This window comes from Pseudomonas sp. PGPR40 (genome assembly GCF_022014505.1).
Taxonomy (GTDB): Bacteria; Pseudomonadota; Gammaproteobacteria; order Pseudomonadales; family Pseudomonadaceae; genus Aquipseudomonas.
On sequence record NZ_JAKLSP010000016.1, the window covers coordinates 1 to 57,671 of the forward strand.

48 protein-coding genes, 1 other RNA gene and 2 pseudogenes (1 of these 51 running past the window's edge) are annotated in these 57,671 nt (G+C 58.9%); 10 read left to right on the top strand and 41 right to left on the bottom strand.

What is annotated here, in order from left to right; genetic code table 11:
* A partial coding sequence (locus tag MEB48_RS15000) for a transposase (RefSeq protein ID WP_237884934.1) occupies positions 1–284 on the top strand: 284 nt, incomplete at its 5' end.
* A gap of 100 nt (positions 285–384) precedes the next feature.
* On the opposite strand, the gene MEB48_RS15005 is transcribed toward MEB48_RS15000, so the two are convergent.
* The 4 genes from MEB48_RS15005 to dnaX form a co-directional block, all read right to left on the bottom strand.
* Positions 385–1,533, bottom strand: a complete 1,149-nt coding sequence (locus tag MEB48_RS15005) for an acyl-CoA dehydrogenase family protein (protein WP_237884935.1) — start codon at positions 1,531–1,533, stop codon at positions 385–387.
* Positions 1,534–1,720: 187 nt separating this feature from the next.
* On the bottom strand, positions 1,721–2,323 hold the full coding sequence (gene recR, locus MEB48_RS15010; RefSeq protein ID WP_237884936.1) for a recombination mediator RecR: 603 nt from the start codon (positions 2,321–2,323) through the stop codon (positions 1,721–1,723).
* Between the two features lie 343 nt (positions 2,324–2,666).
* Entirely contained in the window at positions 2,667–3,005 is a 339-nt protein-coding gene (locus tag MEB48_RS15015) for a YbaB/EbfC family nucleoid-associated protein (protein ID WP_007905413.1), read from the bottom strand.
* 67 nt (positions 3,006–3,072) lie between these two features.
* Positions 3,073–5,187: a DNA polymerase III subunit gamma/tau gene (gene dnaX / locus MEB48_RS15020; RefSeq protein ID WP_237884937.1), complete on the bottom strand. Its 2,115-nt coding sequence runs from the start codon at positions 5,185–5,187 to the stop codon at positions 3,073–3,075.
* A gap of 134 nt (positions 5,188–5,321) precedes the next feature.
* Here dnaX and MEB48_RS15025 point away from each other — a divergent pair, with 134 nt between their 5' ends.
* Entirely contained in the window at positions 5,322–6,068 is a 747-nt protein-coding gene (locus MEB48_RS15025; protein ID WP_237884938.1) for a substrate-binding periplasmic protein, read from the top strand.
* A gap of 11 nt (positions 6,069–6,079) precedes the next feature.
* Here the strand turns inward: MEB48_RS15025 and MEB48_RS15030 are convergent, their stop codons facing one another.
* On the bottom strand, positions 6,080–7,780 hold the full coding sequence (locus MEB48_RS15030) for a putative bifunctional diguanylate cyclase/phosphodiesterase (RefSeq protein WP_237884939.1): 1,701 nt from the start codon (positions 7,778–7,780) through the stop codon (positions 6,080–6,082).
* A gap of 418 nt (positions 7,781–8,198) precedes the next feature.
* Here MEB48_RS15030 and MEB48_RS15035 point away from each other — a divergent pair, with 418 nt between their 5' ends.
* Positions 8,199–8,513 (top strand): helix-turn-helix domain-containing protein, encoded by a 315-nt coding sequence (locus tag MEB48_RS15035; protein WP_237884940.1) that lies wholly within the window; start codon positions 8,199–8,201, stop codon positions 8,511–8,513.
* Positions 8,514–8,699: 186 nt separating this feature from the next.
* Here MEB48_RS15035 and ffs read toward each other — a convergent pair.
* The 6 genes from ffs to MEB48_RS15065 form a co-directional block, all read right to left on the bottom strand.
* An RNA gene (ffs, locus tag MEB48_RS15040) (signal recognition particle sRNA small type) lies at positions 8,700–8,796 on the bottom strand.
* Positions 8,797–8,953: 157 nt separating this feature from the next.
* A complete protein-coding gene (locus MEB48_RS15045) occupies positions 8,954–10,117 on the bottom strand; it encodes a zinc-binding metallopeptidase family protein (protein WP_237884941.1) in 1,164 nt (387 codons plus the stop codon).
* A 154-nt stretch (positions 10,118–10,271) separates the two neighbouring features.
* Positions 10,272–12,629, bottom strand: a complete 2,358-nt coding sequence (gene ligA / locus MEB48_RS15050) for an NAD-dependent DNA ligase LigA (RefSeq protein ID WP_237884942.1) — start codon at positions 12,627–12,629, stop codon at positions 10,272–10,274.
* A gap of 177 nt (positions 12,630–12,806) precedes the next feature.
* Positions 12,807–13,658, bottom strand: a complete 852-nt coding sequence (gene zipA, locus MEB48_RS15055) for a cell division protein ZipA (protein ID WP_095051985.1) — start codon at positions 13,656–13,658, stop codon at positions 12,807–12,809.
* A gap of 258 nt (positions 13,659–13,916) precedes the next feature.
* The gene (gene smc, locus MEB48_RS15060; protein WP_237884943.1) at positions 13,917–17,405 is read right to left on the bottom strand and encodes a chromosome segregation protein SMC; all 3,489 of its coding nucleotides are present in this window, start codon (positions 17,403–17,405) and stop codon (positions 13,917–13,919) included.
* Between the two features lie 2 nt (positions 17,406–17,407).
* Positions 17,408–18,067, bottom strand: coding sequence for a GntR family transcriptional regulator (locus tag MEB48_RS15065; protein WP_237884944.1), 660 nt, complete (start codon positions 18,065–18,067; stop codon positions 17,408–17,410).
* Between the two features lie 266 nt (positions 18,068–18,333).
* On the opposite strand from MEB48_RS15065, the gene xdhA reads away from it, so the two are divergent.
* The 4 genes from xdhA (at position 18,334) to guaD (ending at position 24,476) form a co-directional block, all read left to right on the top strand.
* Positions 18,334–19,788: a xanthine dehydrogenase small subunit gene (gene xdhA, locus MEB48_RS15070; protein WP_237884945.1), complete on the top strand. Its 1,455-nt coding sequence runs from the start codon at positions 18,334–18,336 to the stop codon at positions 19,786–19,788.
* Positions 19,781–22,177 carry a xanthine dehydrogenase molybdopterin binding subunit gene (xdhB, locus tag MEB48_RS15075; RefSeq protein ID WP_237884946.1) on the top strand — a complete coding sequence of 799 codons (2,397 nt, stop codon included), beginning with the start codon at positions 19,781–19,783 and terminating at the stop codon, positions 22,175–22,177. The genes xdhA and xdhB overlap by 8 nt, the downstream gene beginning before the upstream one ends.
* 125 nt (positions 22,178–22,302) lie before the next feature.
* Positions 22,303–23,148, top strand: coding sequence for a xanthine dehydrogenase accessory protein XdhC (xdhC, locus tag MEB48_RS15080; protein ID WP_237884947.1), 846 nt, complete (start codon positions 22,303–22,305; stop codon positions 23,146–23,148).
* A 23-nt stretch (positions 23,149–23,171) separates the two neighbouring features.
* Positions 23,172–24,476, top strand: coding sequence for a guanine deaminase (gene guaD / locus MEB48_RS15085; protein ID WP_237884948.1), 1,305 nt, complete (start codon positions 23,172–23,174; stop codon positions 24,474–24,476).
* 178 nt (positions 24,477–24,654) lie between these two features.
* Here the strand turns inward: guaD and MEB48_RS15090 are convergent, their stop codons facing one another.
* Complete coding sequence (locus MEB48_RS15090; protein ID WP_237884949.1) at positions 24,655–25,419, bottom strand: GntR family transcriptional regulator; 765 nt, start codon at positions 25,417–25,419, stop codon at positions 24,655–24,657.
* A 357-nt stretch (positions 25,420–25,776) separates the two neighbouring features.
* On the opposite strand from MEB48_RS15090, the gene MEB48_RS15095 reads away from it, so the two are divergent.
* Positions 25,777–26,970, top strand: a complete 1,194-nt coding sequence (locus MEB48_RS15095) for a benzoate/H(+) symporter BenE family transporter (protein ID WP_237884950.1) — start codon at positions 25,777–25,779, stop codon at positions 26,968–26,970.
* A 291-nt stretch (positions 26,971–27,261) separates the two neighbouring features.
* Here MEB48_RS15095 and MEB48_RS15100 read toward each other — a convergent pair whose 3' ends face one another.
* Positions 27,262–27,606, bottom strand: coding sequence for a YggL family protein (locus MEB48_RS15100; protein ID WP_007896965.1), 345 nt, complete (start codon positions 27,604–27,606; stop codon positions 27,262–27,264).
* A gap of 233 nt (positions 27,607–27,839) precedes the next feature.
* On the opposite strand from MEB48_RS15100, the gene dacB reads away from it, so the two are divergent.
* On the top strand, positions 27,840–29,300 hold the full coding sequence (gene dacB, locus MEB48_RS15105; protein ID WP_237884951.1) for a D-alanyl-D-alanine carboxypeptidase/D-alanyl-D-alanine endopeptidase: 1,461 nt from the start codon (positions 27,840–27,842) through the stop codon (positions 29,298–29,300).
* Between the two features lie 177 nt (positions 29,301–29,477).
* Here dacB and MEB48_RS15110 read toward each other — a convergent pair.
* Positions 29,478–31,788 (bottom strand): annotated as a pseudogene (locus MEB48_RS15110) (sensor domain-containing diguanylate cyclase).
* A 193-nt stretch (positions 31,789–31,981) separates the two neighbouring features.
* On the bottom strand, positions 31,982–34,252 hold the full coding sequence (rlmKL, locus tag MEB48_RS15115; RefSeq protein WP_237884952.1) for a bifunctional 23S rRNA (guanine(2069)-N(7))-methyltransferase RlmK/23S rRNA (guanine(2445)-N(2))-methyltransferase RlmL: 2,271 nt from the start codon (positions 34,250–34,252) through the stop codon (positions 31,982–31,984).
* A 529-nt stretch (positions 34,253–34,781) separates the two neighbouring features.
* Here rlmKL and rmf point away from each other — a divergent pair.
* Entirely contained in the window at positions 34,782–34,997 is a 216-nt protein-coding gene (gene rmf / locus MEB48_RS15120) for a ribosome modulation factor (protein WP_003223300.1), read from the top strand.
* A 248-nt stretch (positions 34,998–35,245) separates the two neighbouring features.
* Here the strand turns inward: rmf and MEB48_RS15125 are convergent, their stop codons facing one another.
* The 26 genes and pseudogenes from MEB48_RS15125 to MEB48_RS15250 form a co-directional block, all read right to left on the bottom strand.
* Positions 35,246–36,265: a quinone-dependent dihydroorotate dehydrogenase gene (locus MEB48_RS15125; protein ID WP_237884953.1), complete on the bottom strand. Its 1,020-nt coding sequence runs from the start codon at positions 36,263–36,265 to the stop codon at positions 35,246–35,248.
* Positions 36,266–36,347: 82 nt separating this feature from the next.
* Complete coding sequence (locus MEB48_RS15130; protein ID WP_237884954.1) at positions 36,348–37,739, bottom strand: hypothetical protein; 1,392 nt, start codon at positions 37,737–37,739, stop codon at positions 36,348–36,350.
* Positions 37,740–37,780: 41 nt separating this feature from the next.
* Positions 37,781–38,227 carry a hypothetical protein gene (locus MEB48_RS15135; RefSeq protein ID WP_237884955.1) on the bottom strand — a complete coding sequence of 149 codons (447 nt, stop codon included), beginning with the start codon at positions 38,225–38,227 and terminating at the stop codon, positions 37,781–37,783.
* Entirely contained in the window at positions 38,217–38,936 is a 720-nt protein-coding gene (locus MEB48_RS15140) for an oxygen-regulated invasion protein OrgB (protein ID WP_237884956.1), read from the bottom strand. The genes MEB48_RS15135 and MEB48_RS15140 overlap by 11 nt, the downstream gene beginning before the upstream one ends.
* Complete coding sequence (locus MEB48_RS15145; RefSeq protein WP_237884957.1) at positions 38,908–39,474, bottom strand: secretion system protein; 567 nt, start codon at positions 39,472–39,474, stop codon at positions 38,908–38,910. The genes MEB48_RS15140 and MEB48_RS15145 overlap by 29 nt, the downstream gene beginning before the upstream one ends.
* On the bottom strand, positions 39,461–40,183 hold the full coding sequence (locus MEB48_RS15150) for an EscJ/YscJ/HrcJ family type III secretion inner membrane ring protein (RefSeq protein ID WP_237884958.1): 723 nt from the start codon (positions 40,181–40,183) through the stop codon (positions 39,461–39,463). Before MEB48_RS15150 ends, MEB48_RS15145 begins: the two co-directional genes overlap by 14 nt.
* Positions 40,180–40,488 carry a type III secretion system inner rod subunit SctI gene (sctI, locus tag MEB48_RS15155; RefSeq protein WP_237884959.1) on the bottom strand — a complete coding sequence of 103 codons (309 nt, stop codon included), beginning with the start codon at positions 40,486–40,488 and terminating at the stop codon, positions 40,180–40,182. The genes MEB48_RS15150 and sctI overlap by 4 nt, the downstream gene beginning before the upstream one ends.
* Positions 40,489–40,546: 58 nt before the next feature.
* The gene (gene sctF / locus MEB48_RS15160) at positions 40,547–40,816 is read right to left on the bottom strand and encodes a type III secretion system needle filament subunit SctF (RefSeq protein WP_237884960.1); all 270 of its coding nucleotides are present in this window, start codon (positions 40,814–40,816) and stop codon (positions 40,547–40,549) included.
* Positions 40,817–40,826: 10 nt separating this feature from the next.
* Positions 40,827–41,999 carry a PrgH/EprH family type III secretion apparatus protein gene (locus MEB48_RS15165; protein WP_237884961.1) on the bottom strand — a complete coding sequence of 391 codons (1,173 nt, stop codon included), beginning with the start codon at positions 41,997–41,999 and terminating at the stop codon, positions 40,827–40,829.
* A gap of 127 nt (positions 42,000–42,126) precedes the next feature.
* Positions 42,127–42,579 carry a transglycosylase SLT domain-containing protein gene (locus tag MEB48_RS15170; protein ID WP_237884962.1) on the bottom strand — a complete coding sequence of 151 codons (453 nt, stop codon included), beginning with the start codon at positions 42,577–42,579 and terminating at the stop codon, positions 42,127–42,129.
* Entirely contained in the window at positions 42,576–43,817 is a 1,242-nt protein-coding gene (locus MEB48_RS15175; protein WP_237884963.1) for a winged helix-turn-helix domain-containing protein, read from the bottom strand. The genes MEB48_RS15170 and MEB48_RS15175 overlap by 4 nt, the downstream gene beginning before the upstream one ends.
* A gap of 304 nt (positions 43,818–44,121) precedes the next feature.
* Positions 44,122–44,433 (bottom strand): acyl carrier protein, encoded by a 312-nt coding sequence (locus MEB48_RS15180; protein WP_237884964.1) that lies wholly within the window; start codon positions 44,431–44,433, stop codon positions 44,122–44,124.
* Positions 44,434–44,484: 51 nt separating this feature from the next.
* On the bottom strand, positions 44,485–45,573 hold the full coding sequence (locus tag MEB48_RS15185) for an IpaD/SipD/SspD family type III secretion system needle tip protein (protein ID WP_237884965.1): 1,089 nt from the start codon (positions 45,571–45,573) through the stop codon (positions 44,485–44,487).
* Between the two features lie 14 nt (positions 45,574–45,587).
* Positions 45,588–46,658, bottom strand: coding sequence for a cell invasion protein (locus tag MEB48_RS15190; RefSeq protein WP_237884966.1), 1,071 nt, complete (start codon positions 46,656–46,658; stop codon positions 45,588–45,590).
* Between the two features lie 24 nt (positions 46,659–46,682).
* Positions 46,683–48,452, bottom strand: coding sequence for a type III secretion system translocon subunit SctE (gene sctE, locus MEB48_RS15195; protein ID WP_237884967.1), 1,770 nt, complete (start codon positions 48,450–48,452; stop codon positions 46,683–46,685).
* Positions 48,445–48,936, bottom strand: coding sequence for a type III secretion system translocator chaperone SicA (sicA, locus tag MEB48_RS15200; protein WP_237884968.1), 492 nt, complete (start codon positions 48,934–48,936; stop codon positions 48,445–48,447). The genes sctE and sicA overlap by 8 nt, the downstream gene beginning before the upstream one ends.
* Positions 48,937–49,055: 119 nt before the next feature.
* Positions 49,056–50,090, bottom strand: coding sequence for an EscU/YscU/HrcU family type III secretion system export apparatus switch protein (locus MEB48_RS15205; RefSeq protein ID WP_237884969.1), 1,035 nt, complete (start codon positions 50,088–50,090; stop codon positions 49,056–49,058).
* Entirely contained in the window at positions 50,065–50,871 is an 807-nt protein-coding gene (gene sctT / locus MEB48_RS15210; protein WP_237884970.1) for a type III secretion system export apparatus subunit SctT, read from the bottom strand. Before sctT ends, MEB48_RS15205 begins: the two co-directional genes overlap by 26 nt.
* A 2-nt stretch (positions 50,872–50,873) precedes the next feature.
* Positions 50,874–51,128 carry an EscS/YscS/HrcS family type III secretion system export apparatus protein gene (locus MEB48_RS15215; protein ID WP_020795892.1) on the bottom strand — a complete coding sequence of 85 codons (255 nt, stop codon included), beginning with the start codon at positions 51,126–51,128 and terminating at the stop codon, positions 50,874–50,876.
* Between the two features lie 8 nt (positions 51,129–51,136).
* A complete protein-coding gene (locus tag MEB48_RS15220) occupies positions 51,137–51,799 on the bottom strand; it encodes an EscR/YscR/HrcR family type III secretion system export apparatus protein (RefSeq protein ID WP_237884971.1) in 663 nt (220 codons plus the stop codon).
* Positions 51,796–52,728 (bottom strand): FliM/FliN family flagellar motor switch protein, encoded by a 933-nt coding sequence (locus MEB48_RS15225; RefSeq protein ID WP_237884972.1) that lies wholly within the window; start codon positions 52,726–52,728, stop codon positions 51,796–51,798. Before MEB48_RS15225 ends, MEB48_RS15220 begins: the two co-directional genes overlap by 4 nt.
* Positions 52,725–53,633, bottom strand: a complete 909-nt coding sequence (locus MEB48_RS15230) for a SpaN/EivJ family type III secretion system needle length determinant (RefSeq protein WP_237884973.1) — start codon at positions 53,631–53,633, stop codon at positions 52,725–52,727. Before MEB48_RS15230 ends, MEB48_RS15225 begins: the two co-directional genes overlap by 4 nt.
* A complete protein-coding gene (locus MEB48_RS15235) occupies positions 53,630–54,085 on the bottom strand; it encodes a type III secretion protein (RefSeq protein WP_237884974.1) in 456 nt (151 codons plus the stop codon). Before MEB48_RS15235 ends, MEB48_RS15230 begins: the two co-directional genes overlap by 4 nt.
* Positions 54,069–55,354 (bottom strand): annotated as a pseudogene (gene sctN / locus MEB48_RS15240) (type III secretion system ATPase SctN). The gene MEB48_RS15235 and the pseudogene sctN overlap by 17 nt, the downstream one beginning before the upstream one ends.
* A complete protein-coding gene (locus tag MEB48_RS15245; RefSeq protein ID WP_237884975.1) occupies positions 55,351–55,758 on the bottom strand; it encodes a CesT family type III secretion system chaperone in 408 nt (135 codons plus the stop codon). The pseudogene sctN and the gene MEB48_RS15245 overlap by 4 nt, the downstream one beginning before the upstream one ends.
* Positions 55,759–55,771: 13 nt before the next feature.
* A protein-coding gene (locus tag MEB48_RS15250; protein ID WP_237884976.1) for an EscV/YscV/HrcV family type III secretion system export apparatus protein crosses the window boundary here: on the bottom strand, positions 55,772–57,671 show its 3' portion. It continues 152 nt past the right edge of the window; only the last 1,900 of its 2,052 coding nucleotides appear in the window; its start codon lies off the right edge, out of view; its stop codon occupies positions 55,772–55,774.

Consider the following 57,671-nt stretch of genomic DNA (forward strand, 5'->3'; position numbering starts at 1 on the left):
GGCTGACCCAATCAGGCACGAGCGTGAACCGCCCAGGGCGCATGTCCAAGTGTGGCAACGCTTACTTGCGTGCCGCGATGTTCATGCCCGCGATGACGGCAATCCGCTGCGATGAGAATGTGAAGGCCTTTTATGAGGTTCTGGTTGCTCGCGGCAAGAAAAAAATGCAGGCCATCGGAGCGGTGATGCGTAAATACCTGACCGGGTTATGGGCGTGCATGCGTTCTGGAGAGGAATTTGATACGGCCAAGCTTTTCAGCGAAAAACATCTCGCGAAAGCTTGACCGTGAACAGAGTATCTACAGGTTCTGGTCATTCGCGGATTCACACTGAACCTGTAGGAGCGAGGCTTGCCCGCGAAGACTTCAGCCGCTACACCGCAGATTAGAGCCCCATCTGCTTACTGATGATCTCGTTCATCACTTCCCGCGTCCCGCCGCCGATCGACAGAATCCGATTATCCCGGTACAGCCGCTCCACCAGGCTCTCGCGCATGTAACCGAGGCCCCCAAGAATCTGCACGGCGTCGTTGGTGATGCGGTCCGCCGTGTCGGTGGCGAAGTTCTTGGCCATGGAAATCTCCTTGATCACACTCTGCCCAGCAGCCATTTTCGCCGCCTGGCGGTAGGTGAATTCCCGTGATACCTCCAGCATCGTGGCCATTTCCGCCAGTCGATGCTTGAGCACCTGGAACTTGCCGATGGGTTTGCCGAAAGCTTCGCGCTGACGACCCCACTTCAGGCTCTCCTCCAGTGCCAACTGCGCGGTCATGTTGGCCATCAGCGCCAAGGCCAGACGCTCGCTCTGGAAGTTGCCCATGATGCAGGCAAAGCCCCTGTTTTCGGCTCCAATCAAATGGCCCACCGGCACCCGACAATCATCGAAAAACAGCTCGGCGGTGTCCGACGCCCACCAGCCCATTTTCTTCAACTGACGACCGACAGTGAAACCGGGCGCGCCCTTCTCGATCAGCAACAAACTGATGCCGCCAAACCCAGGCTCGCCGGTGCGCACCGCTACGGTGTAGAAATCTGCCCGAACGCCGCTGGTTATGAAGGTTTTGCTACCGCTGACCCGGTAACAGTCGCCGTCACGTACGGCACGGGTTTGCAGGTTGGCGACGTCGGAGCCGCCGCTGGGCTCGGTAACGGCCAGGGCGCTGATTTTCTCACCCGCCAGCACCTGAGGCACAACGCGATCGCGAACTTCAGGCCTGGCCCACTTGAGGATCGGCGGCAAACCAATGTCCAGCGAGCCCAGCCCCGCGACCAGACCACCGGAACCGCAGCGCATCAGCTCTTCACTGGCGGCGATCTTGGCGAACACATCGCCTTCGTGACTGCCGCCCAAGGCTTCGGGATAACCAATGCCCAAAATCCCCGCCGCGCCGGCCTTCAGGTAGAGCTCACGGGGGAAGCTTTCGGCTTCTTCCCACTGGTCGATGTCCGGAAGAATCTCGCGCTCGACGAAACGTCTGACGCTGTCGCGGACCAATTGGTGGCTAGGGTCGAAGTATTCCTGAAAGGCAGGCATCGGCGAACTCCACTGAAGGTTCAGCGAAGTTAACCGAGCGCTTGCTTGGTTTTCAACAGGATTGTGTGAATCAGATGGACCGAGGCGTGTTCTTCGCGGGCAAGCCTCGCTCCTACAGGTATCGGTTGTTCGCGAATACGCAAAACCGTAGGAGCGAGGCTTGCCCGCGAAGAGGCCAGTTCAGACACTACAAGGTAATCGGCTTGCGCCCCGCAAACGAATGCGCCAACGTCCCGCCATCCACCAATTCCAGCTCGCCACCCAACGGCACGCCATGGGCGATGCGCGAGGCGATCAGGCCTTTGTTGCTGAGTAACTGAGCAATGTAATGCGCAGTGGCCTCACCTTCTACCGTCGGATTGGTGGCGAGGATGACTTCGGTAAACGTGCCCGCCTCTTCGATCCGCGACATCAGTTGTGGAATACCGATGGCGTCCGGCCCCAACCCGTCGAGGGGCGACAGGTGGCCCTTGAGCACGAAGTAGCGACCGCGGAAACCGGTCTGCTCCACCGCATAAACATCCATCGGACCTTCCACCACACACAGCAAGGTGTCGTCGCGGCGTGGATCGGCGCATTGCGGGCACAGATCGTCTTCGGTCAGCGTGCGGCACAAGCGGCAGTGACCCACCCCTTCCATGGCCTGACTCAGCGCCTGGGCCAGTCGCAAACCGCCGCTGCGATCACGCTCAAGCAGTTGCAACGCCATGCGCTGGGCAGTTTTCTGACCCACACCCGGCAAAATTCGCAGGGCATCGATCAGTTGGCGAATCAAAGGGCTGAAGCTCATGGGGAAAAGTCCGACATAACAACGAGACGCGGTTTATACCCGCGCCTCGAATGAGCGTCAATTATTCAGTCTTGCGTAACCCGCAGTTCGAATTTCGGCTGTATAGAGAGCAGACCTTTGTGGCTGTGTCGCGTTCGATGTTTTTTCAGGGGGACCGAGTCGACTTCTTCGCGGGCAAGCCTCGCTCCTACGGATATCGGTTATTCGCGAATATTCGCATGACCGTAGGAGCGAGGCTTGCCCGCGAAGGCGTCCTGATAGACGTCGCTTGCCCTCAGCCAGAAACAAAAATGCCAGGCGCGATGCCTGGCATTTTTTAATCCATCCGATGCGCCTTGGCGAATCAGAATGGCAGCTTCATACCCGGTGGCAATTGCATGCCAGCGGTCACGCCAGACATTTTGTCCTGGCTGTTGGCTTCGATCTTGCGCACGGCATCATTGACGGCTGCGGCGAATACCGCCTCGAGCATTTCCTTGTCGTCTTCGCTCAGGCCTTCGACCAGGCTTGGATCGATGGTCACACGCTTGACGTCGTGACGGCCGGTCATGACCACGGTGACCATATCGCCGCCGGCTTTACCGGTGACTTCGGCGTTGGCCAGTTCTTCCTGCATCTTGGCCATTTTTTCCTGCATCTGCTGCGCCTGCTTCATCAGGCCGGCCATGCCACCTTTCATCATGGGAATCACCTCAAAAGTACTTGGATAAAAACAGCGCCCGGCGAATGCGGCCAAGCGCCTTCAGTTATTAGCCCTGACTGACCAGGGCCTCGACAGGTTCAATAGTATCGTGACGGACCACTGCCCCGAACTGCTGCATCATTTGCTGGATGAACGGATCGCCGTGGATCGATTCCTCGGCCTCGCGCTGACGGTTGGCACGGCGGCGGGAGGCGGCCTGGGCCGGGGTTTCCTGCTCGGGCTTGATCAGCTCCATGCTCAGGGTCAGCGTACGCCCGTGAAACTGATTCAGCGCATCGTTGAGGCGACGTTGTTGCGTCGCGTTGAACAAGGCGCTATGGGCCGGATCCAGGTGCAACAGCCAATTGTCGCCATCGACGGCGATCAGCGTGCAGTTGGCGGCAATACTGCCGGTCATGCCGGACACCGGCAGTTTCGGGAACAATTCCAGCCATTGCAGGGCCAGACCGGTGGCCGGCATCGCGGCCGGTTCAGGTTCGGGTTCCGGCGCAGGTTCGGCGGTGTGCTCGCTGGCCAGTTCATCGAGATAGCTATAAGCCGAATCCATGTCCGGCTCGATATAGTCCTCGTCCAGCGGCGGCTCGTCGTCCAGATCCATGCCTGGCGTAGCGGCATCGACTTCGGCCACGGACGGTTCCGGGATCGGCGCAGCAGCCCATTGCGGCGCATCCGGCACCACGCTGTCCGGCGTCGGCATGGGCATCGGTGGCAATTCTGGTTGTTCGCCAGCCGTTTCCAGCACCGGCTCAATGGCGGGCTGTTGAACAACTTCGGGCGCTATCGGGTCGTTCCACGGCAGATCGACGATTTCTTCGACCGCTACGGGCTCGACAACAGGCTCGGGCTCAGGCGCGACCGGATCAGAAACGAGCACGACCGCAACTGGCTCAGGCTCGGCTGCCATGACAGGAGCCGGTGCAACCACGGGCGCAACAGAAACCGCAACCGGAACCGGGACAACGGCCGCAGCGACTACCGGCGCTACAACCGGCGCAGCAGCCACTGAGTTTGCGGAATCAACTGTGGCCTGGCTGATCCCCACTGTCTTTAGCGGTTGCCTCGGCGCGTCCGCAGTGTCTGCCGGCCGGAACGCAAGCATTCGCAGCAGGACCATTTCGAAGCCACCGCGCGGGTCCGGTGCCAGCGGCAAGTCCCGGCGACCGATCAGGCCCATCTGGTAATAGAACTGCACGTCTTCAGCCGGCAATGCCTGAGCCAGAGCCAATACGCGGTCACGATCGCCATGGCCATTGTCAACGCCTTCAGGCAGAGCCTGGGCGATGGCGACACGGTGCAACACATTGAGAATTTCCGAGAGCACGCCGTTCCAGTCCGGACCTTGTTCGGCCAGATGGCGCACCGCCTCGAGCAACGCCTTGGCGTCGCCTTCGATCAGCGCATGCAGGACGTCGTAGACCTGACCATGATCGAGGGTGCCGAGCATCGCCCGCACGTCGGCGGCCATGACCTTGCCTTCACCGAAGGCGATGGCCTGGTCGGTCAGGCTCATGGCGTCGCGCATCGAACCGTCGGCGGCGCGGCCCAGCAGCCACAGCGCATCGTCTTCGAACGGCACGTTCTCGACGCTGAGCACGTGGGTCAGATGCTCGACCACCCGCTCCGGGGTCATGTTCTTCAGGGAGAACTGCAGGCAACGCGAAAGAATCGTTGCCGGAAGTTTCTGCGGATCGGTGGTCGCCAGGATGAACTTGACGTAGGGCGGCGGCTCTTCGAGGGTTTTCAACAGCGCATTAAAGGAATGGCTGGAGAGCATGTGCACTTCGTCGATCAGGTAGACCTTGAAGCGCCCGCGGCTCGGCGCGTATTGCACGTTGTCGAGCAGTTCGCGGGTGTCTTCGACCTTGGTCCGGCTCGCGGCGTCGATCTCGATCAGGTCAACGAAGCGGCCTTCATCGATCTCGCGGCACACCGAGCACTCGCCGCAAGGGGTCGAAGTGATACCTGTTTCACAGTTCAGGCATTTGGCGATGATCCGCGCGATGGTGGTCTTGCCGACGCCACGTGTACCGGTAAACAGGTAGGCGTGGTGCAGCCGCTGGCTGTCCAAGGCATTGATCAGAGCCTTGAGCACATGGGTCTGGCCGACCATTTCGCCGAACGAGCGCGGACGCCATTTACGTGCAAGAACCTGATAACTCATCGAAAACCGTCGCAACGAAGGAACACAAGCGGCTAATGCTAGCGGAGCAAGGCCAAAATTGCATCCGGTGCGCTCGTCTAATCTGGCTAAGCTGCACTTTGTGGAGGCTTTTATTGGCTCATACCGGAGCGTTTATGCGTTTTGCCTTGGGGGCATTGCTGTTGATCAGCCTGAGCGTCGCGGCTGCCGAGGCGCCGTTGCGCTTTGTCGTGTCCGACAGCTGGGCCATGCCCATGGTGCAAATCGAGCGCGGCCAACCGACCCAAGGCATCCTGCACGACATGATGATCAGCCTGGCGACTCAGGTCGGCGTACCGGCCGAGTTTCACATTTTGCCCAGGGCACGGGTGCAAAACGCCATGGAGCACGGCGAAGTCGATGTGCGCTGTTATATCTCGAAATCCTGGCTGCCGAATCAATCTGAAGACTATATCTGGAGCGTTCCGCTGCTGGTTCAGCGCGACTTGCTGATTGGTCGGCGAGTCTCACCTTTGATCAATCCGTCAGACCTGCCGCAACAGTCGATCGGCACCGTGCGTGGCTATAGCTACCCGACCTTGCAACCGCTGTTTGACGCCGACCGGCTGCACCGCGATGACGCGCGCAATCAGGAACAAGTACTGGAAAAACTGCTGGCCGGGCGTTACCAGTACGCGGTGAGCAACCAATGGACCCTGGACTGGTTCAACCAGCGCCTGCTGCCCGACCAGCAACTGCAAAGCGTAGCGCTGGTGCAGGAACAAAGCGTCGGTTGCTACGTGCGCAACGACCCCAAGCTGCCTGTGCAACGTATTCTGCGCACGTTGCAGCATATGAAAACGTCCGAGGAGATCGATGACATCATCCGGCTCTATACCGGCAACCCTGATGCAAACCTGTAGCGCATGATGGCTCAGGCTGTCTGGCCGAGCGCTTGCCATTGCGACGGAGCGACAAACCCCGCCACCCAGTCCGGCACCTCACCGGGCGGCATCGGGCGGGCGATGAAATAACCTTGAGCGACTTCGCATCCTAGCCGCAATAGCAATTCACCGTGCTCAACGCTTTCCAGCCCCTCGGCTATCACTTGCCGGCCGAACGCCCGGGCCAGGCCAATCACCGCCGTGGTCAGAGCCAGATCATCACGATCGATCAGAATGTCACGCACGAATGATTTATCGATCTTGATGGTTTGGGTGCGTAAACGCTTGAGGTAGCTCAGGGACGAGTAACCCGTACCAAAGTCACCCAGGGAAAACTGCACTCCCAACGCCTGACAGGCCTGCAAACAGGTGCTGACATGCTGGATATTCTCGATCGCCACCGACTCGACGATTTCCAGATCGAGCATCTGCGGCGCGACCTGAGCATGTCGAGCGAGTACGTGCTTGAGTCGGTCGACGAAATCGGCGCGCTGAAAATGTCGCGCCGCGATATTGATACTCACCGGCCAGTCCTGCCCCGCCTGGTGCCAACGGTGCAACTGCGACAGAACCTGATCCATCACCCATTCACCGATATCGATGATCAGGTCCGTATCCTCCACCAGCGGCAAAAACTCCCGAGGTGACACCAAGCCGTTTTGCGGGTGCTCCCAACGCAACAACGCCTCGAAACCGACGACCACGCCATGGCGCATGTTCACCTTGGGCTGAAAATGCAGGCGCAATTCACCGGCGGCCAGCGCCTGACGCACCCGTTCGACGGTCTGGTGAGTGGCCTTGACCTCCTGATCCCGGGACACATCGAACAGATGAAAGCGGTTTCGCCCGCTTTGCTTGGCCACATACATCGCCTGATCGGCGTGACGCAGCAGGGTTTCGGCATCTTCATGGTCATGGGGAAACAGGGTGACGCCGATACTGGCAAACACATTGATGTCCTTGCCGTGCAGCGCGTACGGCGCGGAAATCGCCCTCAACACGCGATTCAATGCTGCGTGCAATTCCGGCAGATCACGCACATATCGCAACACCAGCACAAATTCGTCACCGGCCAGTCGCGCCACCACGTCTTCGCCGCGCACAATATCGCGCAATCGCTTGGCCACCTCCACCAGCAACATATCACCACTGGCGTGCCCGTAACCGTCGTTGACCGCCTTGAACCCATCGAGGTCCAGCATGCACACCGCCAACGGGATGTTTTCATGCTGGGAGAACTCCAGCGCCTGATCCAGTAGATCCGACAGGAATGCGCGATTGGGCAGCCCGGTCAGCACGTCATGCCCGACCCGCCATTGCAAAGATTGCAGCAATTGACGTTTTTCGCTGATATCGAAACGAATCGACAGGTATCGATCAATGCGCCCTTTGGCTTCATCGAACACCGGCACCATGGTGCTATCGACCCAATACAAGCTGCCATCCTTGGCGCGATTACAGATCTCGCCCTTCCAGATATTACCCAGGGCGATGGTGCGCCACATGGCGGCGAAGAAATCGGCGCAATGCAAGCCGGAGTTCAGCAGACGATGGTTCTGCCCCAGCAACTCCTCGCGGCTGTAGCCGGATACAGCGCAGAATTGGTCGTTGACATAGGTAATCCGGCCATCCAGATCGGTCTCGGAAAAAATAGCGGCGGCATCCACGGCCCTGCGGTATTTCTCATCCATGAGTGAGGCTCACTGTCGCTAGCGGAGGTACCGCTCGACCAGCGCAGAATGCCCGGAAGAGATATTTTGAGAATTACAGCGCAGAGACACGTTATCACTCCATGAACAACATTTGATGGCCTCCGGATCGCCGCAGAACAACCAGGCTCAAAGGCCTTGGGCAAGGTAGCAACACCGACCCTGGTAAGATTTTTCGAGGGGTTTCAGACCGCCAAGAGCATCTCCGCACACCGGGCAAGAGAAGACAATGCTGGCTTTTTCATATCGCCTAAACTTCAGAAAGTAAATCATTAAAAACCTTTCCGAAGCGGCGATTCTACGAAATGCATCACATTTTGCAAAGCAAGGTGATGGATCATGCAGTTGTCTAATGCAAAAATCTATCGTTAAGTTCTTGATTCTAAATGGGAATTGAGCGATGCAAATTTCAAGTTTGGGTCCAGCCATCCGACGCTACCGCAAGGTCGCAGGGCTTACTCAGGCTGAACTCGGCGAAAAAACCGGTTTTGACCCCAAAACCATCAGCCGCTTCGAAACGGGCACCTATACCCCCAGCGTGGAAGCATTGTTTTTGCTTGCCGACGTGCTGGGCGTGAAGCTGAAAGCCTTTTTCGCAGATATGGGCGACGAAGATGAACAGCGGGCGTATCTGTTCAGCGTCATACACAAAGCCACCCCGAAGGATCTGGGAAAGCTGATCGCAGCGGTTGACCAGGCCTTGTCCAAGCCTTAGTGCCAGTAATGAAAAAAGGAGGCCGACCTGTCGAATACGACAGATCGGCCTCCTTTTTTTTGTATCCCGTTCCTTAATTCGGAAACGACGAAAAACCGCCCTGGACGAGTCCCATGGCAGCAAAGACAAAACAGTATTTCCAGATAGAAAACACGAAAGAGGATTCGTGCTGCGTTATGGTGGCGACCCCACCAGCCACACCCCGGCACACAATGTCACCGCTGCGGCTGCTCCCTTCCAGGCCTGACCGGGTTCACGGCTGATCGTTGCGGGGGGACCGATGGGGTCACCATAACGACGCTCACCTGACGGCGAGCCGCGCCATTGTACCTATCTGAGACGAAGTTACAACCGTTCGGGGATATTAAAAAATATGAGCGGCTTCAATGACATGCGCTGGCCTAAAAGATCGCTCCTGCTACAGGGGCGATCTTTTGATCCTATTGCGCCAACACCTCATCCGCCCTGCCGCCCTCCTGCTGAATCACCAGGTGAATGAAGTGCAGCTTGGCAATCACCGCCGACGGCAGGACGAACGGATAGAAATCCGGCTGACCCATGCTGCGTGACAGTTCGTTGAGCATGCCGGCCAGCTCGATCCATGCGTTGACGAACGACAGGAACGCCGGGCCGCCGGGGTGCTGCGGGTCGAATAGCGCGCTGGGCGGAAACGGCTGGTAATCGAAATCCATTTCCTGCGCACTCATGCCAAAACCCAGGGCGGTGTCCACCGCATCCATCATGTGCAGGTAGTGAGCCCAGGTTTCCGCCCAGTCTTCCCAAGGGTGCATGGTGGCGTAGGCACTGACGTAATGCTGCTGCCAGTCTAGCGGCGCGCCTTGCTGATAATGCCGCTCAAGGGCCTCGGCATAATTTTCACGCTCATCGCCGAACAGGCCGCGGAACGGCTCCAGCCAATGACTGTTGGCGACCAAGCGGTCCCAGTAGTAATGCCCTGTCTCATGACGGAAGTGACCGAGCAGCGTGCGATAGGGCTCGTGCATTTGTACGCGAACTTGCTCGCGATGGGCGTCGTCGGCTTCTTTGATATCGAGGGTGATCAGTCCGTTGGCATGTCCGGTGGTCGGCAGTTTGCCTTCGAGGTCGATACCGATGAAATCGAAGGCCAGACCGATGTCTTCGTCCATGGATTTCGCAATGACCTGCAAGCCCAGACTGATCAGCTGTGCCACCAGACGACGCTTGGCGATTTCCACGTTGCGCCAGTGCTCGTGATTCTCGGGGATCGACAGGTCGGGGATGGTGCGATTCAGGCTGCAGGCGATGCACAACGTAGCGTGATCATTGACCGGCAGCAGCCAGTTGCATGCGGCCGGAGAATCGAGATTGGCGCAGCGGCGAAATACACCGGCGTCGGGATCGGCATCGAGCAACCAGGTACCCGCTTGCGGGCCGGGCTGCAACGACGACACGCGGCTCTGCTGCGGCTGATAACCCAGCGCCGCCGAACAGGCCAGGCACTGGCTGTTGCGAAAGAACAACGACTGCCCACAGCTGCAATGCCAGACCTTGCTGTTGCGCGAACGCTCACCCATGAAAGGCGCGGCGATACGTGAACTGAGCTGTTCGAAGAAGCGGTACATGGCGATCTCTCCCTGAAGCCTGCCAAGACTAGATCATTCCTCAGACATGATCGTTCCCACGCTCTGCGTGGGAATGCCGCCCCGGACACTCCGCGTCCGCTGTGACGCAGAACGTCATGGGATGCGTTACCACGCAAAGCGTGGGAACGATCAGTTAAACCGAAATATTATGCTTGCCAAGAAACCCGACAAACGCCTCTTCATCGAGCACCTTCAACCCCAGCTCATTGGCCTTGGCCAGCTTTGATCCCGCGCCTGGGCCGGCGACCACGCAATGGGTCTTGGCCGATACGGAACCGGCCACCTTGGCGCCGAGACTTTCAAGTTTGTCCTTGGCGACATCGCGACTCATCAGCTCCAGCGAACCGGTCAGCACCCAGGTCTGTCCGGCCAACGGCAACCCTTCGACGACTTTTTTCTCACTCTGCCAATGCATACCGAAATCACGCAGCTGCTTTTCGGCCGCCTCGGCGAGCTGACGATTTTCCGCCCCCGCAAAGAACTCCCGAACCGAGGTCGCCTGTTTCTCCGGCAGTGCCTGACGCATGTCCAGCCAATCAGCACTCATCACCGCTTCGAGCGAGCCGAACTTATCCGCAAGCTTCTGCGCCCCGCCCGGCCCGACCGACGGAATGTGCAACTTGTCGAGGAAACCACCCAGTGTGGTACTGGCGGAAAATTCGGCACCCAGCTCGCCCTGATCCTGAATCTGCAGGCCATGCTTGAGCAGATCCTTGATCACTTGCCGGTTATGCGCGTCTTCAAAGAAACTGTGAATCTCGTGAGCCACTTCCAGCCCGACATCCGGCAAATACGTGAGCACGTGCGGCAATGCCTGCTGAACCCACTCCAGCGAGCCGAGAGAGCGCGCAAGGACCTTGGCCGTCTCTTCGCCGACATCAGGAATGCCCAAGGCGTAGATAAACCGCGCCAGACTCGGCTGCTTGCTGTCTTCGATTGCACCGAGCAGGTTCTTGCTCGACAGTTCGGCAAAGCCTTCCAGGTCGACGATCTGCTCGAACGTCAGGGCATAGAGATCGGCCGGCGAACTCACCAGGCCTTCGTCCACCAGTTGCTCGACGCTCTTTTCGCCCAGGCCTTCGATGTCCATGGCGCGGCGCGAAACGAAGTGAATGATCGCTTGCTTGAGTTGCGCACCGCAGGCCAGACGGCCGACGCAGCGATACACCGCGCCTTCGCTGATGGTCTCGCGGCCCTTGCTGCGCTTGACCAGTTGCGTACGCTCGACATGAGAGCCACAAACCGGGCACTGCTCGGGAATCTGTACTGGCCGGGCATCCTCCGGACGGCGCTCGGCAACCACTTGCACCACTTGCGGAATCACGTCACCGGCGCGACGGATGATCACGGTGTCGCCAATCATCAGGCCCAGCCGCGCCACTTCATCCATGTTATGCAAGGTCGCATTGGCCACGGTGACGCCTGCGACCCTCACCGGTTTCAAGCGCGCCACCGGCGTCACGGCACCGGTGCGACCGACCTGGAATTCCACGTCGAGCAGTTCGGTGAGCTCTTCCATGGCCGGGAATTTGTGGGCAATCGCCCAGCGCGGTTCGCGAGCGCGAAAACCCAGCTCACGCTGGGACGCGATGCTGTTGACCTTGAACACCACGCCATCGATTTCATACTGGAGCGCATTGCGGCGTTCGCCGATGTCGCGGTAGTAATCCAGGCATTCTTCAATACCATGCGCCAATTTCAGCTCATGACTGATCGGCATCCCCCAGGCTTTGAGTTGCTGCAAATTGCCAATGTGCGTGTCGGCGATATCGGCCGAAATCTGGCCGATGCCGTAGCAGCAGAATTCCAGCGGACGATTGGCGGTGATCTTCGAATCCAGCTGTCGCAAGCTGCCCGCCGCCGCGTTACGCGGATTGGCGAAGGTCTTGCCACCCGCTTCCAGTTGCGTGGCGTTGAGTCGCTCGAAACCGGCCTTGGACATGAACACTTCACCACGCACTTCCAGGGTTGCCGGCCAGCCGGTGCCATGCAGCTTGAGCGGGATATTGCGCACGGTGCGTACGTTGACGCTGATGTCTTCACCGGTGGTGCCATCGCCGCGGGTGGCGCCGCGCACCAGCACACCATCCTGATAGAGCAGACTGACCGCCAGGCCATCGAGCTTGGGTTCGCAACTGTACTCCACCGCTGCGCCACTGCCGACCAGGTCGCCGACCGGCAAGTCCAGACCTTCCGTCACCCGGCGATCGAACTCACGCATATCGGTTTCTTCGAAGGCGTTGCCCAGGCTGAGCATCGGCACTTCATGACGCACCTGAGTGAACGCCGACAGCGCCGCGCTGCCGACACGCTGGGTCGGCGAATCGCTGGTAATCAGTTCAGGATGGGCCGCTTCGAGGGCCTTGAGCTCGTGGAACAAGCGATCGTATTCGGCGTCCGGAATGCTCGGCTCGTCCAGCACGTGGTAGCGATAGTTGTGCTGATCGAGCTCGGCGCGCAGCTCTAGAATGCGGGTTTTGGCGGCGGTCATGGGTGTTCTCTCATAAAGCAAAAGAGCAGCCGAGGCTGCTCAATTTGTTGATGCGGTGCAGATTCATTGTAGGAGTCCGGCCTGCCGGCGAAGGCGTAGTTGAGATCGCCTTCGCCGGCAAGCCGGGCTCCTACAGGGCATGGAAGTCGCGACTCAATCTTCCACACGTTACCAATTTCAGCGCTTCTGGGTCAGGGCGCGACGTTCGAACTCGACGATGCGCTGACGGTAGTGCTCGATAGTCTGGGCGGTCAGCACGCTGCGCTGGTCGTCTTTCAGTTCGCCGTTCAGCTCCTGGGACAGTTTGCGTGCCGCAGCCACCATCACGTCGAAGGCTTGCTTGGGATGACGCGGGCCTGGCAGACCGAGGAAGAAGCTCACTGCCGGGGTGCTGAAATGATCGATGTCATCCAGATCGAAGACACCTGGCTTGACCGCATTGGCCATGGAGAACAGGACCTCGCCGTTACCGGCCATGCTTTCGTGACGGTGGAAAATGTCCATCTCGCCGAAACGCAGACCGCTTTCCAGAATGTTCTGCAACAGTGCCGGGCCCTTGAAGCCGGCCGGGTCGCGGCAGATCACGCTGATCACCAGCACTTCTTCGGCTTGCGGCTGATCTTTATCGACCGAGCTGGCGGGCTTGGTGTCATCCGGGAAATCGTCGTCACGGCTGTTGAAGCTCGGGCCGCCGTCCAGGTCCAGGTTGAGGTTCAAGTCGCCTTGCGATGGCTCGCCATGACCACGCTTGCCACGCTTGGAACCCGACTCGCGAGGCTCACGGGCAGGCATGCTCACCGACGGCAGATCATGCTCGTCCAGTTGCGGCTCTTTATGGTTATCCAGCACGCGGGGCGGGCCCAACAGCTCGGCGCTGGTGTCCTCATCCGGCAGATTGGACAAACTTCGGTCAAGACGGAATTTCAGTTTCCCCTTGCCGCCGCGCATGCGACGCCAGCCATCGAAAAGAATACCGGCAATGACAATAATGCCGATGACGATCAGCCACTCGCGCAGACCGATTTCCATGTAATCCCGTGCCTCTATAAAAAATGCTGAAAAATAAGGGGTTTACATTGTGCAAACCGCTTTAAAACGTGGCGCCAACTCTATGTTCTGACAGGCGTTTTGCCCACGTATACGAAAAATTGACATTAAACTAGCACGACCAAAGACAACTTTACACCGTCTGTCACAGTGGCTTGCGCGAATTATGTCGATTGGCCAGCAAGTGAAGGCAAGTAAAAAGCACTACAGCTCAAAATTACTTGCCTTACACACAATGACTCAGGCGTCCACCATGGCCATCGCCTCCTCCACATCCACTGCCACCAGACGCGAGCAACCGGGTTCGTGCATCGTCACCCCCATCAATTGATCGGCCATTTCCATGGCGATCTTGTTGTGGGTGATGTAGATGAACTGCACCGTTTGCGACATCTCTTTGACCAGCCTTGCGTAGCGTCCAACGTTAGCGTCATCCAATGGCGCGTCAACCTCATCGAGCATGCAGAACGGCGCCGGGTTCAACTTGAAGATGGCAAATACCAGGGCCAATGCGGTCAGGGCTTTTTCGCCACCGGAGAGCAAATGGATGGTGCTGTTCTTCTTTCCTGGCGGCTGCGCCATGATCGTTACCCCTGTATCGAGTAGATCTTCGCCCGTCAGTTCCAAATACGCGCGTCCTCCACCGAAAACTTTTGGGAAAAGGGCCTGTAAACCGCCATTGATCTGATCAAAGGTATCTTTGAAGCGGTTTCGGGTTTCCTTGTCGATCTTGCGAATCACGTTCTCGAGGGTGTCCAGCGCTTCCACCAGATCGTCGTTCTGAGCATCCAGATAACGTTTACGCTCGGATTGTTGCTGGTATTCGTCGATGGCCGCGAGGTTGATCGCACCGAGGCGCTGAATTCGTGCAGCAATGCGCTCGAGTTCATCTTCGGCATCTTTCTCGTTGGCCCCGGCCAGCAGCGTGGCGAGCACGCCGTGGAGGTCGTAGCCGTCTTCCAGCAACTGATCTTCAAGGGTCTTGCGCCGCACCGTCAGCGCTTGCCATTCCATGCGCTGCTGCTCGAGTTGGCCACGGATCAATTGCGATTGCTGCTCGGCCTGATTGCGGCGTTTTTCGGCGTCACGCAGTTCGCGGTCGGCGTCTTCCAGGGCAATTTGCGCGGTCTTGAGTTCTTCGTCGACGGTCATGCGTTTGTCGAGCAGCTCTTCGAGTTTAAGCCGCAGCTCTTCCAGCGGCGCCTCACCCTCCTCCAGGTTGAGGCTGAGCTGTTCGCGCTTCTCGGTCAGACGCTCGGACTGCATTTCCAGCCGTTCGAGGGCCTGACGAGTGGAATCGTGTTGCGCCTTCAGCGAACCGAGGCGCACCGCCAATTGATGCGCGTGATCCTTGTGCTGCCGGGCTTCCTGACGCACCCGGTCGAGGCGTTCGCGCAAGCTGTCGCGCTGGGCCAGCAGCAACTCGCGCTGCTCGGTGTCCAGCGCCATGCTGTCGAGGGCTTCCTGCAATTGCAGGCGTGCTTCGCCGATGTTTTCGTGTTCAAGGGCGCGTTGCTCGCTCAGCTCGGTGAGTTCTTCATCGAGACGGGTGCGGCGCAGGGTCAACTGTTCGACTTTGGCTTTGCCGGCGGACAACTGGGCTTTCAATTCGCCTTGCTGACGGGCTTCGTCTTGTAGCAGACGGCGCAAATGTTCGCGGCCGTTTTCCTGCTGGCGCTGTTGCGCCCTGAGATTTTGAAGTTGGGTTTCCAGGGTTTCGACCGTGGCTTCGCGCTCTTCGCGTTCAACGCCCAACCGCTGGATTTCCTGACCACGGGCAAGTACACCACTTTCCGCTTCGCTGGCCCGGCGCACACGCAAAAAGTGTCGGCCGACCCAGTAACCGTCGCGGCTGATCAGGCTTTGGCCGGCGGCCAATTGCCCGCGCAAGGCCAAGGCCTGTTCAAGGCTCTCGACCGGTTTGACCTGCCCCAACCATGGCGACAAATCAATCTGCGCCTCGACCTTGTCGAGCAAACTGCCGGGTACGCGCACGCCATCGCCGGCCGGGCTGAGCAGGCGCAAATCGCCTTGGGCAAACCCGGCCAGATCGAAGTCACCGAAGTCATCCACCAGCACCGCTTGCAGGTCGGCGCCGAGCACGGTTTCCACCGCCAGCTCCCAACCGGCCTCGACCTTCAGGCCTTCGGCCAGACGCGGACGATCCGCCAGATGCTGTTCGCGCAGCCATTCGGCAGTGCCGGTGCCTGGATCGAGCGCGGCTTGCTGCAAGGCTTCCAACGACGCCAATCGACCGTTGAGCCGCTGCAAATCACCTTGGGCTTGCTGCTGATTTTGCAGCGCCAGTTGCAATTCCTGACGCAGTTGCTCAAGCCGTTCGACCTGAGCCTCTTCGCTGGCCTGCAAGTCTTCCAGAGTGGCCTCGGACGCAGCCAACTGCTCGCTGAGCTCCATGATCGCCGCGTCTTCCGGATCCGCCGACAGCAACGCACGTTCTTCGCCAAGACGTTTCTGGCGATCGGCCAAACGCTCCATGCTGGTTTCCAGCTGCTGGATCCGCGACTGCTGGACTTCAGACTGACGGCGTGGCTCGGCGGCGGTGAGGTTGAACGTGTCCCACTGCTCCTGCCAGCCGTGCATGGTGGTTTCGGATTCTTCCAATGCCGCAGCGGCTTCTTCGGCGGCGGCACTGGTGACTTCCTGTTCCGGCGTGAGCATATCCAGCTCTTCGCCCAAGGTCAGCAGTAAGGTGCGGTCGTGCCCCAAGTGGGATTCGGTTTCCAGCCGCGCGCGCTCGGCTTCCTTCAGGTCGTCCTGCAGCTGACGCAAGCGCTGCTGACCATGCTGGATGCTCTGTTCGACCCGGGCGATATCACCGCCGACCGAATAAAAACGCCCCTGCACCAGATTGAAGCGTTCAGACAGATCGTGATGACCGTCACGCAGGCGTTCGATGGCCGCGTCGGCATTGCGTTGCTCGGCCACCAGAGCTTCGAAGGTCACTTCCTGAGTGCCGATGATCGCTTCGCGCTGGCCGACCTGTTCGTTCAATGCCTGCCAGCGCAGGGCCGACAGCTGGGCCTTGAGCTGGCGCTCTTCGCCCTTGTATTCCTGATACTTCTTCGCGGCCTCGGCCTGACGGTGCAAGCGTTCAAGCTGACGCTCGAGCTCTTCGCGCAGGTCGGTCAGGCGGGCAAGGTTTTCGTGGGTGCGGCGGATACGGTTTTCAGTCTCGCGCCGACGTTCCTTGTACTTGGAAATACCGGCGGCTTCTTCGATGAAATTGCGCAGGTCTTCGGGCTTGGACTCGATCAGCTTGGAGATCATCCCCTGCTCGATAATCGAATAGCTGCGCGGGCCCAGGCCGGTACCCAGAAAGATGTCGGTAATATCGCGGCGCCGGCATTTGGTGCCGTTGAGGTAATAGGTGGTCTGGCTGTCGCGGGTCACTTTGCGGCGAATGGAAATTTCCGCATAGGCAGCCCACTCGCCGAGAAGGGTGCCGTCGGAGTTATCGAACACCAGCTCAATGCTCGCCTGGCTCACCGGTTTACGGCTGGTCGAGCCGTTGAAGATGACGTCAGTCATCGACTCGCCGCGCAAGTTCTTGGCCGAACTCTCGCCCATCACCCAACGCACGGCGTCAATGATGTTCGACTTGCCGCAACCATTGGGCCCGACCACTGCCGCCATGTTACTGGGGAAGTTCACCGTGGTCGGGTCGACGAAGGATTTGAACCCCGCCAGTTTGATGCACTTGAGCCGCACGCTTAAGCGACCGTCAGGGCAGAAATCACCAGATCGCAACTGCGCTGGGCATACGCCGTCAGCACCACGCGGATCTGCGGTAAGTCACGCGCCAGCACGGCGGCGAGCAAACGTTCGAACAACTCGAGGAATTCACTCATCGAGGCCTTGCGCTGATCCAGGGCGAGGAAATACGCGCGGCTCATGGCCGGCTGCAAATTCTCGACGGTTTCCTGCAAATACGGGTTGTTGGCGAACGGATACGCGGCGCGCATCACGCTGAAGCTGTCGTCGACGAACGTGCGGATGTCCTGGCGCTCATAGCTGGCGGTCAGGCGCTGCTGGATCTGTACGAACGGCACCATGTCGGCCTGGACTTGCCAGCCGCTGGCCACGGCGTTGCCGAGCAGAATGTACAACTCGCTCATCAGCGTGCACAGGCTCTGCACCTTGTGCGCGGTAAGTTCGGTCACGTGGGCGCCACGTCGCGGCAAAATCGCGATCAAGTGACGGCGCTCGAGGATCAGCAAGGCCTCACGGACTGAACCGCGGCTGACATTGAGCGCCAGCGTGACCTTCTGTTCCTGGATGCGCTCCCCCGGCTTCATTTCGCCGCGAATGATACGTTCGGCGAGGTGGTGAGCGATTTGCTCGGCGAGGCTGTCCGGCGCCTTGAACGTCATGGTTGTCCTTCAAACTCTTCGATCTGCACAAGCGGCGCAGTGTAGCGCAATTGATGGTTCATGGCGGAGTGCCCACCCAGCGGTTTTTGGCACGATTCAAGCAAAAGGCAAGCTATCCCGTGAGGGTCAATAATGAAGGAACGAGTCGTTGATCGACAAAATGTTATTTCCTGACCTTTAAGTCAGAAAATCATTGACCGAAAAGTCAGACCTGATAAATTCGGCTCATGTCGGTTAACAACAATAATGAGTTTGCGAGGCCTTCCGTGATCCAGTTTTTATTAAACCAGGAACTCCGTAGCGAGCACGCCCTGGACCCGAACCTGACCGTGCTCAATTACCTGCGCGAACAGGTGGGCAAACCCGGCACCAAAGAAGGCTGCGCCAGCGGCGACTGTGGCGCCTGCACCGTGGTGGTCGGCGAGTTGCAGACGGACGACGATGGTCGCGAACACATTCGCTACCGCAGCCTCAACTCGTGTCTGACCTTTGTTTCGTCGCTGCACGGCAAGCAACTGATCAGCGTCGAAGACCTCAAGCACCAAGGCGAGTTGCACAGCGTGCAAAAAGCCATGGTCGAGTGCCACGGCTCGCAGTGCGGTTTCTGCACACCCGGCTTCGTGATGTCGCTGTTCGCACTGCAAAAGAACAGCGACGCGCCCGATGCCCATAAAGCTCACGAAGCGCTGGCCGGCAACCTCTGCCGCTGCACCGGTTATCGGCCGATCCTGGCCGCCGCCGAGCAATCCTGCTGCGGAAAACAACCCGACCAGTTCGATGCGCGAGAAGCGGACACCATCGCTCGCCTGAAAGCCATCGCTCCCACCGACATCGGCGAACTCAACAGTGGCGACAAGCGCTGCCTGGTGCCGCTGACCGTGGCCGATCTGGCCGACCTCTACGACGCTTATCCACAGGCTCGCCTGCTAGCCGGCGGCACCGATCTGGCGCTGGAAGTCACCCAGTTCCACCGTACCTTGCCGGTGATGATCTACGTTGGCAACGTCGCCGAAATGAAACGCATCGAACGCTTCGACGATCGTCTGGAAATCGGCGCCGCTACCGCCCTTTCCGACTGCTACGACGCCTTGAAAGCCGAGTACCCGGACTTCGGCGAATTGCTGCAACGCTTCGCTTCCTTGCAGATCCGCAACCAGGGCACCCTGGGCGGCAACATCGGCAACGCCTCGCCAATCGGCGACTCGCCACCGCTGCTGATCGCCCTCGGCGCGCAGATCGTCCTGTGCAAAGGCGACGTTCGCCGCACGATGGCGCTGGAAGATTACTTCATCGATTACCGGGTGACCGCGCGTCAGGAAAGCGAGTTCATCGAAAAGATCATCGTGCCGCGCGCCAGCGTTGAACAACTGTTCCGCGCCTATAAGGTGTCCAAGCGTCTGGACGATGACATTTCCGCCGTTTGTGCCGCGTTCAACCTGCGCATCGACACCGGCGTGATCGCCGACGCCCGCGTTGCTTTCGGCGGCATGGCGGCCATTCCAAAACGCGCCAAACACTGCGAAGCCGCCCTGCTGGGTGCGCCGTTCAACAACGCCACCCTCGAACGCGCCTGCGCTGCATTGGCCGAAGATTTCACGCCACTCTCGGACTTCCGCGCCAGCAAGGAATACCGCCTGCTCAGCGCGCAGAATCTGCTGCGTAAATACTTCATCGAACTGCAAACACCGCACATCGAGACTCGGGTGACCGCTTATGTCTAATCATCACGCTGTAGAGAAGACCCAAGCCGAACTGGCTGAATTGTTCGCCAAGGACCTGACCACCGGTGTCGGTCGCAGCGTCAAGCACGACAGCGCCGACAAGCACGTGTCCGGTGAAGCGCAGTACATCGACGATCGGCTGGAATTCCCCAATCAGCTGCACGTTTACGCACGGCTGTCGGACCGCGCCCACGCGAAAATCCTCAGCATCGACACCAAGCCTTGTTACGCCTTCGAAGGCGTGCGCATCGCCATCACCCACGAAGATGTGCCAGGCCTGAAAGACATCGGCCCACTGTTGCCGGGCGACCCGTTGCTGGCCATCGATGATGTGCAATTCGTCGGTCAACCGGTACTCGCCGTGGCGGCGAAAGACCTGGAAACCGCCCGTAAAGCCGCGATGGCCGCAATCATCGAATACGAAGACCTCGAACCTGTGTTGGATGTGGTCGAAGCCCTGCGCAAACGCCACTTCGTGCTCGACAGTCATACGCATCAGCGTGGCGATTCGGCCACTGCTTTGGCCACTGCTGAACATCGCATTCAAGGCACGCTGCACATCGGCGGCCAGGAACACTTCTATCTGGAAACCCAGATCTCTTCGGTGATGCCCACTGAAGACGGCGGCATGATCGTTTACTGCTCGACCCAGAACCCCACCGAAGTGCAGAAACTGGTGGCGGAAGTGCTGGACGTGTCGATGAACAAAATCGTCGTCGACATGCGCCGCATGGGCGGTGGTTTCGGCGGCAAGGAAACCCAGGCCGCAAGCCCGGCATGCCTGTGCGCGGTAATCGCGCACCTGACCGGCCAACCGACCAAAATGCGCCTGCCGCGGGTCGAAGACATGTTGATGACCGGCAAGCGGCACCCGTTCTACGTCGAGTACGACGTGGGCTTCGACAGCACCGGCCGCCTGCACGGCATCGCCCTGGAACTGGCCGGCAACTGCGGTTGCTCGCCGGATTTGTCGGCATCGATTGTCGACCGCGCGATGTTCCATGCCGACAACTCGTACTACCTGGGTGACGCGACTATCAACGGTCACCGCTGCAAGACCAACACCGCGTCGAACACCGCTTACCGTGGTTTCGGCGGCCCACAAGGCATGGTCGCCATCGAAGAAGTGATGGATGCCATCGCCCGCCATCTGGGCCTCGATCCGCTGGCCGTGCGCAAGGCCAACTACTACGGCAAGACCGAGCGCAACGTCACCCATTACTACCAGACCGTCGAGCACAACATGCTCGAGGAAATGACCGCCGAACTGGAACAAAGCAGCCAATACGCCGAGCGCCGCGAAACGATCCGTCGCTACAACGCCAACAGCCCGATCCTGAAAAAAGGCTTGGCACTGACCCCGGTGAAATTCGGTATTTCCTTCACTGCCAGTTTCCTCAATCAGGCCGGTGCACTGATCCACATCTACACCGACGGCAGCATCCACCTGAACCACGGCGGCACCGAAATGGGCCAGGGTCTGAACACCAAGGTTGCGCAAGTCGTGGCTGAAGTCTTCCAGGTGGAAATGGACCGCGTGCAGATCACCGCGACCAACACCGACAAGGTCCCGAACACATCGCCAACCGCTGCTTCGAGCGGCGCTGACCTCAACGGTAAAGCGGCGCAGAACGCGGCGGAAATCATCAAGAAACGCCTGGTGGAATTCGCCGCGCGGCAATACAAGGTCAGCGAAGAAGACGTGGAATTCCACAACGGTCACGTGCGGGTTCGCGATCACATTCTGACGTTCGAATCGCTGATCCAGCAGGCGTATTTCGCTCAGGTGTCGTTGTCGAGCACCGGGTTCTACAAGACCCCGAAAATCTACTACGACCGTAGCCAGGCCCGTGGTCGGCCGTTCTATTACTACGCCTTCGGTGCGGCCTGCGCCGAGGTGATCGTCGACACCCTGACCGGCGAGTACAAGATGCTGCGCACCGACATCCTCCACGACGTCGGCGACTCGCTGAACCCGGCGATCGACATCGGTCAGGTCGAGGGTGGCTTCATCCAGGGCATGGGCTGGCTGACCATGGAAGAACTGGTGTGGAACGACAAAGGCAAACTGATGACCAACGGCCCGGCCAGCTACAAGATCCCGGCGGTGGCAGACATGCCGCTGGACTTGCGGGTGAAGCTGGTGGAAAACCGCAAGAACCCGGAAGACACGGTGTTCCACTCCAAGGCTGTAGGTGAGCCGCCGTTCATGCTTGGCATCGCCGCTTGGTGCGCGATCAAGGACGCCGTGGCCAGTTTGGGCGACTACCAGCATCAACCGAAAATCGACGCACCGGCGACCCCGGAGCGGGTGTTGTGGGGCTGTGAGCAGATGCGGCAGTTGAAGGTGGCCAAGGCCGTGGAAGCCGAATCCGAGGTGGTGGTTTGATCGTTCCCACGCTCTGCGTGGGAATGCAGCCCGCGACGCTCTGCGTCGCATTGTGAACAGCGGACGCGGAGCGTCCAGAGATGCATTCCCACGCAGAGCGTGGGAACGATCTTGAGAGGTGAACCATGTACAACTGGATCGACGCCCTCGCCGACCTGCAAACCCGGGGTGAACCCTGTGTGTTGGTGACCATCATCGAAGAGCTCGGCTCGACGCCGCGTAATGCTGGCTCGAAAATGGTCATCAGCGCCACGCAAACGTTCGACACCATCGGTGGCGGGCATCTGGAATACAAGGCCATGCAGATCGGTCGCGAGATGCTGGCCAGCGGCCGACAGGACACCCACCTGGAGCGCTTCAGCCTCGGCGCCAGCCTGGGCCAGTGCTGCGGTGGCGTGACCGTATTGCTGTTCGAACCGATGGGCCAGGTCCAGGCGCAGATTGCCGTGTTCGGCGCTGGCCACGTCGGTCGGGCGCTGGTGCCGCTGCTCGCCAGCCTGCCGTGCCGGGTGCGCTGGATCGACTCACGGGAAGCCGAATTCCCCGAACAGATTCCCCACGGCGTGCGCAAGATCGTCAGCGAAGAACCGCTGGATGAAGTGGATGATCTGCCCGCCGGCAGCTACTGCATCGTCATGACCCACAACCACCAGCTCGATCTCGAACTCACCGCCGCGATCCTCAAGCGCAACGACTTCGCCTACTTCGGCCTGATTGGTTCGAAGACAAAACGAGTGAAGTTCGAACACCGCCTGCGTGATCGCGGTTTCGACAGCAACGTGCTGCAACGCATGCGCTGCCCGATGGGGATCGGCGAAGTCAAAGGCAAGTTGCCTGTGGAAATCGCCATCTCCATCGCCGGCGAAATCATCGCCACCTATAACGCGAACTTCGGCCAGCACACCGCCAGCGCCGGATCATCGATCGCCAAACTGCTGCCTGCTTCACGCCGCAGCCAAGCTTCTAATTGATAAGCCTGAAAACTGAGAACCCCATGCCTCTGACTCGCAAAGCCTACCGCGCCGCCATTCTGCACAGCATTGCCGACCCCGCCGAAGTGGGTATCGAAGCCTCGTACGAGTATTTCGAAGACGGCCTGCTGGTGGTCGATAACGGCCAGATCAGCGCCATCGGCCACGCCAGCGAATTGCTGCCTACGCTGCCAGCCGACATCGAGATCACTCATTATCAGGACGCACTGATCACCCCCGGTTTCATCGACACCCACATCCATTTACCGCAAACCGGCATGGTCGGCGCCTACGGCGAGCAACTGCTGGACTGGCTGAACACCTACACTTTCCCCTGCGAAAGCCAGTTCGCCGACAAGGCCCATGCAGATGAAGTCGCGGATATTTTCATCAAGGAACTTCTGCGCAACGGCACCACCACGGCGCTGGTGTTCGGCAGCGTGCATCCGCAATCGGTGAACTCGTTCTTCGAGGCCGCCGAACAGTTGGACCTGCGGATGATCGCCGGCAAAGTGATGATGGACCGCAACGCGCCGGACTACCTGACCGACACTGCCGAATCGAGTTACGTCGAAAGCAAGGCGCTGATTGAGCGCTGGCACGGCAAGGGTCGCCTGCACTACGCGGTCACCCCGCGCTTCGCGCCGACCAGCACCCCGGAACAATTGACCCTCGCCGGTCAATTGCTCAGCGAATACCCCGACTTGTACATGCAGACCCACATCAGCGAAAACCTCAAGGAAGTCGAATGGGTCAAGGCGCTGTTTCCGGAGCGCAAAGGCTACCTGGATGTCTACGATCACTATCAATTGCTCGGCGAGCGCTCGGTGTTCGCCCACGGTGTGCACCTGTGCGACGACGAATGTGCGCGACTGGCCGAGACCGGCTCGGCGATCGCCTTCTGCCCGACCTCGAACCTCTTCCTTGGCAGCGGCCTGTTCAATCTGCCAATGGCTGAGAAGCACAAACTGAATGTCGGCCTGGGCACGGACGTTGGTGGCGGGACCAGTTTCTCGCTGCTGCAAACCCTGAACGAAGCCTACAAAGTCATGCAGCTTCAAGGCGCGCGACTGAGCCCGTTCAAGTCGCTGTACCTGGCCACCCTTGGTGGTGCCCGCGCGCTACGACTGGAGGACAAGATCGGTACCCTGCAACCGGGCACCGACGCGGACTTCCTGGTGTTGGACTACAACGCCACGCCGTTGCTTGGTTATCGCCTGAAGCAGGCCAACAACATTGCCGAGACGTTGTTTGTATTGATGACGCTGGGGGATGACCGGACTGTTTTGCAAACGTATGCGGCGGGGAACCTGGTGCATCAGCGCTGAGAGTCTCTCCACACTGATCGTTCCCATGCTCCGCGTGGGAATGCCTCTAGGGACGCTCCGCGTCCAGTGACGCGGAGCGTCACGGGCTGCATTCCCACGCAGAGCGTGGGAACGATCTGATACTCAAAAAAATCCCCCGCGACCGGAAGGCTGCGGGGGATTTTTTATCATCGGTACTTCAGAGTTTCGCGACCGGCCGCCCAGGCTTCTTGGTCTGCAACAAATGCGAAAACACCGCATGCAAATCATCCGACGCACTTTCTTCGTCGAGATTGAGTTTGCTGTCGATGTGGTCCATGTGATGCATCATCAGGTCCACCGCCAGCGTCGCGTCCCGGGCTTCGATGGCATTGATCAATTGGGTATGTTCATCGTAGGAACAGTGGGAACGGTTGCCGCTCTCGTACTGGGCGATGATCAACGAGGTCTGGGACACCAGGCTGCGCTGAAAGCTGATCAGCGGCGCGTTTTTCGCAGCTTCTGCCAACTTCAGATGGAACTCGCCCGACAGACGGATACCGGCGCCGCGATCGCCACGGGAGAAGCTATCACGCTCGTCGCTGACCATCTGCCGCAGTTCGGCAATTTGCTCGGCGGTGGCGTGCTGAACGGCCAGTTCAGTGATCGCACGCTCCACCAGACGCCGGGCCATGAACACCTGACGAGCCTCTTCGACACTCGGGCTGGCGACGACCGCACCGCGATTCGGTCGCAGCAATACCACGCTTTCATGAGCCAGACGCGATAGCGCGCGGCGAATGATGGTGCGGCTGACCCCGAAAATTTCCCCCAGCGCTTCTTCGCTCAACTTGGTGCCGGGCGCCAGACGCTGTTCGAGGATGGCCTCGAAGATATGCGCGTAGACAATATCGTCCTGGGTACCGGTGCGGCCGGCTTTGCCTGCTCGCGGTTGTTTCTTGAGGGGTTGCAACTGTTCGTTCATGGGCACTCGAGTCGGGAGAACTGCGGCGAATTGACCGTGACTGTAATACGGCACAGTGGGTCGCTGGCAAGTATCGCGTAAAAAACACCGCGATTGTACACAATGGACGGTGGCAACACGACTGTACGGCTGTTTGTCGCCTTCGCTGTATTGCAACGACCGGTTACTTTTCAGTTTAGGCTTGAACGCAGAATCCGCAGCCTGAACGCAATCCCTTGTGGGAGCGGGCTTGCTCGCGAAGACGGCGGCACAGTCAACATTGATATCGCCTGATACACCGCTTTCGCGAGCAAGCCCGCTCCCACAGGATTCAGCGCTGGTTCGGATATTTTCATATGAACAAGGAACACCGCTGTCATGACCGATGCCACCCACACGCAGCTTCGCCCTCTGACGGATACGTCGCCTTCAGCCATCGTCGCCGGGTTCATCGCCATGATGACCGGTTACACCAGCTCACTGGTGCTGATGTTCCAGGCCGGGCAAGCGGCGGGCCTGACCAGCGGGCAGATTTCGTCGTGGATCTGGGCGATCTCGATTGGTATGGCGGTGTGCTCGATCGGCCTGTCCCTGCGTTATCGCACCCCGATCACCATCGCCTGGTCGACCCCCGGCGCGGCGTTGCTGATCACCAGCCTGGGCGGGGTCAGCTATGGAGAGGCCATTGGCGCCTATATTACTTGCGCGGTGCTGGTGACCATTTGCGGCCTGACCGGCAGTTTCGAACGGCTGGTGAAAAAGATTCCTGCCTCATTGGCAGCAGCGTTGCTGGCGGGAATTCTGTTCAAGATCGGCAGCGAGATTTTCATCGCCGCCCAGCACCGCACTGCGCTGGTCTTGGGGATGTTCTTCACCTATCTGGTGGTCAAACGCCTGTCGCCGCGCTACGCCGTGCTGGCCGCGCTGTTGATCGGCACCGCACTGTCGGGATTCATGGGGCTGCTGGATTTCAGTGGCTTCCATCTGGAAGTCGCGACGCCGGTCTGGACCACGCCGCATTTCTCCCTGGCCGCGACCATCAGCATCGGCATCCCGCTGTTCGTGGTAGCGATGACCTCGCAGAACATGCCGGGCATCGCCGTATTGCGCGCCGACGGCTACAACGTGCCGGCCTCGCCACTGATCACCACCACCGGCATTGCCTCGTTGTTGTTGGCGCCATTCGGCTCCCACGGGATCAACCTGGCCGCCATCAGCGCGGCAATCTGCACCGGGCCGCATGCCCATGAAGATCGCAACAAGCGCTACACCGCAGCGGTCTGGTGCGGGATTTTCTACGGGATTGCCGGAGTGTTCGGCGCGACGCTGGCGGCGTTGTTTGCCGCATTGCCTAAAGAGTTGGTGCTGTCGATTGCCGCGCTGGCGCTGTTCGGCTCGATCATCAATGGGTTGAGCATTGCCATGGCGCAAGTGCAGGAACGGGAAGCAGCGCTGATCACCTTTATGGTGACGGCGTCGGGGCTGACGCTGTTTTCCATCGGTTCGGCGTTCTGGGGGATTGTGGCGGGAGTGTTGACGTTGATGATCTTGAATTGGCGTAAAGCCTTGTAGGAGCGAGGCTTGCCCCAATGCCAGTCAGTTAAGCGCAATTCTGTAGGAGCGGGCTTGCCCGCGAAGGCGGCGGTACAGTCAACATTGATGTCGCCAGATATGCCGCTTTCGCGAGCAAGCTCGCTCCTACAGGGTTCCGTGTCTTAACTGACTGGCATTGAGGCTTGCCCGCGAAAGCGTCGTGTCAGTCGATATCAATTTTGAATGATAGTACGCCTTCGCGGGCAAGCCTCGCTCCTACAAAAAAACATAAAAAAACGGCGACCCTTGGGTCGCCGTTTTTTTAGAACATCAAGCTACCGGATTGATCGGCTTTTCCGGGTACCAGACGTCGATCAGCGGGCTGACGGTTGCTTCGGTCAGTTCGCTGCGGCCTTTGAGCCAGGCTTCAACAGCGGCACGCTGCTCTTCGGAAACCGAGCCACGCTTCTGCAGGCAAACCAGACCGAAGTCGTCGCCGCCCACATAGCCCAGACCGTTGGCTTCCATGGCTTCTTTCAGGAACGCGTCGAGGAAAGCATCAATGGCTTCATCAGCCAAATCTTCTTTGAAATCCAGGTTCAGTTCGAAACCCAGCTCTTGAAATTCATCGACGCACAATTTTTTGCGCAGACGCTGGGAACGGTTAGTCGCCATTGGAACAATCCTCAAAAGTAATAACGGGCCGCACTTTAGCAGTTTAAGGCGCCGATTGCCCGCCTCAGAACGGCGCTATGCCTACCGTCGGTAAAAAAATAGCGGATTAGAAGACCGGAGTAAGGCACAAGCCATTACACCTTGGGGCATAATGCCGACACTTTCATGACCGCTGAGGGAATTTATCTCCATGCCCTCGTCTTTTTCCCCTCGGCTGTAGGGTTTTATTTCAGATGATCAAATCTTTGCGTCCATTGCTGTTGGCCAGTCTTCTTCTGCCCCTGGCCCTTCCCGTTTCCGCTGCTTCGATCAACACCGCCCTGTCGCCCAACGTCGAAAAGGCTCTCAAGGCCAGCAAGTTGCAGGACAGTGCTCTGTCGCTGGTGATGATCCCGCTCAATGGCCCGGGCACCCCAACCATTCATAACGCTGATGTTTCGGTTAACCCGGCCTCGACCATGAAGCTGGTGACCACGTATGCCGCGCTGGAAATGCTTGGCCCGAACCATCAGTGGAAAACCGAGTTCTACACCGACGGCACCCTCAGCGGTGGCATCCTCAACGGCAACCTCTACCTCAAGGGTGGCGGCGATCCGAAGCTGAACATGGAAAAACTCTGGCTGCTGATGCGCGATTTGCGCGCCAACGGCGTGATCCAGGTCACTGGCGACCTGGTGCTGGACCGCGGTTTCTTCGTGCAACCGCAACTGCCTGAATTCAACGACGACGGCAATGATGAGAACAAACCGTTCCTGGTCAAACCCGACGCGCTGCTGGTCAACCTCAAGGCCTTGCGTTTTGTTGCTCGCAACGACTCGGGCAAGGTTCTGGTATCGGTCGAGCCGCCGATTGCCAGCATCCGTATCGACAATCAGGTCAAGGCGCTCAACTCCAAGCAATGCACCGGTGGCGTGCGCTACAACCCGGTGACCCAGGCTGATGGCAGCGTCACCGTCACCGTCGGCGGCCAGTTGGGCGAAGGTTGCAGTTCCCAGACCTACCTGTCGCTGCTCGACCACGCGACCTACACCGCCGGCGCCGTGCGGGCGATCTGGAAGGAATTGGGCGGCAGCATTCAGGGCAAGGATGTTCTGGCACCCACGCCGAAAGACGCCAAGGTGCTGGCCCGGGCCTACTCGCCAGATCTGGCGGAAATCATTCGCGACATCAACAAATACAGTAACAACACCATGGCTCAGCAGTTGTTCCTGAGCCTTGGCCAGAAGTTCCGCACCGATGCTGATGGTGACGACTCCAAGGCCGCCCAACGCGTGGTGCGTCAATGGCTGGCGCAGAAAGGCATCACCGCGCCGCACCTAGTGATGGAGAATGGTTCTGGTCTGTCCCGTGCCGAGCGGGTGAGTGCGCGTGAGATGGCTGCCATGTTGCAAGCTGCGTGGCGCAGCCCGTATTCCGCCGAATTCATCAGCTCGATGCCGATTGCCGGCACCGACGGCACCATGCGCAAACGCCTGAAGACCACCGCGATGCGCGGTGAAGCCCACGTCAAGACTGGCACCCTGAACACCGTGCGCGCCATTTCCGGCTACAGCCGCGACATCAATGGCAATACCTGGGCAGTGGTGGCAATCCTCAACGACAAGGCACCGTTTGGCGCTTCCTCGGTGCTGGATCAGGTGCTGCTGGATCTGTATCGCCAGCCGAAACTGCCAACTACGGCTTCGGTGTTGTAACCCGATCGTCCAGACACTGGAGATCAAAATGTGGGAGCGGGCTTGCTCGCGAAGAGGGCGTGTTAGTCGACATTACCGTTGCCTGACACACCGCTTTCGCGAGCAAGCCCGCTCCCACATTAATTTGGGTCAAAGCACAGCATTGCGCTCAGCCACAGGGTTTGCATGCAGCCTGGGTTAGCTCGTCTGTCCTTCAACCCGATCCCTTCCCGCCTGCTTCGCCGCATACACCCCCGACCTCGTCGATCGGCGCACTGCGCAACCCTTGCCACAACTCCACGGCCAGCACATGAGCCTGTTCGCTGTCGATATCCGGACAGAGCACCATGAACTCTTCACCGCCCAGGCGACAGAACACATCAGTGCGTCGCAAACGACCGCCAATCCGCTCGCACACGGCCTGCAGAACCCGATCGCCCACGGCATGACCGTGCTGGTCATTGATGCGCTTGAAGTGATCGATGTCGAGCATGATCACCGATAACTCGCCGCCGCCGCGCTCGACCCGGGCCATTTCGGTAGTCAGGCGCTCCTGGAAATAGCGACGGTTATGGATTCCGGTCAGGGAGTCGGTCACCGACAGTGCGCGCAATTCCTCTTCCACGCGCTTGAGGTCGGAGATGTCCGAAATGTAGCCATGCCAGAGCACACCGCCGCCGGGCAGCTCCTCCGGGGTCGCTTCACCGCGGACCCAGCGCAGACCACGCTGGGGTAATTGCACGCGGTATTCCTCGCGCCAGGGGCTGAGGGTGTTCGCCGATGCCTGGATCGACGTGCGGACCCGGCGCGCATCCTGAGGATGAATCCGCGCGAACACCGCCTCGGCGTTGTGCAACAGCACGTCCGGTTCGAGTTCATAGATTTCGCGGATGCCGTCGCTGGCATAGATCACGCTGAAGCGCCCATCGAATTCCATCTTGAACTGGTAAATCCCGCCGGGCACATGAGCGCTGAGCTTCTTCAACAACAGGTCCCGTGCCGCCAGGGCTTCGTGGACGCGCTTGCGCTCGGTGATGTCGATACAGATCGCCAGGTGCCCGACCCACAAGCCTTGCTCGTCGAGGACCGGGGTCGCCAGCATGTTCACCGGCAAATGGCTGCCGTCGCGTCGGACCAGCGTCCACTCCCGGGCTTCGTGACCGCCCTCTTCCCCGCCTTCGACCAACATCGCCTGGCACGTCGGGATCGGCTTGCCATAGCGCGCGCTCAACTCCGCCGAGCGCGCTTCAAGCTCCCGGGGAAGGTGCAGATTTTCCAGGGTCATGTGGCCCACGGCCTGCGCACTGGAGTAACCGAGCATTTGCTCTGCGCCGGCATTGAAGGTGCTGATAATCCCGCGCAAGTCAGTGGCAATGATCGCCACCTGAGTCGCGGCATCCAGCACGCCGCGCAACTGCCCATGGGTGCCGCGCAACTCTTGCTCACGGTCGTGAAGTTCCTGGGTCCGCTGTTCCACCATTTTCAGCGCCCGCTGGCGCTGGCTGACCAACACATAGAGCAACACACTGAGCAACAGACTGAGCAAACTGCCGAGCACCACCAGGCTGGCGACCGAGGAAGGGTTAGCTTTCAGGAACGCGGCGCTGGGGCGCATGTCCACTTGATAATCGTGGTCGGCCAGACGCAGTAATCGCGTGGAGGACAAGTCACTGGCTCCCGCCGTGTTGGTCGACTCGTACAACACTTCGTGCTGATCATCGGTGGACAAGTCGAGGATTCGCACTGAGAGAGAGTCGTGATTCTCCTCCGGCAACCCGTCCGCCAGCAGCTGACGCATGCTGATCACCGCCATGACGTACCCGGCGGGCGTGGCACTCGGGAGGTTCCGATGGTTGACCGGCGCCACCAGCAACACACCGCGCGCATAGGCGGGCTCGATGCCGACCAGATGCAACGGTTGCGACACGGCCATGCTGCCACTGTGATCGGCTCGCTCCAGAGTCGAGCGGCGCAGGGGTTGCGCCAGCAGGTCATAACCCAGCGGCGTGGGCAGTCGGCTCTGGGTTTGGGTATAAAGCACCGGCACGTACTCGTTTCGTTCCGCGGCCGGTTGCAACTGGCCATCGGCGTTGAGTTCGCGAAAGGTGAAATTGCTCAAACCCTCTTCAAGCACTGCGCGCTCAAGTAGAGGTCGTTCAGCGCGGGAAACCCGTGGCGCCCAGGAATAGGCCTGGGTGCGACGCAAAAGAAGCTTGGTATAGCCGTCGAATTCTTCGCGGGACACCGTCCCGGAATAGACAAAGAACCGGCGCAGGTCGTCGAGGCGCTGCTCCTGATCTTCAAAACGTTCTTCGATACGGCTGTAACGTTCACTGGCGAGCAGTTGAAAACGTTGCCGCAATTGCTGGTGAAACTGATTGAACGTTGCCCAGGCCAGCAATCCCGTGAGAATCCCGCCGACGAGTAATACCAGCGTCGCGACCAGCCAGGCCGAAACATCTTCGCGGATAAAACCCAGGATCTTGGGGCGCACGGCGTGCAACGACATAAAAACAACTCAAAACGCCAAGTGCCGGAAAAGCCCATTGGCCATGAATGGAGTTATAGCTATTAGCCACTAATTTGACCAGCACTGAAAGCCCCTGTAGGAGCGAGCTTGCTCGCGAAGGCGGCAGCGCAGTCAACATTGATGTTGCCTGACACACCGTCTTCGCGAGCAAGCTCGCTCCTACATCCATGGATCAGCGAGCAGTGATCTTCCACGCACGGTGGATTTTGCCATTACGGGCGAAATCCGGATCGATGGTCTGGGCGGTGATTTCTTCAACGGCATAACGCTCGGTGAGGTTTTCCTCAAGCGTGAACTTGCGGAAGTTGTTGGAGAAATACAACACCCCACCCGGTGCCAGGCGCGCCATGGCCAGGTCGATCAACTGCACCTGGTCACGTTGCACGTCGAAAATCCCTTCCATGCGCTTGGAGTTGGAGAAGGTCGGCGGGTCGATGAAGATCAGGTCGTATTCGTCACGGCAGGCATCGAGCCAGGCCATCACGTCGCCCTGCTCCAGACGGTTCTTGTCGGAGAAACCGTTCAGCGACAGGTTGCGACGCGCCCAATCCAGATAAGTTTTCGACAGGTCGACGCTGGTGGTGCTGCGCGCACCGCCCTTGGCCGCATGAACGCTGGCGGTCGCGGTGTAGCAATACAGGTTGAGGAAGCGCTTGCCGGCCGCCTCTTTCTGAATGCGCATGCGCATCGGCCGGTGGTCGAGGAACAGCCCGGTGTCGAGGTAGTCGGTGAGGTTCACCAGCAGCTTCACGCCGCCTTCGTTGACCTCGTTGAACTTGCCCTGCGCGCTCTGACGTTCGTACTGCTTGGTACCGCTCTGACGCTCGCGACGTTTGACCACCACGCGGCTCTTGTCGATGTTCAACGCTTGCGGAATGGCCGCCAGGGCATCGAACATCCGCGCCGAGGCTTTTTCCGGGTCGATGGATTTCGGGGCAGCGTATTCCTGAACGTGGACCCAGTCGTGATACAGGTCGATGGCCATGGAATATTCCGGCATGTCGGCATCGTAGACGCGGTAGCAGTCGATGCCTTCACGCTTGACCCACTTGCCCAGCGCCTTGAGATTTTTTTGCAGACGATTGGCGAACATCTGCCCGCCTTCGCTCAGGCGTGGCTGCTCGACCACCACGGGTGCCGGTTTGATCGGGTTGCCATTCTTGTTGTACTTCTCGTACTTGCCCGGCGCTTCGATGTTCGATGGCGCATCGGACTCAGCCTGTTCGCGCTCGATCTGGCGCTGTTCCGGGGTACGACGCTCGCCGGTGACGAACTGGTCCGGCGTGACCTTGATCAGCAGCAATTTGCACGGCAAGGCGCCGTTCCAGAACGAATATTGCTTGTGGCTGCGGATGCCCATGCGCTTGCCCAGGTCCGGGGCGCCGGTGAACACCGCCGCTTCCCAGTTCAGGCAGGCCTGACGCAGACGTTCGCCGAGGTTCTGGTAGAGATAAAGCAGGCTCGCCTCATCGCCCAGACGTTCGCCGTACGGAGGGTTGCAGATCACCAGGCCTTTCTGGTTCTGGTCCGGCCGCGGCTCGAACGTCGCGACTTCGCCCTGGTAGATCTTGATCCACTCGCTCAGGCCGGCGCGTTCAACGTTATTGCGGCCCGGTTGAATCAGGCGCGGGTCAGCTTCGTAACCGCGAATCCACAGCGGTGGCTTGGCCAGGCCGGCAGCGGCGCGTTCGGTGGCTTCTTCGTGGAGTTTTTTCCACAGCGCCGGCACGTGACCGAGCCAGGCGGTGAAGCCCCATTGCTCGCGACGCAGGTTCGGCGCCATGTCGGCGGCGATCATCGCCGCTTCGACCAGGAACGTACCAACACCGCACATCGGGTCAGCCAGCGCGCCGCCATCGGCGGCAATTCGTGGCCAGCCGGCACGGATCAGAATCGCCGCCGCGAGGTTTTCCTTCAGCGGCGCCGCGCCTTGCTGCAAACGATAACCACGCTGATGCAGGCTGTGACCGGAAAGGTCGAGGGACAGGATCGCTTCACCACGGTCCAGGCGCAGGTGAATGCGCAGGTCCGGGTTGAGCTTGTCGATCGACGGACGGTCGCCCTGCGGGGTGCGCAGTTTGTCGACGATGGCATCTTTGACTTTCAGGGCGCCAAAGTGTGTGTTGTCGATGCCCGAACCGTGACCGCTGAACTCAACGGCCAGGGTGCCATCGCTGAGCATGTGGTCTTGCCACTCGATATCCAGCACGCCGTGATAGAGGTCTTCGGCGTCCTTCATCGGGAAGCGCTTGAGCACCAACAGCACGCGGTTCGCCAGACGCGACCACAGGCACAGGCGATAGGCGGTTTCCATGGTGGCCATGCCGCGCACAGCCGAGGTGTGCTCACGTGCTTCCTCAAGGCCAAGCCCGACGGCTTCCTCGATGAGCAGGCCTTCAAGGCCTTTGGGGCAAGTGAGGAAGAGTTCGAAACGATCGGACATGGTAATTCCAGAGCCTTTGGCTAAGTGAATCGGCAACGCATTGCCGATCCGGTTTTCAATCAGGCGCTTTTCTAACAGAACGCCCGCGTGGCACGAAGGTGTGCCGTTCCCACCCTGACTGCTCGGGTTAAAAGAGCTTAGATGCCAGGGCAGATATAAAAGTTGATGCAACAAAATGTCATAAATCGACCCTTCGTCGAATAGTCCCCAAATGCAACGGGGGTCATTTTTGCTAAAGGCTCGGTTCTGTGAGCCGCTTAGGGCCGATCATACCGGGGTTTGGCCAATGAACACGGGGCAAATATCGTGTTACTTATGGCCATAGCATCTTTATGGTTACGTTCTTATGACAAAACGATCATTCCCTCGATGTGACGCATTGGTTAGAACTCAACTCAGGTTGACGTCGCAACGGCGTCAACACCTTGGCTCGCGACGCCGGCAGCGAGCCACCAACGGCAGAATTTTTCTGCCTGACCTCGATTGAGGTCGACGCGAACATACAGTCAACAAGTGAGGGCAACACCCTATGAGAAGACTTAAGCGTGATCCGTTGGAAAGAGCATTTTTGCGCGGATATCAATATGGCGTTGGTGGTAAATCCCGTGAGCTTTGCCCTTTTACTCTACCGTCGGTACGCCAAGCCTGGATCAATGGCTGGCGAGAAGGACGCGGCGACAACTGGGACGGTATGACCGGCACTGCGGGAATCCACAGACTCAACGAACTTCACGCCGTCGGCTAATACAGGGCACACACTCCGACACGACAATCTGATTACGCAACGACTTAACCACGCACGTCCCATCCGGACGGCGGGCTTCGGCCCAGGGGCTCCTTCGAGGAGCCCTTTTTTATGTCTGCCCAGAAACTCAATCTCGAGCTGCAAACACATTACCTGTGGGAGCGGGCTTGCTCGCGAAAGCGATTTAACATTCAAGAATGATGTTGACTGACCCAACGCTTTCGCGAGCAAGCCCGCTCCCACAGGGTTCAGCGCAGGGCCGCTATGGCATCCACCGATTCACGAATCAGCGCCGGGCCTTTGTAGATGAAGCCGGAGTAGAGCTGCACCAGGCTCGCACCCGCGGCGATTTTCTCAGCCGCGTGCTTGCCTTCGGTGATGCCGCCCACGGCAATGATCGGCAAGCGACCGCCCAGTTCCGCCGCCAGCACCTTCACAGTGTGAGTGCTCTTGTCGCGAACCGGTGCGCCGGACAACCCGCCCGCCTCATCACCATGTTCCATGCCTTCGACGCCGACGCGACTCAGGGTGGTGTTGGTGGCAATCACCGCGTCCATCCCGGTTTCGATCAACGCTTGGGCGACTTGAACGGTTTCTTCGTCGGTCATGTCCGGCGCAATCTTGATCGCCAGCGGTACATGTTTTCCGTGACGCAGCGCCAGTTCCGCCCGGCGGGTGGCCAGGTCGGCGAGCAATTGCTTGAGCGAATCGCCGAATTGCAGGCTGCGCAGGCCCGGCGTGTTCGGCGAGCTGACGTTGACCGTCACATAGCTGGCGTGGGCATAGACCTTGTCCAGGCAGATCAGGTAATCGTCGACCGCACGTTCAACCGGCGTGTCAAAATTCTTGCCGATGTTGATGCCCAGCACGCCCTTGTACTTGGCCGCCGCCACGCGAGCGAGCAAGTGATCGACGCCGAGGTTATTGAAACCCATGCGGTTGATGATCGCCTCGGCGTCCGGCAAGCGGAAAATCCGTGGTTTCGGGTTTCCTGGTTGCGGCCGCGGCGTGATGGTGCCGATTTCGACGAAACCGAAACCCAACTGGGCAAAGCCATCGATCGCTGCTCCGTTCTTGTCCAGACCGGCCGCCAGACCCACCGGGTTCGGAAACTCCAGGCCCATGACCGTTACCGGCATTTTCGCCGGTGCCTTGCACAGCAAGCCGTTGAGGCCCAAACGCCCGCCCGCGCCGATCAGGTCCAGGGACAGATCGTGGGAGGTTTCCGGGGAAAGTTTGAACAACAGCTGACGGGCCAGGGTGTACATGGGCGGGTTTGACTCTGGGCTACGAAAAGTGGCGGCGATTATAGCCGGGGTTGACGTAGACAGGCGACCTCTTTGCCGTGGCTCAAGGAACTGCGGTCTCCTGCAGTGCATAGATGTTATCGGTGCGTTTGGCACTGCCAAAGACCAGCGGAAAGTAAATAATCATTGCCATCAACGCGAGACAGCCATTCATGACATGGCCCTGATAGTCTTCACCGACCTCGGCATCACTCAGCAAAGACGCTACTGCCCCCATCACCAAAGCGATGGCATGGCCTGCCGAGAGACGTAACGCTCCTATGTTAAGTAGTGCATCCGCCAGCTGGGTTCGGGTCGGTCGCTGTACACCGGCGCGCACCTCCAACACCATTTGCTGCAAAGATTCAGGGTCAGAAAAAACCGAGTCCAGCCCCGGTGACGGAGACAACACCTGCCAACTTTTGCAAAGAATGGAGATGACCTCGTCCACGACCATGCCAAAGCCATTTATCAACCCCTGAATTGTATCTGCCCCCAGACTGTAACCGAGTCCTGCCGCAGCCCTGGCCGGGCCGCTCAGCGGTGCGAGTTGACCTAGCTCTGCCAATAAAAACTGAGCCGTGCCGTAGGCAGCTGTCGTTACCCCGGTCGCCTTCACGTTGGCAGGCCCTGCATTGTCCTGCAAAGGAATGACGGCATTGGCCAAACCTCTGGCCAATGTGTAAATCGACCCGCCAATCACTGTGGGGAGCAAGGTCTTGGATGCGCCAGTGACATGCGCCGCGATGAGCGCTCCCAACGTAATACTGGCCATGCAAACACGGCCCAGACGCGACGCTGGACTTGCCGTCCCATCACACTCATTTCGAATAGCCCCCATCAAGGTTAACGCTGGCCCCATCAGTGTGATCGCAACCACTGCCCATGCACGAGACGCTTCAGTGGAATCGCCTTCACGCAAAGCTTGTTCAATATGGTAAGCAGCGACCTGACGCAGCACCACGGTCAGCGCAACGATCAACCCCGTGCGCCCGGTGACATTAAGGAGATTGAGTCCGGGGCCTTTGGCCGCCTCAAGCCACTCCATACCCGCCTGCAGCACAACCTGCAATCGACTTTCACGGGTTTGCTCAATATCGACGGCATTCAGCTCACGTACCCGAGCAAACAATTCTTCATGGATAGGCTCCTCAGACAAATGCCTTTGATCGATGAACGCATTGACCCGCCCTACGACATTTCGGTCTGTCTCACCTAATTGCCTATAGCTCTCCCCCAAATGAATCTCCACTTCACGGTTCATCCGCTCCATGCCGGCGGCGATTTGCCTGGGCGTCCCCAAGTTAGCCAGTTGACAATGCAAGGCTGAAGCAAGTGCTGATGGATCAAGCGACATTGACGCGTTGCGCAATATCGAACTGCTTGCTGTTGAGGGAGTATCGGGGAATGCACTAACCCTTGATGCTGATCCAACAATCGATATTCCATTTGTCATGTCTTTTTATCCAGAATGTTGTCGTGCAGGTTGTGTTCTGCTCACCACTCACTCTTTTCCCACGCCCCATCATCCATCGGCTGGAACACATCGCGCATAAAGCCCTGGATGAAGAGATCCATGCTGAACGCCAGGCCATTCGCGCCGCGGACTTCCTTATAGAGCAGCGTTTTTTCCAGATTCTCGGCTTTCAATCGAACCAGAACCTGCAGCGTGACCGCCATCAACGCCTTGGCAGAGGGATACGCAGGAGATTCACCATCCGCCCCCCGCAACGAGCGGAGAAATTCATAGATGGCTTTCTCGCCTGCTCCCTCCATCGCCAGAAGCTGTTGATACACGTGCTCGAACGCAGGGTCGGGGGTCGGGTCCGGGCGTTTGCTCCCGGAAAGACCCTGGCTGGCGGCAAGCAGGCGCGACTCCAGCGTCTCGACCGACGGACTGCCACGTTCAAGTGTGCTGGAGCCCATCATGGTTTCAATCTTCATGGCGGACCTCGGTCGGGGCAGCTTGAGTGGAACCGGCAGAACGCCCGGCGAAGGTCGAACACAGGTCCGTGAGTGCCTGCAGCGAAGCCTGGTCCAGCGAACGAACCGACTCCGGCAGATTTGCGACGCACGCCAGTAACCGCGGTTCCAGTCGTTGCCGGGTCGTTTCAACATCGAATTCGAGCAATTGATCGGCGAGGCGCACCACGTACCGTTCTTGCGGGTGATAGTCGAGGACCACCTCGCCGGACCAAAGCCCGCGCAATCGCTCGCGCAGTTCATTGCCCCGCGACCGACAATGCACCGGTAGCAGCACTTGCAACACTGCGCCCGAGGCGCCCGATTGCTCCGCCAGCCAGCGCTCCAGCATTTCGTCCAGCCATTCGGGGCGGCTCAATGCCTCTGTAAGCAACCCATGAGCGGCCTGTGCAAGGTCTGCGCGCAATTGCAGCCCCAGCGCTTGCGACTCGAGCAACCCACTAGCCAGATGCTCGGTCGCGCGCAAGAGGCCCTCGGCATAGCCTTGCTGAAACGCCTGGGCATGCACCGCTTCGGCGTCATGCCGGGCTTGGTCGATACACTCACGGGCCCAGCGCTGAGCCTGAAGTTGCAAGGTGCGACGTTGACGCGCGGCGGCAATGTCTTCGCGGGACAGATGCGCATCGCTCGACTCGGGGAGTTCAGTCAGGGTTCGGATGGAGTCGAGCATGCTGCACCGCCAAAAAGAAAAGAGCCGTATCGGGCTCAGTGACCGGCCATTGCCTGTGCAAGCGAACGACCGACTCGGAAAATTGCAAGGTCAGGCGTTCGAGCAACATCGGCGGTACCTGTTCGTACCAGCTCCACAACGCATTGAGGCCGGCGGCTTCGACCTGTTCCATTGACACAGGCGAGCACTGAATCGACAGGCCGCTTCGATCACCCAGGCTACAACCGGCGAACCTGCGCAACGGCAATGGCAGACGTTGCAGCGCCGCGCCTCGCGCCAGATTGGGCAACAGGCGATGAGCCCCCATCAGGGCGGCGATATAGGGCAATTGTGCCCAATGACGAACCCATCGATTCGCCACGGCTGTCAGTGGCATCGAAGGCCATGGACCTTGCAGTGCGAGACCTTCCACCAAAATCCGGTTGATCAGATTTCGTGCTTCAGGCCCATCGAATCCCGCTGGTACCGGCAGGCGCTGCGGGTGCAAATAACTCAGAGGCTCGGCGAGAATCCGCTGTAAACATTCAGCGTGCGACATCACGTTGCCCTGCGCTTGACTGGCGGTAGGCCCAGGCTGCGCCACCGGCCAACAGCAATCCGGTCACCACTGCCAGCAACCACAACTCGTACGAATGCCCCCGCGTTGCGGTCACGGACGGTGCGACATGCTGTGTCGGTGAACGCTTGGACAGCACCACCGAGATGTTTTCGTACTCGACCGCCGCAAAGCTGTTCTTGAGAAAACGCTTGATGTCGGTGATCAGCAATTGCGGTTCGATGTCGCGCTCATGGATCGCCACCGCGGAGAGGTGGATGGGTGGCGCCTTGCGCCCGCCTTCGCCGGCATCCAGGTCATAACTGACATGCACCCGCGCCGACACCACGCCTTCGAGCACGCCCAGCGACTGTTCGATCCGCTGCTCCAGCGCCGAATAAAGTCGGGCTTTTTCAGCGCGAGGCGAGGCCACCAGCGCGTCGGCAGGAAACATCTCTGCCACTTGCAGGCGTGGCCGGGAAGGCAATGAATAGAGATTGAGCAAATCGACGGCTGCGGAAAAATCGACTTGATCGATTTTCACCGCATAGCCGGTTTTACCCGCGTCGACTTTCACCGCCGCGATGTTGTTGCGTTGCAGGACCGAAAGCACTTCATTGGCCTGCTGCTGGTCCAGCCCTTCGAGCAGATTCGGCTGGCGACACCCCGCCAGCGCCAGGCACAACAGCATCAACAACACGCCTGGCTTCATGACGCACGCAACAGGGTTTCGGCCGTGCCCACCGCTTTGCGGACCAGCACGTTGAGCAAATTGATGTCCACGTTGTATTGCCCAGTCATCTCTTGCAATTGGGCCAAGACTTCGGGGTTGGTGATATCCGGGCGCTGCATCAGCTGATTGATCGCTGAAACTTCCTGCTCGCTGTTGACCGCGGAACCGGCAAACGCTTCGATCAATCGTGACTCGAGGGAAACGATCGGACCTTCCTGCGGGCCACGCAGTTCAGTGAAAGCTGTGCGCTGGATGATCGAACCGGAGATGTTTTGAATAGACATGCAATGCACTCAAGAAAATGGCCATCGATACACACCGATGGCCGGCCGAAAGAAGGAATCAGCGAGCCGCCTGGATGATCGCCATGTCGATGTCCTTGAAGCCCTTGACGGTGTTGGTCTGGGCGTTACGGAAAACCGTGTAGGACGAGAATGCGGTCTGGTAAGCCGCTAATTTCCCTGGATCCGAAGCATCTTCTTTCAGATCCGCGAGCGCTTTATCCAGTGCCTGCTTGAGCGTTTTTGCACCATTCTCGAACGCCTCGGCCTGACGACCGAGAAAATCATCAGGGAAGAGGATCGGAAATTCGGGAATACCAATACCAGACATGAGTCACCTTTTAGTGTTGTGTTGGAAAATGCCAGGATGACGAGGTCATCTTGATGTAACCCTGTGGGCCGGTTTGAAACGACTTGTCCTTCAGCGCGTCGTCTTTAAGCTCGACCGTGAAACTCACGTAGCGATCACCCCACTGCCGGTAAAAGTTGTCGACGTATCGGCGAGCGGCGGCCAGTTCGGAATCCTGCAGGTTACCGGCTACGGCAAACGTGACGCTGTCCTCGTGCTCGATGCGGCTGAAGGTCAAGGACAGGCGTTGCAAACCCTCTTGCGCCAAGTCCGCCAGCAAGCTGTCGTCCTGCATTTGCACCCCGATATCGTGGGCATACGGCGCGGCCGCGAGTAGCGCATCGAGCAGTTCGGTTTGCTTTTGAGGCGTGAGCAGATTGCGCTGAGTGCTGAGCAGCAGTCGCGGTATCAATGGATCCTTGAGATCAAGGGAATGCCAGGCCAGTTGCGGATCATGATCGACCAGCAACTGCTCCAGCCGACGGCGCTCCTGATCCATGACCAGGACTTTTCCGCTCAACGTGTTGTGGCGCATCAGCACTTGCCGACTCCAGCCGGCATCGCGTTCGGTATCCACAAACACATAGATTGCATTGTCACGACCGCTCAACACCTTCGCCTCGGCACTGGCCCCGGCGATCAGCATGCGAACATCGGTTTCAGGCGCCGACCCCGGCACCGACCAGATAGCGACTGTAGTCACCAGTGCAACCAGCACCAGAGCACCGGCGATCCATCGAGTCAAAGGGGCACGCCACCCTTCAACATCGGCGTCTTCAAATGCAGCGCTGTGTTGTTGATCGAGCAGTTCAGGTGCCCAGGATTGGTCTTCAGGACGCAGGGCAATTTGCAGGCCGCCGATCTGCACCCTGACCTGAAAGGCACAGTGGCGTAGTTCTGCTGACTCGTTGAGTAGCCGCAGCGGTAAGCCATTCGGTGTGCCTTGGTTGGCCAGCACCTCAAAATTACAGCCACCCTCCTCCAGCGGAACGAAGATGGCATCGGCAGGAACGCTGGCGGTCAGTGCCCCCTCCCCCAGCAGATCCACCGCCCCGACCACGAACAAGGTGGTGGTGTCGCCGAGCGGGAATTCGCAGCCTTGCAGCGGACCATTGAGTATCCGCAAAACGCAAGACTGTAGGGTGGGGGCCGTCAGGACTGTCACCGTTCAAGCTCCAGGGTTGTGAAATGAGCGGGCATGTTAGAAAGGCTGGTCGCAAGATTCCTGATCGAATTCTGCCGATTGCGCCCTGCAGAGGATCAGAATCTCAGCCAACCTTCCCATGACGCCGTCACTGTCGAGCCTGAGTAAACGCCTGATAGCGCTGCCAGACCTTGCGCGCATAGCGAAGACGCGCGGCTTGGCGGTGGGGAGAGTTGCCAGCGTTATAGGCACCCACCGCCGTCCAGTTGTAGCCGTAACGGGCGATAAAATCGGCAAGCACCGATGCACCCACTTCGACCGACAGGCAGGGCTCGTCCAGCAGGCGCTGCTCGGTAACGCCCTGAGCGCTTAAACGGGGTAGATGACGGCTGTTGATTTGCATCAACCCGATGTCGTGGCTCCCGTCCTTGTTGTAGTTCATGGCATCCGCCGATTGCCCTGACTCCACATCGGCGATCGCCTGGAGCAGCTCCGGTTCGATGGCATGTTCCGCGCCTGCCGAATGCCAGCAAAACCCGTGCGCGGACCCGGAGCCAAGACACAGCAAAATGAGGATCGGTTTGAATGCATAACGACTCATGCCAGACATCGCCGACTATCAAACGCAGGCGACTTCTCGGCACCTTGCAAGGTTTGCCCCCCCATCAGCACAACACCTTCACAATTGCCTGCCAGAACAATACGGTCCTGGAAAATCTTTGCTCGCACACAGTCGGGGTCATGCCGTAAACACCTTTCGAGACTTTGCATCGCCTGCTCGTTGCGCCGCCAGAACCAGTGATGCCAGGCGTAGAAGAAATGAACATCAGCCTGTTCGGCGTCCAATAAACAACGTCGAAAAAGTACTTTTGCGGCGTCCTCGCATCCCCGAAGACTGGTCAACAAGGCAAGACGCACGAGTGCCTGCGTGCTGGCGGGGTCCAGCGATAAGGCTCTGGAAATCGCGCAATGCGCCTCGTCGACAGCACGCCCCTGCTCGCACAGGCCAAGCATGGCCTTCCCCAGCCAGGCATCCGCCAAACCGCACCAGGCCGCGGCGTAATTTCCGGCCAACTGCAAACAGTGTCGGAACTGCACCAGGGCATCACGCAGGCTTTGCGGCGTGTGCTGCTGCACGCTGCACAAACCACTGAGATAAGCCACGGCTGCCGGGTACGAAGAACAGGAATCACCGACAGGACGCAAACCGGGAGCGCGCTGCGCAACCAGACATGTCAACGCGCCAAGCGCCTCTCCCAGATCACCGGCGTCCAGTGTCTGTCCATGCAATAGAGCGTGATCACGCCCACGGATCAGTTCGACCGACCATCGTTGTCGCTCACTCGAACCGGTACAGCGCCCGCTCAGACAGTAGTCAGCAGACAATTGCCCAACCAGTGCCCGAACATCGACCGGTTGGCCGTAAGCCGCCATCAATCCCGAGGGGATGACGTGCAACGCCTCGCCGAACGCCATGGTCAACTGACGGATCATCACATCCTGCAGATCCAGAGCGGCGCTCTCGTCGAGATTGCGAAAAGGCAGAACGGCCAACGTCGGTGCCGCGATCCTCGCGTGGCTCGGCGTGTCGAGTTCGACAACCGCACAGGTGAATCGATAACCCTGGCCGTACACCGTCGCAATGAAATCCTTGTTCTCCTTGAGCAGCTTGCGCAACGCGTAAATGCAGCGGGTCAACGACTCTTCAGCCGCATCGGCTTCAGGCCATACACAGTCCAGCAAATGGTCCTTGCTGAGCACCGTGCCCGCCGAGCCGAGCAGCAGACGTAAAACACTTAACTCTTTTGGGGGGACGTGGACTCCTTGTCCGTCTCGCATCAGCGTTCCATCGCTTTGCAGTTGCCAGTGGTCAAAAACGTATGACTTGACCGGCGTTTGATCGGTTGCACTGTCCATACTTTGGGATTTCTCTATAGAAAGGCACTGAAGCGCAATCAAGCCTGAGGAAGTCAGGCTCGAGATGACAAGCTGCGTGACTATAGGAAGTTGAGTGGGGGGATTCCGTAGGGCTATTAACTCTATAGATGTACGAAATTACGGCACAGGCTGTAGTCCACTTTAGAAAATTAAATATCAACCCGAGATCCAAAGTAAAAAACACAAATCATCTAAACCTAGATGCTCACCCCCCCTTGCAAACGCTCACCAAACAACAAATATCACCCACCGTTCGCCACTCGGTCACCTCAGCATTAGGTAGATCGATACCAAACGCTTCATTGAGGGACATTACAATTTCAACAACATCCACAGAATCAACGTGCAAGTCTTCCACTAGTCGTGAATCCGTCTCAATCGTCCGTCGATCGACCAATAAACAACCTGACAGCACCTGTACAACCTGACGTTCAAGACCATTATTCATAAAACCCGACATTACTTCCTCCAATAAAAAAACGCGGCCGCAACTCCAGCCCGGATGAGCCAGTGCCACGTCCGCGTCAACAACATGCGATGAGTTTTATTTATACGCTACAAATTCGCTTCAAAAATTCAACATGGCCTTCAACATATCTGCAAACTGATTCAGATGCGAAGACAGCGTCTTATTAAAGTTGTCATGATAAGCGTTGGCATTCGAGTATTTCTGGGTAAAGGACTGCAACGTATTTTTCATACGCTCTTCCTGCGCGTTGAAGCCGGTTTGCCAGGCCTGGAATTTGGCCGTATCCCAAGTGACCGTGTTGCCCCATTGCGGCAGGCTGCCCAACATGGTCGAGAGTGGTCCGATATCCATGACGACACAGAAGGTGCCGTCGCCTTTATCCTGGAGGCAACGGTCAGGCAGGCCCAGTGCTTTAAGCCATTTCTCGGCCTCTTCCTTGCTGGCGCCATCACCGCCGGGTTTCGGGAATAGCACGGCCAAGGGGTTTGGATGCTTGTACTTGTTGAGAAGGTTGGTCAGTGCGGTCCTGAGTGCGCCTACATTGAGCTTGATTTCCTTGCCGTCCTCCACTGCCTCGATCCAGTCTTTCATCTTCGCGGTTATTTCGGCATTGAAGTCGGCAAAGAAGTCCGAATAGGCCGCAATGATGTGTTCATAACCAGCCAGGTAACCGTTTTTGATCAGGTCGATGAGTTCGAGCAGTTTGTCGAAAAAATCGTTCGAAGAATTCAATCTGGCGTCGAACTCGTCAGCGATCTCGTCCGGCACGGGCATTCGTCTCAGTTCACCGAGAATACGATTTTGTTCATCGTAGAGTTGTTGGCGCTGTTCCATTGGCAGTGTTTCGAGGCAATGGGTGAACACCATTCCACATTGCTTTATCTGCTGCGTCCACATCTGCGATCGAATGCGTTTGGCCTGGATTTGTTCGACAAACTCGGCCGACGTGAAGTGTTGCGCCAACGCTTCAGCCGCCCCACCTTCAAGCCCCTTGGCTATTTCCGTCGGGCACTTGAGCATATTTTCATAATTACGATTCATTGCTTTTACCGAGCGTTCCAGCAACTGCGTCATGGAAAACGCAGCATGGACCTCGGCGGGCATTTCGGGGGGCTGCGGCGGTTCAGCAACGGGATTGAAGCCTGCTGACGGCATGCGTCCAGGCGGTGTGTAATCTGTAATTTTCATTTTTGATTCCCTATTCAGGCCGATATTGCACGAATGACTTCAGCGCGCGATTGAAACAGCTGCATCACCATGTCCATCAGTTTTTGCAGCAACGCCGCTTCAGCCGCGTCTTTCTGACCCACTTCGTCGCTCAAGCTCTTCTGGGTGTTTTGCGCACTTTGCTGCAAGACCTCCTGTTCCCGCGCGGCGTGTTCGGTCATGCGCACCATGTTCGACACCACTTGGCTCATGCTCATTGACATGGCATTGAGTGCGCGACCGATTTCGAGTTTCTTTTCGATGCCCTTGGTGCCCATCTGGCTCAGCCAGTCGGAGGTCTGGTCGATTTTCTGCGCCTTGAGAATTTCCCCGTCGAACCACGCTTGCTCCTTGGGAGTCAGTGTGGCGCCCTGAGGTTTGAAGTCGACTGAAGTGGACCTGCCGAAATCATCGAAGGTCTTGATCTTGTAGGTGGTTTGCGGGTTCCAGTCATCGCGGTCGCGATCATGCTTGAGGTCGCGTTTGATGTTGCCGGCGTCCATGGCGTTACGCTTGTGCAGATTGATGTCCGCGTGCTTCAACCCTTGCCCCTGAAAGGTCTTGACCATGGCAAAACCAGCAATGGCACCGGACACCACTGCCGCAGTGATGGCGCTGTACAGCGCCGCCTTGCCTGACTCGACAATGGCAGCACCCTGGGCCTTGGCAGCATCCGCGGCCATGACGCTGAAATGGCCGCGCAGTTGCGCGTTAGCGACCCGTGCGACGTTCAACGCGATAATCGCGGCGACCAATACGTTTGCATGCTTTTCCCAGGCACCTGGATCGAATACCAGGTCGTTGCGTACTTCGTCGCTGAGCGTTGTGGAAGCCGCGACGAAATCCTGCCAATCGGATTCACTCAGCTGGTAATCGTTGCTGGCACTGTCGAGTTCCGCTGCCGACGGGGTTCGAATATCAGGGTTCTTGAGGATTTGTTTTTCGGCGGCCTCAGTATTCAGAGCGAAGCTCTTGGGCACCTCGAGTTTCTTTTCAGTGGGAGCTACCGTCGCTTGCGAATTGATCAGTACGCGTGAGAGCACGCTTGTGCCGTTAATGGCGGTCATATTGAGTTCCTTTTTTCGATGAGATCAAACATGTCGAACCATTTGCAGGCTGACGGAATGGCTGCGTTGCATGTCGGCAAACAGCTGCTCGATTTCTCGGGTACGGACCTGCATGGCCTGACCGTAGTCCTCGACCAGCCGGGTGAGGTAGGACGTGATTTCTTCGCTGATCGCCATGCGCACCCGCACGTCAGCCAGGTGTTCGGCAGCCTGGGCCTGGTGCATGCCGCTTCGGACTCCAAGCACGCCCTGCGCCGCCACGCCGCCGAATTCGGTGACGGCTTGGGCGATCTCGAGATTGGCGGCGTAACGTGCCAGCGATACCGCGTCTGCACCGTTAGTGATGAAACTGCGTAATTGCGTGAGCATCTGGGTCAGCGAATTGCCGACCGATGTCGCTAACTGCTTCATGGCCTGCATTGCGGCAGGCGCCGCCTGAGCGACCACCGAAGCCAGTTTCGATGCCACCGCGCCGAGCATTGGCCCGATCACCTGAGCCCCGATCACTGCCGTCAACACCACGGCCGCCAGCGTGGCGGCAATCCCCTGGATCATTCCGGCGATCTGCGCGATGTCTTTTGCAGTTTCCGGATCAACACCCAGCCCAATCAGCATTTGGGTATAGAGCTCGGTGAACAGCTTGATGGCTTCCTGCATCACGGTGATCAGCGGCTTCATGGCTTCGGCCATGAACGAGACACCTGTCGTCTCCTTGACCACCGCATCGGAAATCATCACCGCCGCACCGATCACCCCCACCGCGATAAGCACCGGATTAGCGGTCAGTACACCGGCAGCGATTGTCGCTACGGTCAATATCGCGCCGACGATTGCACCAATGCAGCCCATGGTCTTCTGCAGCGCCTCGGCCTTGCGGACTTCTTCCAGGTACTTTTCCGACTCAAGCTTCATGTGTTCCTGAAGCTTGGCTTGCAGCGCCTGGAACAGTTCCTGGCTGACCTCTTCTTTGTTCTGCGCGGCCTCACCCAACAACTCGATAATCTTCAAGCGGTTCAAGAGCGCCAGAGCACTGCTACTCAGGGCCTTCTCTTGAGCTGCTTTGATGGAGGGATCGCTTAGCTTCGCCCCCAGCAAAATGTCGGTCATGACGGCCAGGTTTTTCGCGGCGGCGTTGGCGATGTCGATGAGCTTCAGATGGGCTTCGCTAGCCTTTTGAAAGGTCTGGGCATGGCCTGCCAACTCGCCTTTGAGTTGATCGCGAAGCGTCAGCTCACGGGCATATTCGGGCGAGTCAGGATCCAGATCGGCCAAACGGGCTTCGCTTTCATCCAGCAAGCCCTGGAAATGCTGAACACGCTCACGCAGTTTTTCCAGCTTTTCCTGGCTACCGCCGACAGCCTCTTCAGCAGCTGCCAGCGCTTCTACAGCGGCAGTGTATTCGGCTGACACTTCACCCAGAGCCTTCTGTTTCTCTGCCGCAATGTTTTGCGCCATTGCCAGGCGGTTTTTCAGTTTGCTGGACTCCACCTCGCCGAACAGTTCGCCGAGCATCGCCATCAGTAACGTGAACAAATCAACGTTGGTTTCCTGTTGGTTACCGTCAGCACGCGGCGGCGGTGCGTGCAACTGCGGTTTGCCCGCCACAGCGCCGTGTTTGCCACTTTCGCTATCGAAGTTCACCGATAGCGCTTTGGCCAGCACCTCTTGCCCGACCTTGAGGAAGTCCATCGTTCTGGCGGCCTGACTGGCAGCCGGGCCGTATTTTTCAAAGGCTTCGGTACGGCTCAAAGTTCCGGAAAAAACCGGATTGAAGTTGTTTCTGATTTCACTCATGTTCAGTCTCCGAACAGTCCTTTTCAATGTGACTCAAGGTGTCGAGATACACCCGAGCCTGCGTTCGCAAATCGTCTTCCGTTGCCTGCTCGATCACGTACTCGAAACACAACCTGGCCTTGCCGACCCTGCCCAGGGCGAGTTGGCACTGGCCGGTATAAAACATGGGCCGCCAGTCGTTCTTGCCTTGGGCGAAGGCGATCGCATACAGGTCGATCGCTTTCTGGTGGTTCTGCTTGAGTTGGTGTACGGCGGCCAATCCCATCCAGTAATGGCTGTTATAAAAGTCGTAGATGCACAGGAAGTGGAAGAACTTCTCGGCATCGTCCAGCCGCCCCTGCTCGTAAAACTGGAACGCGAAGGCATAGAGACTGTTCATGTGCTCGTCACTGATGCCTTGCACGTCTTTCAATGCCGCACCACCGAGCACCGCATCCACGACGTCGAGGGCCAGTTGTTCATCTTGTTGTTTGTCGCGACTCATCAGCCACACTCCTGAAAAACGTCAGCGTTGCTGACGACTGCATTGAGCCAAAGCGCTGGCGAGCACGCTGCCAAATTGCGCTCATGCCAACGTTCGGAGGAAAAAGAAAAAGGAAGAAATCAGGCTTGTTCGACTTGCTCGAGCCAGATCAACAGACGCAACACTTCTTCGACTTCCTGCACCTGAAGGAAGCTGTAGCGCTGGTGGGTTTTGAAGATCCGCCGGGCCAGGGCGATGTCGTTGATCACCGGCACACCGACCTCTTTGGCATAGGCTCGAACGGCCAGGGCGCGCTGGTTGGTTTCCATCAGGGAGATGAATGGCAGCACAGTGATTTCCGGGCGAAAGTACACTCCGATGGCAATGTGGGTCGGGTTGGCGATGATCATCCGCGAGCTGCGCACATCGGATTTAACCTGTTCGGACAGAAGTTCCCGGTGCAGGTCACGACGGCGCCCCTTGATTTCCGGATTGCCATCCTGTTCCTTGTGTTCGCGCTTGACCGAATCCTTGTCCATCATTTGATCTTTCATGAACAGCCAGTATTCGCTCAGCGCATCCAGCACGACGATCAGCAGGACGCACCCCAGGAACGCCAGCACCAGCACCAGCAGCAAGTGCCCCCAGATCGCGAACAGGTCTGGTGCCTGGGCGAACAGTTGGGCGAACAGCAGTTGCCGCTGGGTGATCCAGACGATCCACAGCGCCATGGCAAAACTGCCCAGGTACAACAGCGCTTTGACGGTGTCCTTGACGGTGCGCATGCTGAACAGCTTTTTGAAACCATTGATCGGGTTCAACGCCCCCAGATTGAGCTTCAAGGCCTCGCTGGCCAGCGCAAACCCGCTTTGCAACAGCGCAGGCAATGCGCTGGTCAACACGCACACCAGCAGCAATGGCAACAACGCCTTGAGCCCGACCAGCACCAGCATCGCCGAGTACGCTTGCAGGTCAGTGTCAAAGTCGCTGGCGATGATGCGCCGATAGACTTCCATGACCTCGAGCAATGAGCTGTTGAACACCATATAGGTGATGCCGCAGAGGGTCAGGCAGGTGATCACCAGATCCTTGGCCTTGAACGTCTGCCCTTTGCGCGACGCATCGCGCAGACGCTTGGCGGTAGGTTTCTCAGTCTTCGAGGCGCTGGACGACATCGGTGCCCTCCCCGTCGACGCCCAAATAGTGCTCCAGCCCATGGGATTGGGTGCCCATGCGCAGGACTTCATCCGGCAGGTGCACGCCGAAATACAGTATCAACACCACCAGCGCCACCAGGCTCTTGACCGTCAGCGACACCGAAAATGCGTTCATTTGCGGCGCGTAGCGCGAGAGCAAGCCGAGCAACGCTTCGCTGACCAACAGCGTAGCCACCACCGGCGCGCTGATCACCAGCGTCTTGCTCACCAGCGCATCCAGCAGGCTGAAGAGTGATTGCAGGTGCATCTCGCAACCGGTGGCCGGTGTGCAGATACGGTAGCTGTGGCCAACGGTTTCGAGCATCAGCAACAGGCCGCCGCCTTCGAGATAAACCACGGCGGCAAACAACTGGAGAAAATTCGCCAGCTCCGAGGTATCGACGCCGTTGGCCGGGTCCACGGTGCTGCTGAGCATGGCCCCGCGCTGGTTGTCGATCAGGTTGCCCATGGCGTGCAACACCCAGAACGGCCAGCACAGAAGGCATCCAAGCAGTACGCCAATACCGGCCTCACGCAACACCAGACCGAATAATGCCAACCCGTCGAGAGCAGGCAGCGGCACGCCCACATAAGCCCAGAACCCCGTCGCCACCAGCACAATGACAGCCTGACGTGGTGCGCCCGTGAGCACACCGCTGTTGAGAAACGGCAACATGAAAAATAGTGGCGCCAGGCGTGCAACCCCCAGGATGGCGGCGGCGAACCAGGCGTACAGGTCGAAAAACAACGTCACCGACATCGCTAACCCAGCGCCAGGCGGATGACTTCACGGCTGAAATCGAGCAGGGTTTCACCGTACCAGCCCGACAGCAGAAACAGGCACGCAGCGACCGCCAACAACTTGAAACCGAACGGCAGTGTCTGCTCTTGTAATTGGGTCACGGTCTGAATCAACCCGACCACCAGGCCAACCACCGTGGCGACAATGATCGGCCAGGCCACCATCAACAGAATCAGGTACAGGGTTTTATTGCCGGCATAGACCAGATCGTTCATAAGCCGCCCTATACCAGCAAGGTCAGGTATTGCTTGACCAGCCCGGTCGACAGCAATGCCCAGCCATCCAGCGCGACAAACAGCACCAGTTTGATCGGCACTGAAATGATCACCGGGCTCATCATCATCATCATGCCCAGCGCCAGCAGAATGCTGGAGATCACCAGATCGACGATCACGAATGGCAAATACAGGTAGAAGCCAATCTTGAAGGAGCTTTTGATTTCACTCAACGCATAGGCCGGCAGCAGCGAAAACAGCGAGGGTGCGAGTTCTTCATCGGCGGGCAGGCTGATGTCGGCTTCACTCTGAACCGCTTGGGCCCGTTCGAAGAACAGCGCCAGTTCAGGGTCGGTGTATCGACGCAGATAATCCTTGTATCCCCCCAACCCGTTCTCGGCGAAATTCACCACCGACTCAATGTCGGAAAAGGCCACCTGCTCTTGCTTGTAATAGCCATAGCCTTGCTTAATCACCGGTGTCATCACGAAAATCGCCAGCATCAGGGCAATCGCATTGAGGGCCATGTTCGAGGGCACCTGCTGCAAGCCCAAGGCGTTACGCACAATCACAAAGACAATGGAAAACTTGAGGTAGCAGGTGCCGGCCGCCACCAGAAACGGCAGCAGTGAAGCGAACGCCAGCAGCGCGATCAGCGAGACGTCGTTCATCGCGGGTGTTCCGATAAAGTGCTCCGATAGACCTCGATCAATTCGACACCCAATTGCTCGTCCAGCTGCACCAGTTCCCCCCGGGCAACAGGCTTGCCATTGGCACGAACCTCGATGTGTCGCGCAGCATTGTCGGCCAGCGGGATCAGTTGCCCATCGACGATCTGCGACAAGGTAGCCAGGTTGATGTCATGGGTCGCGAGGATGAACTCCAGACGCACGCAAAGTGCACCGAGTTCGACATCCGCTCCGGGGTCAGTCGCGGCCTGTTGATTGGCATCGGCAACGGTTGATTGCATGAGTAGTCCCTCTTCAGTAAACGTGAAAACGCCGATGCATCGACCCGCCAGCCAGCCGTGTTGAGTCCGCTGAGTGATCCGCAGGACATCGCCCTCTTTCAGTCGTATCCGGCGCGCATGGCTCAGGTGACTGACACCCAGTATCAGCTCAAGGCGCAGAGGCAAGTCGCTCAGCCAAGCGCTGGGGTCCAAGGGCTCGTTGACGGTGCGTAATGGCGGTAACTGCGTCACCCATACGCGTCCCCGAGACGTTTCGAGCCATGGCAAGGGGTGTGTCGGCAATTGCTGTGGGTCGACCAACTCGACATCGGACAGCGCCTGGTAATGCAACTCGTCCGGCTCGAGCAGCAACGCTCGCGGCACTGCCCGGAACAGGCCGGCGATACGTGTCACCGGGGGCTCGACCGCCAGTAACGACTGCAGCTGCGGGAGCGAGTGCTGCAACCAGTCGCGGGCCATGATCAGTCCGTGCCAATTCCCGCCGTCGCTGCGTGCGCAAAAACGCAAATAGCCGGGCAGCCGTTGCAGACAATCCGCACCTGCGCCATGGCCGGCACCCCGCCAGCGTTGGACCGACCGCGTGCCGGCATGGGCCGCAGGGTCAACCCGGCGCAACTTCAGGGTGCTCATGCGGGCAGCTCAGACTGTTCGGCCTGCTCGTCGTCCGGCGACTGCTGCGAACCCTGACGCTGCTGCTCGCCGCCACTGTCGGTCAACCGCCAGGCCGGCTCTCGCACCTGTTCGAAAGGCACCTTGAGTTGCTCGAACACCAAGGCATTGCTCGGGCTGAGCTGAAGGTTGCGGATGGAATCGTCAGGCATTCGACTGATGGTCACTTGTCCGCTGACCGTGCCTTTGTGGAATGGCACTTGCAGCAAGCCTGGGGCCGAGCCGGGCAAGGTTTCGAGCATCATGTCCGGCGCGGGCATGGGCGGTAATATCGGGGATAAAGGAATGGATGGCGGTACGACCGATGCCGATTGACGCATCACCTGCGGCTGCAACAGAGTCTCGGGCAATTGCGGCTCGGCGGTGAGCGGAATCGGCGTATGGGCGGCTCGTTCGATTGACATTGGTTCAGCGGTACTCGACGAGTGTTCGATCGGCATCCCCACGGGCAGACTCGATGGACGCCGGTCCAAATCAGTTTTGCCGGACGTCCCTTGCACAGGCATTTCCATCCTGTCGACGGTCGGGCCGATAGACGTCATCAGTTGCGGTGGCAGCTGTTGAACAGGCTTGTTGGCTTGTGGATAAGTCATCGCCACCGGGACCGTCGGCAGCGCCTTGTCGCGCACAACATCCGCCGCCCCGTGGCCCGCGATGAGGGTCATCGATTGCCCGACCGCTGCGCGCCCGGCTTGCGTCGCGGGTCGATTACGCAGGATCAGCGCAGCCAAAAGATCGAGCACACCTTGCGGCAGATCCTCCTCTTGCACCGGTAAGAGCATGTCTTGCAGTTCATCCAGGACGCCGTCAGTAACGGGGTCAGGGACTTGAACCGGCAAAGGTAAAATTACAGATACATCGTTCATCGCCGAACTCCGTTCATCTCTTCTATTTCCCTTTCTTCTCGACGCACCTGTTCAAGCCGTTGCCCACGCAACAGCTGCTGGACAGACCGCTCGTACTTGTCGTGCTTGCGCTGCAACAGACGCAATTGCTCGCGTTGTTCTTGCAACAGTTGCTCAACCTGCCGGCATTGCTGGTCCACGCGGTCGCGCTCGACACGCAACAGATCGATCTGCCGACGGATAACGGCCTGCCTTCGCAACAGCGCCAACAGTTGCCCGTGATCCAGCACGCAATCGTTCGCGCGATGACTGGCCAATAGACTTTGCAGCGACGCTTCCTGCCCTTCGAAACCGGCCCGCTCCTGCAGCAGCGGTTGTAATTGCTGTTGTGTTCGCAACACCGTTTGTTCGCCGCGTTGCCGACGGAACTGACTGAACGCCAACAGGCGCCGCCGATCACGCAATGAGTTCATGCAAACTCCGCAGGGTTTCGTCCGGCTCGCAACATTCGCCCGTCGGCTGACGCAGCCATTGAGTGAGCGCTTCGCGGCGCTGCATCGCGTGGTCGTTGGCGGTGTCAGCGCCTTGGGTGTACTCGCCCATATCGAGGAAAATCTGCAACTGCTCAAGGCGCGTCAGTGTTTCCCGGGTCGATGCCGCCAGTTGCTGCACCTGTGGCGTGGTGACTTGCGTTGCCACGCGACTGACGCTGCGCAAGACATCGATTGCCGGGTAGTGACCTTTGGCCGCCAGCGCACGGCTGAGATAAATATGGCCGTCGAGAATGGAGCGAATCTCCTCGGCAATCGGGTCCGGCTCGTCGTCACTTTCCAGCAGGACGGTGTACCAGGCGGTAATGCTGCCGGAAGCGGTCACACCGGTCGCTCCAGCAAGCGCGGCAAGGCATCGAACACCGAGGCCGGATAGCCGCGCCGCGCCGGTGCTTCGCCGGCCGCCAGGGCCAGGTCGCGGCGAGCCCGGGCGTAACGCGTCAACGAATCCAGCAACAACACCACACGCTGACCCTGGTCGCGAAAATACTCGGCGATGGCCGTGGCCTGGAGCGCCGAGTTGCAGCGATCAACCGAGGAAAAATCCGACGTGGCATACACCACCACGCAACGGGAGCGCTTTTCGGACTGGCGCAGATGCTCGATGAACTCGGTCACTTCACGCCCGCGCTCGCCAATCAGGCCGATGACAAAAACGTCCGCGTCGGTGTGATTGATCAGCATGTTGATCAAGGTGGTTTTACCCGAACCGGCGGCGGCAAAAATGCCGATGCGCTGACCGACACCACAGGTCAGCAAGCCGTCGATGACGCGAATGCCGGTACGCAACGGTTCCGCCACCGGGCGCCGCTGCTGGTAGGACGGAGGGTCGGCATCCACGGGATAGTCCCGTTGCGCCACCGCCGTTGACGGGGCCAGGCGCTCGACGATCATGCCGTGTGGGTCGACCACACTGCCGAGCAAGGCGTCACTGCATGTCAGTTGCAGCGTCGCGCCCGTGGGAACGATCATTGATTCCCTGGACAAGCCTTTCGCGTCACCGAGCAAACTGAGCAGAACGGCGCCAGGTTTGAAGCCGATGACCTGCGCCCTGGCCGCGACCTGCGGCAAGCGCCAATGGCGACGGACTTCGCAGACTTCGCCAATGACCACGTCACCCAGCGCCGCTTCGATCAACGGACCGCTCAAACGCAGGGGGTGGGCCGCATGCCTTTCCAACCGAGTGTTCATCGGCGTAACAGTTCGCACAGCGTTTCGGTGGCCTGCACGAACGCATCGAGGGCTTGTGCAAAGTGCTCGGCGTCGCTGAGGGCGTGAGCATTGGCCATCAAACGCAGTTCGAGCCGTTCCTGAACGACGCAAAGATGCAATTGCCCTGTGCGGGAAAACGCATTGCCTTCCAGCAGAAACTGCATCAAATCGAAGGCGCAATGGTTCATTACATTCGGGCTCGCTTCTGCGACCGCTGCCCAGACCCACACATCGCCATCGACCACCGCCACGCTGATATCGGGCAGATTTCTCATCTGCATTTCTATGGTGCCATGACTGTCGAACAGCCCTATCTGGCTGTCCACACAGCCGCTGTGACGCAGCGCCTGGCGCAACAGGTCAGCAATATCCATCGGTACCATTTACAGGATTTCCTTACAGCGTTTTGATGACATTGACCGAGACCGTCTCGGAGATTTCGCCGAACGACATCACGTCCAGCTCCCGGAAACGCCCCTCGATCAGCTTCTTGATGTAGCGCCGCACGTCGATCGAACACAGCAGCACCATGTCCTTTTGCGCGATGTGCAGGCTGTCCAGGCCGACACTCAGTCGGTCCATCAGCTCTTCCGACTCGGCAGGTTCCAGGTTGATGAAACTGCCGCCCGACGTTTGCCGAATCCCTCGCCGCACCACCTCTTCGAACTCCGGTGACAACAGCAGCACGCGCAAGTCATTGCCTTGGGCAAACTTGTTGCTGATGTAGCGGGCCATCGCGCCGCGAACGTGCTCGACCAGCGCCAGCACATCTTTTTCCCGCGACGCCCAATGGGCCAGCGATTCGAGAATCAGCTTCATGTTGCGCACGGAAATGCGCTCACCGATCAGCCGTTGCAGTACCTCGGCGATCTTCTGCACCGTGACGTGGCGATACACTTCCTTGAGCAGATCGGGGTAGCGCGTTTCCATTTCGTCGAGCAATTGCTTGGTTTCCTGCACACCGAAAAACTCCTGGATATTGCGCGCCAGCAGCGTGACCAGGCAGCGATAGCATTCTTCGTCGGCCGGGCGCAGGTGATAACCCAATTGCTGCACCCGCTCGCGGTCGGTGGCATTGACCCAGACACCGCCCAGGCGATTGCTGTCATTGCCGCGCACCAACGCAAAACCCATGGGTTCGAGCTCCGGTGAATAGTCGAGCAGACGCCAGTGATCGAAATGGATATCGAACTGTTCGGCGCGTACTTCATTGATCAGCACCGCGACCTGGTGCGCCGGCAACGCATCGCTGGCACGAAGCTGCGGTTCGGGAATGCGCAACCCGTAGTCGACGAAAAACTGGCTGCGAAAGCGCGCTGCCCAACGGGCCTTGTTCAGCTCCTCCAGACGCGTGGTGGGCACCAGCAACATCAGAGCGATGGTTTCGGTGGCGATGTTGTCGACGTCGTCGAGCAATCCCGACCCGGTTTGCAGTGCGCCTTGCTCTGAGGGTGCAGCACGACCTTCGCCCAGCCCGGCTTGCCTGGAAGATTTGCGATGTCGCATGAACACAACCAGTCCCAGCACGCTGGCAATCGACAAGAACGTCAGCAGCGGAAAACCGGGCAGCAGGCCTACGCCCACCGCCAGCAATGCGGTCACGCCCAGAACGAAGGGGTTACCCAGCATTTGCGCGAGCATGTTGCGCCCCAGGTTGCTGTCATCGCCGTTGACGCGGGTCACAATGAAGCCGGCACCGATGGCAATCAGCAACGCTGGAATCTGCGCCACCAGACCGTCGCCGATGGTCAGCAAGGTGTAGGTCGACAGGGCCGTGGACATGTCCATGCCCATTTGCCCGACACCAATGGCCATGCCGCCGATAAAGTTGACGAAGATAATGATGATGCCGGCGATCGCATCGCCCTTGATGAACTTCATGGCCCCGTCGAAGGAGCCATACAACTGGCTTTCGCGCTCCAGCACGCTGCGTTTTTCACGGGCTTCTTCGGCGGTGATGGCGCCAGCCTTCAAGTCGCCGTCGATGCTCATTTGCTTGCCCGGCATGCCGTCCAGCGAGAAGCGCGCCGCGACTTCAGCAACCCGCTCCGACCCCTTCGTGATCACGATGAACTGGACAATGGTGACGATGGAAAAGATCACGAAGCCCACCACCAGACTTTCGCCGATCACAAAGTCACCGAAGGACGCGATGATTTCGCCCGCATCGGCCTGACTGAGAATCAGGCGGCTGGTGCTGATTGAAAGCGCCAGGCGAAACAACGTGGTCAACAGCAGTAACGCCGGGAATGTCGAATAGCTGAGGATGCGCTCGATGTAGAAAGAACCCATGAAC

Bases quoted from the DNA above. Each gene is read 5' to 3' on its own strand.
- MEB48_RS15005 (WP_237884935.1), bottom strand. From the start codon at position 1,533: ATGCCTGCCTTTCAGGAATACTTCGACCCTAGCCACCAATTGGTCCGC.
- xdhC (WP_237884947.1), top strand. From the start codon at position 22,303: ATGTACAACTGGATCGACGCCCTCGCCGACCTGCAAACCCGGGGTGAA.
- sctI (WP_237884959.1), bottom strand. From the start codon at position 40,488: ATGTCTATTCAAAACATCTCCGGTTCGATCATCCAGCGCACAGCTTTC.
- MEB48_RS15030 (WP_237884939.1), bottom strand. From the start codon at position 7,780: ATGGATGAGAAATACCGCAGGGCCGTGGATGCCGCCGCTATTTTTTCC.
- rmf (WP_003223300.1), top strand. From the start codon at position 34,782: ATGAGAAGACTTAAGCGTGATCCGTTGGAAAGAGCATTTTTGCGCGGA.
- ligA (WP_237884942.1), bottom strand. From the start codon at position 12,629: ATGACCGCCGCCAAAACCCGCATTCTAGAGCTGCGCGCCGAGCTCGAT.
- zipA (WP_095051985.1), bottom strand. From the start codon at position 13,658: ATGGAAATCGGTCTGCGCGAGTGGCTGATCGTCATCGGCATTATTGTC.
- MEB48_RS15185 (WP_237884965.1), bottom strand. From the start codon at position 45,573: ATGAAAATTACAGATTACACACCGCCTGGACGCATGCCGTCAGCAGGC.
- MEB48_RS15015 (WP_007905413.1), bottom strand. From the start codon at position 3,005: ATGATGAAAGGTGGCATGGCCGGCCTGATGAAGCAGGCGCAGCAGATG.
- recR (WP_237884936.1), bottom strand. From the start codon at position 2,323: ATGAGCTTCAGCCCTTTGATTCGCCAACTGATCGATGCCCTGCGAATT.
- MEB48_RS15205 (WP_237884969.1), bottom strand. From the start codon at position 50,090: ATGTCGTCCAGCGCCTCGAAGACTGAGAAACCTACCGCCAAGCGTCTG.
- MEB48_RS15190 (WP_237884966.1), bottom strand. From the start codon at position 46,658: ATGACCGCCATTAACGGCACAAGCGTGCTCTCACGCGTACTGATCAAT.
- guaD (WP_237884948.1), top strand. From the start codon at position 23,172: ATGCCTCTGACTCGCAAAGCCTACCGCGCCGCCATTCTGCACAGCATT.
- dnaX (WP_237884937.1), bottom strand. From the start codon at position 5,187: ATGAGTTATCAGGTTCTTGCACGTAAATGGCGTCCGCGCTCGTTCGGC.
- dacB (WP_237884951.1), top strand. From the start codon at position 27,840: ATGATCAAATCTTTGCGTCCATTGCTGTTGGCCAGTCTTCTTCTGCCC.
- MEB48_RS15090 (WP_237884949.1), bottom strand. From the start codon at position 25,419: ATGAACGAACAGTTGCAACCCCTCAAGAAACAACCGCGAGCAGGCAAA.
- MEB48_RS15035 (WP_237884940.1), top strand. From the start codon at position 8,199: ATGCAAATTTCAAGTTTGGGTCCAGCCATCCGACGCTACCGCAAGGTC.
- MEB48_RS15125 (WP_237884953.1), bottom strand. From the start codon at position 36,265: ATGTACACCCTGGCCCGTCAGCTGTTGTTCAAACTTTCCCCGGAAACC.
- MEB48_RS15095 (WP_237884950.1), top strand. From the start codon at position 25,777: ATGACCGATGCCACCCACACGCAGCTTCGCCCTCTGACGGATACGTCG.
- sctE (WP_237884967.1), bottom strand. From the start codon at position 48,452: ATGAGTGAAATCAGAAACAACTTCAATCCGGTTTTTTCCGGAACTTTG.
- MEB48_RS15135 (WP_237884955.1), bottom strand. From the start codon at position 38,227: ATGAAGATTGAAACCATGATGGGCTCCAGCACACTTGAACGTGGCAGT.
- MEB48_RS15145 (WP_237884957.1), bottom strand. From the start codon at position 39,474: ATGTCGCACGCTGAATGTTTACAGCGGATTCTCGCCGAGCCTCTGAGT.
- MEB48_RS15225 (WP_237884972.1), bottom strand. From the start codon at position 52,728: ATGAGCACCCTGAAGTTGCGCCGGGTTGACCCTGCGGCCCATGCCGGC.
- sicA (WP_237884968.1), bottom strand. From the start codon at position 48,936: ATGAGTCGCGACAAACAACAAGATGAACAACTGGCCCTCGACGTCGTG.
- MEB48_RS15230 (WP_237884973.1), bottom strand. From the start codon at position 53,633: ATGAACGATGTATCTGTAATTTTACCTTTGCCGGTTCAAGTCCCTGAC.
- MEB48_RS15150 (WP_237884958.1), bottom strand. From the start codon at position 40,183: ATGAAGCCAGGCGTGTTGTTGATGCTGTTGTGCCTGGCGCTGGCGGGG.
- xdhB (WP_237884946.1), top strand. From the start codon at position 19,781: ATGTCTAATCATCACGCTGTAGAGAAGACCCAAGCCGAACTGGCTGAA.
- MEB48_RS15025 (WP_237884938.1), top strand. From the start codon at position 5,322: ATGCGTTTTGCCTTGGGGGCATTGCTGTTGATCAGCCTGAGCGTCGCG.
- MEB48_RS15220 (WP_237884971.1), bottom strand. From the start codon at position 51,799: ATGAACGACGTCTCGCTGATCGCGCTGCTGGCGTTCGCTTCACTGCTG.
- sctT (WP_237884970.1), bottom strand. From the start codon at position 50,871: ATGTCGGTGACGTTGTTTTTCGACCTGTACGCCTGGTTCGCCGCCGCC.
- MEB48_RS15170 (WP_237884962.1), bottom strand. From the start codon at position 42,579: ATGAGTCGTTATGCATTCAAACCGATCCTCATTTTGCTGTGTCTTGGC.
- MEB48_RS15045 (WP_237884941.1), bottom strand. From the start codon at position 10,117: ATGTACCGCTTCTTCGAACAGCTCAGTTCACGTATCGCCGCGCCTTTC.
- rlmKL (WP_237884952.1), bottom strand. From the start codon at position 34,252: ATGTCCGATCGTTTCGAACTCTTCCTCACTTGCCCCAAAGGCCTTGAA.
- MEB48_RS15130 (WP_237884954.1), bottom strand. From the start codon at position 37,739: ATGACAAATGGAATATCGATTGTTGGATCAGCATCAAGGGTTAGTGCA.
- MEB48_RS15175 (WP_237884963.1), bottom strand. From the start codon at position 43,817: ATGCGAGACGGACAAGGAGTCCACGTCCCCCCAAAAGAGTTAAGTGTT.
- MEB48_RS15140 (WP_237884956.1), bottom strand. From the start codon at position 38,936: ATGCTCGACTCCATCCGAACCCTGACTGAACTCCCCGAGTCGAGCGAT.
- MEB48_RS15100 (WP_007896965.1), bottom strand. From the start codon at position 27,606: ATGGCGACTAACCGTTCCCAGCGTCTGCGCAAAAAATTGTGCGTCGAT.
- MEB48_RS15235 (WP_237884974.1), bottom strand. From the start codon at position 54,085: ATGAACTCATTGCGTGATCGGCGGCGCCTGTTGGCGTTCAGTCAGTTC.
- MEB48_RS15065 (WP_237884944.1), bottom strand. From the start codon at position 18,067: ATGACGTTCAAGGCGCCGGACAGCCTCGCCGAGCAAATCGCTCACCAC.
- sctF (WP_237884960.1), bottom strand. From the start codon at position 40,816: ATGTCTGGTATTGGTATTCCCGAATTTCCGATCCTCTTCCCTGATGAT.
- MEB48_RS15215 (WP_020795892.1), bottom strand. From the start codon at position 51,128: ATGAACGATCTGGTCTATGCCGGCAATAAAACCCTGTACCTGATTCTG.
- MEB48_RS15245 (WP_237884975.1), bottom strand. From the start codon at position 55,758: ATGGTACCGATGGATATTGCTGACCTGTTGCGCCAGGCGCTGCGTCAC.